Source organism: Verrucomicrobiota bacterium (genome assembly GCA_016200005.1).
Taxonomy (GTDB): Bacteria; Verrucomicrobiota; Verrucomicrobiia; order Limisphaerales; family PALSA-1396; genus PALSA-1396.
This window is the reverse complement of record JACQFP010000036.1, coordinates 1-57,671: the sequence shown is the minus strand read 5'-3', so window position 1 is coordinate 57,671 and position 57,671 is coordinate 1. Positions and strand designations below refer to the sequence as shown.

Sequence of the window (57,671 nt, the reverse complement as noted above, 5' to 3'; positions counted from 1 at the left end):
CAAAGACAAGAATTTTATCATCTTCTATTGCGCGGGTCACCAACGCATCGTCTATCAGAACGAGCTTTCGGACTATGATCTCCAGGCAGTCATCAGCGGGAAGAGCAAGGAGTTTAAGCGCATTGGTTTCACAGGCGAAATGCTGTTCACTGCGGCCATTTTCAACGTGGCGAACCCGCGGACCTACAAAGCTTATTTCCTCCAGGGACATCGCGAGCACAACCCGGAACTGACCGGCGAACCTCACGGTTACGCCAAGTTCGCCGCGCTGTTGAAGGAGGAAAACAACATCCAGCCCGAACGATTTTCGCTCCAGGGAACAAACGAAGTGCCCATGGATTGTCAGCTCCTCATCATCGCGGGCCCGCGAATACCCTTGAGCGACAGCGAACTTGAAAGGATCGAAAACTATCTCAAGCAAGGCGGGCGCTTGTTTGCCCTGTTGAACAACATGGCGTTGGGTAAAAGATCGGGCTTGGAAAAAATTCTCGCCAAGTGGGGCGTCGATGTGGCCGATAACATGGTCTTCGATCCGAAGAATTCACCGACTGGGAGCGATTTGCTGACCGCCCGGTTGAGCGACCAGCATCCCGTCGTCAAATCACTCGTGCCGGATGCCTTGCGGATCCGGCTGATCCTGCCGCGCGCCGTGGGCAGATTGGAGACCGGTGTTCCCAAGGTCGATGCGCCCAAGGTCGATTTGCTGGCCGCCACAAGTGAAGGTGGAACGGAAGCGACTGAGATCCGCGGTGGCGTTCCTTATCTCAATCCCTATCGCGGCCAGCAGGCAACTAATTTTCCACTGATCGTGGCTGTGGAACAAGGCGGCATCAAGAACGTCACCGATCATGGCACCACGCGCATGGTCGTGGTGGGCGATTCGCTTTGCCTCGACAACGAAATCATTGATTCAGTGCCCGGGAATTATTATTTCGCCAGCCAGGCGGTGAACTGGCTGCTCGAACGTCCGCAAATCTTGTTGAGTGGACTCGGCCCGCGCCCGCTCAAGGAATACAAACTCATCATGACCGATTCCCAACGGCAATCCGTGCAGTGGCTTTTGCTGGCGGGGATGCCGGGCGCCGTGTTGCTCCTCGGTGGTCTGGTCTGGTTGCGGCGACGCCGTTAGCAAGCATGAACACGAGAAACACCTGGACGATCCTCGCGCTGGCCGCGGGCCTTTTCGCCTTCATCTTTTTTTACGAACGGCACGCGTTCAAGAAGGAGACTCCGACGAACCTGGTCTTTCCCTATCTCAACACCGATGCCATCTCTAGCGTCCAGGTGTCGCCCGCCGGCGTGAAGGAAATCCGCGCCGACCGCACCAACGGCAACTGGCAACTGACCAAGCCGTTGGTTTATCCCGCCCAGACTGCTCTCATCGAAAACTTGCTGAAAGCGCTGGGACAACTCACTTCGCAGTCCCCCATCACCGCCCAGGAATTGCGGAATCGCTCCAGCACCGACGCTGAATTTGGTTTTGACAACCCCCAGGTCTCGCTGACGTTGCAAGAAAGGGATGCCCGCCGCCGAATCCTCATCGGTGCGCCGACGGCCCTGCGCGACCAGTTTTTTTTACGCGTCGTAGGCGATGAGCGGATTTACCTCGTGGACGCCAACCTGCTCAAGCTGTTCCCCCGCCAGGCCGAGGACTGGCGCGATCCCTCCCTGGTGAATCTCAAAGGCCTGGCCTTTGACCGGCTCACGGCGACGAGCGGCCCTCGGATTCTCGAACTCCAGCGCGAGGCGACCAACAAGACATGGCGCATGACCCAGCCCATGAGAGCACGCGCCGACAATCCGAAAATCGAAGACCTGCTCCGAAAACTGCAAAGTTTGCGCGCCAGCAAATTTGTGACGGATGACCCCACTGCCGATCTGGCATCCTTCGGCCTCCAGCCGCCGGAACTGGAACTGGCCGTCGCCCAGGGAACAAACAATCTCCTCGTGTTGCAATTCGGCAAGACTGACACCAACGAAACCTCCATGATTCATGCCCGGCGGCGTGATCAGAATTCCGTCGTGCTCGTGCCCAAAGCTCAACTTGAGCCGTGGCGGGCGCAGTACACGGATTTTCGCGACCGCTATCTCGTGTCTCTCACGGCCGGCAGCGTCCGTGTCGTCGAGGCGCGCGGCAATGGGAGTTTCACCGTGCAGCGCCAGACCAACGACACCTGGCGGCTGACTGCCCCGGAGGTTTTACCAGCCGATGCCGGGCTGGTGCGGGAATTGTTGGCCGACCTGAGCGGATTGCAAATTACCGAATTCACCAAGGATGTCGTCACTGAACTGGATTTTACGAATTACGGCCTGGCTTCGCCGGCGCGACAATACATCTTGAAAAGCGGCGAGGTCAGTGAAGTTGCCGGAGCGACAAATGCCGTGATTGCACAACTCGATTTCGGTGCCGTGCGGGATGACAAGATCTATGTCCGCCGCAGTGATGAAAGCTCGGTGTATGCGGTAAAGACCAGGGATTATGTGCGATTGCCCGCGGCAGGTTGGCAGCTCCGGGATCGCCATATCTGGAGCTTCGCTACGAATGAAGTGACCCGCGTCACCATCCGCGAAAACGGACAAGTCCGACAACTGCTCCGGAACAGCTCGAGTCAGTGGTCACTCGCACCCGGCTCGCAAGGCATCATTGACGATGTGACGATGTATGCCTTCGAAGAAACGCTTTATCGGCTGGGCGAATTGACGGCGGCGGCCTGGGTGGATCGCGGCGATCAGAACCGCACCCGTTATGGCTTCTCGGAAAAATCACTCCAAATAGCCATCGACGTGAAGAATGATGACAAACTCCAAACGTTGACTGTCGAGTTCGGTGCCCTCGCGCCATCGAAATTCCCGTATGCGGCGGTGACGCTCGATGGCCAGCGCTGGACGTTCGAATTCCCGTGGTTGCTCTACCAACAAATCTTACTCCACCTGACGATTCCTTCCGGCTCGACTCCCTGATATGGCACCGCGAGTCCAGCGCTCTCCGAGCCGTAGTCTCCGAGCCGGAGGCCGCTTCTGGAGAATTGCCCGGAGATTGTTCCGCTGGTTTCGCATCAGCGTCCTGCTCGTTTTACTCGGCGTGATCATCGCGGCCATCTACTTGAATCAAGTTGGCATCCCCAACATCATCAAACGTCCTCTGCTGGAGGAACTGCGAGCGCGCGGCGTGGAACTCCAGTTCGACCGCCTGCGCCTCCGCTGGTATCGCGGTATTGTCGCCGAAAATGTCCATTTCGGAGCCGCGAATCAACCTCAAGGCCCGCAGTTCTCGCTCGCGGAAGTCGAAGTGCGGATCAATATGGCCGCGCTCAAAAAACGGCGACTGCAAGTCGATTCCTTGCTGCTGCATCAGGGTCGTTTGATCTGGCCGCTCACGGACACCAATCAGCCGCCGCAAAAATTGTTCCTGGACAACATCCAGACCGAGCTTCGCTTCCTTCCCAATGACCAGTGGGAACTCGATAAATTCCAGGCCCATTTCGCCGGGGCCAAAATGCAACTCGCTGGCACCCTCACCAACGCCTCTGCCGTCCGTGACTGGACATTCCTCCGCACCGGTCGGCCGGCGAATCGGGAGGTGATGCAGAACCGGCTGCGCCAACTGGTGAACACGCTCGAAGCAATCACGTACGCCTCCCCGCCGGAACTTCAGTTGGCCGTGCGCGGCGACGCCCGCGACCTCGACAGTTTCAACGGCAACCTGATCTTGAGAGCGCCGGGCGCGGAAACTCCCTGGGGACAATTCAGAAACGGCTTGTTCTCCGTGAAACTTCTTCCCGCAACCGCCAGCAATGAACTACACCAGGCCGAACTCAGTCTGCGCGCCGCCGATGCGGAAACCCGCTGGGGCACGAACCAGAATCTGCAACTCGATGTGCATCTGGTCTCCGCCAGGGACAACACCAACCTTGTCCAAGCCGACCTCAAATTGCTGGCCGGACCGATCGGAACGGCGTGGGTGCAGGCGGATGCAGTGCAGTTCACCGCCCATTGGACCCACGCCATCACCAACGCCATTCCCTTGTCCGGCCAGGGAGAGTTGCAACTGGCGGGCGTCGAAACTCGCTGGGGCAAAACGAAGCGGACGCGCATCGTCGGTCGGCTTGCGCCGCCCGGCACGAATGCGCCGCCGCGCACCGACGAAAGTTGGGCGTTGTGGGCCGACCTCGCGCCCTTCGCACTGGATTGGGAAGCCCAAATCAGCGGCGTGGAATCGCCCGAACTGTCCGTGCAGGAAATTGTCTGTCAAGGCAACTGGCGCGCGCCCGAACTTACCGTCACCAACCTCCACACCGAACTGTATCAGGGTCAACTCGATGCCCGCGCCGAGGTGAACGTCGCCACGCGCGAATTGACAGCCAATGCCTCATCCGATTTTGACGTGCACAAGATTTCTCCGCTGCTGACCGAGAAAGGTCGGGAATGGCTCTCGCGATATTCCTGGGAAAAACCGCCGCAAGCCCACGGACAGGTGTTCGTAGTGTTACCGGCGTGGACAAATCACCAGCCCGATTGGCGAAAGGACGTGCAGCCGACCCTCCGCTTGCAGGGTGAGTTCAGCGCCGGCCACGGTGCTTATAGCAACGTGCCGGTCACCTCAGCTCGTTCCCATTTCACGTACTCCAACGAAGTTTGGAATCTGCCCGACCTCGTCGCCACCCGTCCCGATGGAAAACTGGAACTGGCCCACATCGCCGACGATCGTACGCACAATTATTATTTTCGCGTCCACAGCACGATTGACGTGAAAGCCCTGCGCCCGTTGCTTGAAGAAAAAGAGCAACGCGCCTTCGATCAAATTGAATTTACTACGACGCCGGTCGTTGACGGCGAAATCTGGGGCCGCTGGCACGCGGTAGAACTGATCGGTTTCAAAGGCCGGGTCGCGTGCAGCAATTTCACTTTTCGCGGCGAAACCGCCACGCGCTTACAGAGCGCATTGCAATTCACCAATAAATTCTTGACGCTGACGGAGGCGCGAGTTGAACGAGCTGCCGAATATCTCACCGCCACGAGCGTGGGTATCGATTTCACGGAGCGGAAAGTATTTCTGACCAACGGATTCAGTGTCATGGACCCGATGGTCGTCACCCGCGCCATTGGCCCGAAAACCGCGCACGCCGTCGAACCCTATCGTTTCTTGAAATCGCCGACGGTGCGCGTCAACGGCGTCATTCCCATCGACGACATCGAGACCGTGGATTTGCATTTCGATGTTGATGGCGGACCGTTTCAATGGTGGAAATTCAACGTGCCACAGATCGCGGGCAGCGTGGACTGGGTCGGTCAAACGCTGACGTTGACCAACATGCAAGCGGCATTTTACGGCGGCCACGCGGCCGGCGACGCGGCATTTCAGTTCGCGCGCGGTCAGGGAACGGAGTTCGGTTTTGATGTGACCGTCACCAACGCCAGCCTGCAACAACTCATGGCCGATCTCTCCCCCCGAACCAACCATCTTGAGGGCACCCTCAAAGGTCATCTGACGATCACGAATGCAAACTCGGACAACTGGGAAAGCTGGCAGGGCAGCGGCAAGGTCCGATTGCGCGACGGACTCATCTGGGACATTCCGGTCTTTGGCATCTTCTCGTCGATGTTGAACCTGCTCTGGCCCGGTCTTGGTAACAGCCGCGCCAGCGACGGCGTCGCCACGTTTACCATCACCAACAGCGTGATCCACTCGGACGATTTGGAAATTCGCTCAACCGGTTTTCGGATGCAGTATCAGGGGGACGTCGATTTCAAGGGGCGCGTGGATGCGCGCATGGAAGCCGAACTGTTGCGTGACTTTCCGGGCCTGGGTCGCGTTCTCAGTCTGGCGCTGCTGCCGGTGACCAAAATCTTCGAATTCAAAGTCACCGGCACCTTGAGCGATCCCAAAAGCGAACCGCTCTATCTGCCCAACTTTTTCCTGATGCCGTTGCATCCATTGCAATCCTTGAAGGAACTCTTCTCCCCCGAACCCGCCAAACCGTTTGCGCCACCGCCGGAAAAGAATCAGTGATGGACGGATAATTTGGAAATTAATCAGCATTGAGTTTATTCTGCCGCCCGTTATTCTGTCCTCATGCGCCGCTCAATCACATGGCCGCTCTTGTTGCTCTGCATCGTCCCGGCGTTCGCCGCGCGCGCGGTCGATGGACGTGTGATCAAGGTGCTGCCGCATTTTTTGGACGCCAAGGGTCAACACACGCTGTCTCCCAGTCTGTATGAGCGCGATGCGTACCAGGCGCAGTTGCGCCAGCATCCCGAAAAGCGTTCGGCCATCCGCTTTGATGTCCAGTGGAAGCTCGTCAGTCCGGGAAAGTCGCCGCACAAACTACGCGTGGAAATCCGGGGCGTCGCAGCAGGCAATCAGCCCAAGCAAAAAGTCCTGGAGAAGCTGGTGAAGGGCCGCGGCTGGTTCAGTCACTGGTCGGCACTGACTTTTGGCGGCGACGAGTATAAACAATTTGGAGAAGTGACCGCGTGGCACGTCAGCTTGTTGGAAGGCGACCTGGTGCTGGCCGAACAGCAGTCGTTCTTGTGGTGAGACGGAAGAAATTTAACTGTGCGCCCCAAATCGGTGACGGAGATTCGCATTCGCAAGATCCGAATGGAGTTTCGTACCAACGTCGTTTGGTAAACGGTATAATATGGCCAGCGGGAGGTGACTGCCAACGCGATCTGACACACTTTCCCCGCGCGGAACGAGCGAGGAGAGAACCGGAGTAAGAGAGGTGGTTTATACTGCTGCCAGAATTAGTTTCCGACTTGCCCCCTCACCTCTTTTGGCTCTCCCCATCGGATGGGGAGAGGGTGGTTGAAGACGGGGTGAGGGGTCGGTGTATTTCTATTCGGAAATTTATTTTGGCGACCACCCTAAATATCAGCGCCTCCGCTTCCCGGCCCTCCTCCAAAGGAGGAGAGGGAGTTCCCACCTGTTGAAACGTGTGAGGGTGAAGTTGCTCCCAACTTCGGGGTGTCCATTAAAAAAACGTGCATTTTATGGGAGGTGCGCTAGATTTTTTATACATGTTCCAGCAGGTTGATACGAAAGATCCAGCGGTGGTGGAACTCGAAGTGCAATCCAGGTATCTGGCGATGTTTCCACGCGGTGACCGGTATTTTGTGCCGCGCGCGTTTGGATGGGCAATTGATTCCTTCACGGGAAACTGTCTGGGGTATCAGGCCATCGACGCGAGCTACCACGATTTCGAACACACATTGCAGGGGACACTCTGCATGGTGCGTCTGCTGCATGGCCGCCACCAGGCCAGGGCCAGGCCCGTGTTGTCGCAACGGATATTTGAGTTGGGCCTCCTCGCCATTTTGCTGCACGACACCGGGTATCTCAAGCGACGGGACGATCGGGAGGGGACCGGGGCCAAGTACACGGTCATCCACGTGTCGCGGAGCGCCGACTTCGCGGCGGAATTGCTGGCGCAAAAAGGCTTCGGCAAGGACGAAATCAAGTCAGTCCAAAACATGATCCGCTGTACCGGGGTGAATGCCAATCTCGAGGCCATTCCGTTTCAAAGTGATTTGGAAAAAACTGCTGGGTTTGCTTTGGGCACCGCTGATTTGCTCGGGCAGATGGCGGCGGAAGATTATGTCCAGAAGCTGCCGGAGTTGTATTCTGAATTTGCGGAAGCCGCGCGCTTTTCCGGCGGGGATGCCGGCGCCGTGGGGACCTTTTCCAACGCCGCCGACCTGATCCAAAAGACGCCTGGGTTCTGGGACAAGTACGTGCGCGAAAAAATCGAATCCGATTTCGGCGGCCTTTACCAGTTTCTGAATGTTCCCTATCCCGACGGCCCGAATTTCTATCTCGATCGCATTGAATCCCACATGGCTCAGTTGCGCCAGCAATTGACTGAAGCGACGGCCTAGAGCGGTTGCCAGAATAAATTTCCGAATAGAAATACACCGACCCCTCACCCGGTCTTCGACCACCCTCTCCCCATTCGATGGGGAGAGGGAAGGGGTGAGGGGCAATTCGGAAATTAACTCTGGCAGACAGTATAATCATCAGGAGAAATGTTTTTCCGAGATGGCAGCCAACGGCGACCGGAAATTCACCGGCACCAACTCCGGCTGAACGCTGCGTTGTGACTTTTCTCCCATTTCTGTTCTCAATCATCCAGCGACGGCACGGTGACTTCCGCGAATTTCGGGCGGGCATGAGGCACCGCCGTTGGCATTGTGACTTGACGGCTGCTGTGCGAAGCGCTGCGGGTACAGCACCTGTGCGGAATTGCCCACGGTTACTGAAGCTCCGTATTGGACCGCCGCCAACGACTAACTTCCGCTTTGCTAATTCATCAACTGCTCCCGCAAAAACAAAATCGTGGCCAAGAATTGGAAATCGGCATTTTTCTTTTTGGCGAAGCCGTGCCCTTCGTCTTTGGCCATGAGATACCAGACCAAACCGCCGTTATCGCGAATGGCTTTGACCATTTGTTCGGATTCGGTGACGGGGACTCGCGGATCGTTCTTGCCTTGCACGACGAATAGCGGCTTCTTGATTTTCTTCACGTTGGTGAAGGGCGAAATCTTTTCCAGAAACTGGCGCATGGCCGCGTCCCGTTCATCGCCGTATTCAACGCGGCGCAAATCGCGCCGATAATCCTGTGTGTTTTCCAAAAAGGTGATGAAGTTCGAAATGCCCACGACATCAATGCCGACGCGAAGTTGATCGCTGTAATGAGTCATGCAGGCGAGCGACATATAGCCACCGTAGCTTCCCCCGATGACGCCGATGCGGTCGGCGTCGAAGTCGGGATCGCGTTTGATCCATTCGATGACCGCACCGATGTCGCGGACGGTGTCCTCGCGTTTGAAGCCGTTGTCGAGGGTGAGGTGCGTTTTCCCGTAGCCGCTCGATCCGCGCACGTTCGGATACACAATGGCAACGCCCATTTCGTTCAGGTAATAATTGTTACGAGCTTGGAACCCAGGACGGGATTGGGCTTCCGGTCCGCCGTGAATGTTGATGAGCACGGGGCGTTGGCCGCGGAACTTGGTGGCGTCAGGCCGATAGACAAAAGCCGAGATCGGCAGGCCGTCGAAACTTTTCAGCTTCACCAGTTGCGGTTCGGCAAACTTCGCCGGATCAAGGCCGCCCGTTTCGCTTTCCGTCCAGCGCTCGACTTTGCCGGTCTTCAAATCAAACGAATATACGTCCATAGGCGACCGCGCGGAATTGAGATTGAAGGCGAGGTCGCGATTGTTCCTGTGCCAGTCCAGATTGGAAACGGTGCCGAGCGGGAGTGTGGGCGCAGGCATTTCCTTGCCGGTCTGTGTGTTCAGCAGATGCAATACGCCGACACCATTTTCATTGGCGGTGAAAGCAATCGTTTTCCCGTCGTGCGACAGCGCGAAGTCATCGATGTCCCACGGGATGTGCGGCGTCAAGACCGTTTCCTTCTTCGTTGCGAGATCGATTCGCACAAGGCGGCGAAACTCCGAACCTTTGTCGGTCGTCACGAAAACCGATTTGCCATCCTCGCTAAACTGCGCCTGAGCATAAGCGACTTTTTCAGCGCCTGTGCCGGTCAACAGCTCTTTCGCACCGGTTTTAGCGTCGGCGAGATAAAAGTAACTTTCGTTGATCGAAATGTATTCACCCAGGATCAGGCGCGAATCATCGGGCGACCAGTCGGTGATTTCCCATCCGCCGCCGGAAACTTCCAGGAGCCGGCGGTCACTTTTTGGATCGGCGGGATTGATGACGTAAATGTCGTTGTCTCTGCCGTTACGACGTGTGGAGGAGTATGCGATCCATTGGCCGCCGTTCGACCAGCGCGCGCCCGTGTTGCGCGATTGGCCGTCGGTCAACAACGTGATTTTGCCATCGGTCAGATCGTAGCGATAGAGTTGGTAAAACTCGCCGCCGCCGGTGTCCTGGGAAAAAATAAAATACTCGCCGGTCTTGGGCTGGAACGATCCTCCGCCGACCGGTTCAGCCGAGAAGGTGAGTTGCTTGCGCGCACCGCCAGGCATTTTCACAAGGTGCAGTTGCATCGTGTCGGCAAAGCGAGTCGTAATGAGCAATTCCCGGCGGGTCGGATGCCAACTGTTGAACGCCGCGCTGCGAAATTCCAGATAGCGGCCCACTTCCTTTTTCAATTCGGCGGGGAGGGGCGGGATGCTTTCGGCCACCAGGTTGTCCGGGACTTGCGCACCGGCGACCGAAACAAATGAAAGCAGCAGGCAGATTATTTTCTTCATGGCAGGTAGTTCGCGCCGCCCAATCAATGATCTCAAAAGCCTTCGAAAAAGCGGAATAGTCCTCGCGATTTGTAAGGACTTTCGAAAATGTGCGGCAAACCTTGATGGAGGCGCGCTTCCAAATCAAACTGGCAGAGCAAGCCGATGCTTTGGGCGCCGCGCCCGCCGTTGCGAATGGCGTCGATACCGTACGCGTAACCGGCGACGATTTGCAGCGTGTTGTGCGGCGATTGATAAGCCACCCCGCCGCCCACTCCCGAATGCCAATGGCCGGGCTGCGCCATGCCGGGCAGATAATCAACGAGGGCCGTGGACTCGAACGCGTTCACGCTCCAGCGCCCCGCTTTGTCCAGCGGAATGGAATAAAGGCCGTTGAAATGCACAAACTTTCGCGCGGTGATTTCCTGGAAATAATAGCCCGGCAGATTGAGCGGAAATTCCGAGGCCAGCGGCAACACCGAACCAAGGCGGTAGGCGCTGAAGCGATCGGCGTCCACGCTCGTCCCCGCTGTCAGACCAAGGCTGAAATAATGTTTCCATTCCGGCATGGTGTAGGCGAGGAGCGCGCGGCCCCAGAATAAATGGGAATGGGCCTGAACTTTGCGATCGTCGAAATAACCGTAAGTGCCCGAATCCGTACGAAACTGACCTTCATACCAAACAGAAAGTTCCATCGCCAAAGGTGGTCGCATGAGCGGTTCCATGCCGCCCCAACGAAGCCCAACCCGCATCAGATACGTGACGCGGTCATCCGGCAGCTCGAAAAAGTTGGTGGGGTTAGTGTCCGTTTCGGAATCCCGCTGATATTTCGAATAATGCACGCCTCCTTTCAGTACGGCGTACAATGGAATTTGTTGTGACGGATTAAAGAGGTGATAGAGGCTGGTTGATAATTCCCCACCGTGGCCGGTGAAGGATTGCTTCTTCAAATAATTTCCACCAACGACTTCGGAAAAAGAGTCCGCAAAGCCACCGCCGGACAGCCCCAAGCCCAAGTCCGTGTGCGGCCCCAGCGCGTCCTTGAAACCAAATTCCGAATCCAGATAGACCGGCGCCACGGCCAGCCGCAAGGTTACGTTGCTCGAATGAAAATTTGGTTCATTCAAATAATAAAATGCATAGCCGGCGATCGGCCCCTGGCCTTCCAGCGGCTGATTATAGCCGAGCTGAATCAACTGCCGCTTTTCCGGGTCGAGCTGGGCCTGCGCGAGGGGAAGAAATCCAACCCACAGCAGAAGCAGAAGCGTCAGTCTGAATGAATTTGAATTCACGGGCACTGAACTAGCCTGAAACGTCGCGCCTTCGCAAGTTCATTCCCGCTATCGCAACAATGAACGCATCAGGCACCATCCTCGTAACGCAGGCGTCCCCGCCTGCGGGTTATGGCCCCGACAACGGCTTGTCGGGGCCAAGCCAGGACCACGGGGCGCGGACGCCCCGCGAACCCGCAGCCGAGGACGGCTGCGCTACGCGGAAAGTGAAATGGAAATGTTGAGTTGCCGTGGTTTCATGTCGTCCTTATTCTACGCGCATGCACAAAGTCAGAAAAATCCATCACACGCGCTATCGGCTGAACGATCTTGAAAAGTCCGTCAAGTTCTACAAGGAGGTGCTGGGTCTTGAAGAAACGAGACGGCACAAATCGCCGCGCGGATCGGAACTGGTTTTCTTGAAGGCGCCCGAGAGCGAGGAACTGATCGAACTTTGCTATTTTCCCGCCAGCGGCCCGGTGCAGGTCCAGCCCGACCTCACGCATCTTGCTTTCGAAGTGGACAGCCTGGCGGAATTCGGCGACCACCTCGCCAAACTCGGATTGAAATATTCCGACGGTCCGACCATGAGAGAAGATGGCGGCGGCTTCGCCTTCATCGATGCGCCGGAGGGTTACGAGATCGAACTGATTCAGCGGACGAAGTAAGGCCCCAGTGTGAAGGCGGTGACGGTGTGCTGACTTACCACTGGTGGCTGTCCGGTGTTGCGCGCCGGGGTGGAGCCCAGCCAGCGCGGGGTGGCCAGCCCCGACAGGGCTTCGCTTTCAAGCTGCCGGCGGGCGGTGCGCCCGCTGGTTTCAAAGCCAGAAGGGGGTAAGCAAAAAGCAGAAAACAGAAAGCAGAAAACAGAGGGCAGAGGCCAGAGGTCGGCAGTCGGAATTCAACGCAGAGACCCGAGGCCGCTAAGACCCGCAGAGATTGGATAACAGGAATTCACCCGTTGTTGCCCGCATTGCTTCTCAACCACTCCGCGTTCCTCGGCGTTCTCGGCGTCTCTGCGTTACGTCCGGTCCGGGTCGCCAGCCTGGCCCCGGTTTGGTTTGAGCCTCGTTACCTCGTCTCCTACGGGGTCTCATCGGAGTCGCCGCTTGTCGCATCAGTTCGCCTAGCCAGCCGGAATTCGAAGCAATGCCACCGCGCCACCTTTGGAAACTTTTTCTTGCAATCGGAAATCTTGGTTGCAGGTTAACTGGCACTGCGATGAGTTGATTGAAAGGCCTTTCTCATTCGACTCATCTCGAAAACTGAAAACCGTAAACCTTGATACTTGTCTATGGCCATCAATGCTCCTGATCTAACCAAACGTCCGCCGCGCAGTCCGCGTGTGCGCCTCGGCGGTTACGCGATTCTGCCGCGCTTGCTCGATAAAGGGCGCGCCACCCTCGCCCGGAAGAACGGCGAATACATTTACGACTGTCCGCTGGACCAGCGTTTCGTGAAGTTTGCGGGCATCAACGCCGCCGCGCTCAAGAAACAACTCGCCGCCGGAAAAGGCGACGGCGACATTCTGAAATGGATCAACCAGTCTTCGCGGACCAAGCCCTTGCCGTGGGAAATCAATGCGTGGTCGGCGTACCAGGAGCAGCGCGTTCCGAGCGAACTGGAAACGCGCGAGTTTTTCCAGAAGCTTCACAAGCAAGCCGGACCCAGACGCGATGATGTGGCGACGTGGTTTGACCTGCTGGACTTGGACGATCACGTTAGCTTTGGCGGGAAGGCGTAGAGGAAGATCCGAAAACCAAAGTTCGAAATCAGACCGGGAACAAGCGCCGATAAATCGGACGCACTCCAAACGCTTCGCGAACGTCAACAACTAGCCGAGTCTACGCCGCCTTGTAGGCCGCGATCGCGTCGATGCGATAACGCTTCTTGACACCTTCCATTTCGAACTCCACTTCTTCACCGGCTTTGCGGTTGAGCAGGGATTGGGCGACGGGCGAGAGGTAACTGATGACGCCCTGTTCGGGGTTGGAATCCCACGCGCCCAAAACCGTGAAAGTCTCCGGATGGTTGGCGATCAAATCCGTGACGGTGACTTTGGTGCCAATGCTTACAGCGTCCGTCTTCACGTCCGCAAAGTCCGTCCCTCGCGCGCGCACGAGTTGATTCTCCAACTCGCCCTTGCGGCGCATGAGCATCTTCTGCATCTCTTTGGCCGCTTTGTATTCGTGGTTCTCGCGCAGGTCGCCGTAGCTGCGGGCGATGGCAATCTCTTTGGAATTGGCGGGGATTTTTTTCTGCACCAGTTCGTTGTATTCCTCTTTGCGCCGCTCGAGACTGTCCCAGGACACAATGAGGTTGGCTTCCTGTTTGGTTTGATCGCCTGAGATAAGCGACTGCACGGCGGGGTAACTCTTGACAATGCGTGCCAGGAGCGAGCGCTTGTCCATGTCATCGAAGCACGGAGACAGTTGCAGCGCGCGGGTCAAATCTTTGATGACTTCCAGGTCGGCTGAACCAATCAACTCCACGAGCAATTGCTGGTCGTCGAGGATGAAATCGCGCAGGCGATTGGATTTTTTCTCGTTAAACTGATCGCGTTCGATGGCACTCAGCATGGCGCGAAACACTTCCGGCCCGAGAATGTCGGCGAAAGAGTCGGAGCGTTCCTTGGCCAGCCAGAGCAGAAGTTCGCTGCTGGCTTGATGCTGGCTGATGAGCCGCGCCAAGGCGGTTTTGAGGAGATCAATTTTGCCTTCGTGAATCAACAGTTGGGCGCACTCGCGGCAGACGCGGGCGGAAACGCCGTTGAGCGTGTTTTGCACGATCTCCGGCCAGCGTTCCGGATTGGCGGCCTTGAAGGAGTCTAATGTCCGGCGGTGTTTCGCCGCGGGCATCGCTTCGAGAATCTCGCCGAGCCTGACCTCTTGCGACCAGATCGCCGCGGCGGTCAGCTCGCCTTCGGGCATCGGCAACGCGGTGACTTCGCGAATATCATCGCGGATAAAGATGCCCTCGAGGGCGACGGCCGGTTGCGTGCGTTGGTGCGTGGCAATTTCGACATTGAGCGCGGCGATCACTTCCGTGGCTGCCGCCTGCATGTCAATCAAATCCCTGGCGTTCTTGAACAGTTCTGTGGCGGCGACGATGCGGGCTTTCAATCCTTTCACGACGCGGAATTCTTCGAGCAGCCGGTCCTGCAAGGAAACCTCCCGGGCTTGATAAATGATCGGGTCGGTTTTTTTGATCGGCACCTGGAAATGACCGTCCTTCTTCAGCTCGCGCTTGGCCGCCTCCCACCATTTCTTCCAATCATCACGGATCACGTCCGGCACGAGCACCTGTTGGATTTGATCCAAGGTGGCCTTGCCGCCATAACTTTCCAGAACCAGTTTGATCAGATCGAGATGATGCAGCGCGGCCATCTGGCGAAGACCCTCGAGATCGGCAGCCTTGCGGGCGAGGATGTGATTTTTTCCAATGGGTTTGAGGGATTCCGCCGCGAAGTTCAAATCCATGGTGTGGCCGGCCTTCGACTGGAAATCAATCGTGAACCGGGCGAACACCGTGTCCACCGTCGTGATTTTTCCGAAGCCCCAGCTACGATGCATGCAAAATCCGCTTGTGGTGAGCTGGACAAGCGGATCAATGTGGTGCCTTTCGAGCTTGCCGGCGGCGACCATTTTTTCGAACTCTTCTTTCATATTGATAGCTTAAAAACTCGCGTGCAGGAACGCGATGATGATTATTAAGCAGTGACCGTTCAAAAACCAAGAGAAATTGCCGTGCGTCTCCTGCACCAGCAGGCGCAGGGGGTGGATTACGTGGAAAACCTGTTGGAAACGGGATTGTCCGGCGCTGCGCTCTCCCCGGCCGACCGCGGACTTTGTCAGGAACTGGTTTATGGAATCGTGCGCTGGCAGAGCGCGCTCGATTGGCTCATCGCGCGCAAAACCGGGGCGCGCCAGCAAAAACCGCTCCTGCAAATCCTGTTGCGCCTCGGGCTTTACCAGATGTTCTGGCTCGATCGCATTCCCGATCACGCCGCCGTCCATGAGACCGTTGAGCTGGGCAAGCAACTTGGGTTTGGTGCGCAAGCCGGATTCATCAATGCGGTCTTGCGCGGCTATGTCCGGGAGCGGACGAAAACTCAAAAGCTGCTGGAGCAGTTAAAAACGGATCAACCGCACCTCGGCTTCTCCCATCCCGAATGGCTGGTGGAACGCTGGCGCAAACGCTGGGGCGACACCTCCACGGTGCAACTGCTGGATTGGAACAACACGCCGCCGCCGACTTATGCGCGCCGCAACTCGTTGAAGGCCGACGCCGCCGCGCTCAAGTCGCAGTGGGATCGCGAAGGAGTCGAATTCACCACGCGCCGTTGGAACTGGACGGGCGACGACCTGATGTTCGAATTGAAGTCTCATCCTCCGCTGACAAGCCTGCCGAGTTTTCAACAGGGACTATTTTATGTTCAAGACCCGAGCACCTTGCTGGCCGTGCGTGAACTGGACCCGCAACCAGGCGAAATAATTCTGGACTTTTGCGCCGCGCCCGGCGGCAAGACGACGTTCATCGCGCAACTCATGCTAAACCAAGGTCGCATCGCTGCCGCAGATGTTTCTGAGAGCCGGTTGAGCCTGATTAAGGAGAACAGCGTCCGGCTGGGAGCGACGTGCGTCGAAACAATTTTACTCTCAACCCTCAACCTTCAACCCTCAACTTTCTACGACCGCGTGCTCGTGGATGCGCCGTGCTCCAACACCGGCGTGATGCGTCGGCGTGTGGAATTGCGCTGGCGCATTCGGCCGGAGGAAATCGAACGGCTGCGCGCCACGCAACTGGATTTGCTGAACCAGGCCGCGCCGCAAGTGAAGCCGGGCGGGGTTTTGGTTTACAGCACATGCAGCCTTGAACCGGAGGAGAATCGGGAAGTGGCGAAGCGATTTCTAGGCGAACACGCCGAATTCAAACTGGAAGCGGAACGCGAATTGTTGCCGTTCGTGGATGGCGCTGATGGTGCTTATGTTGCGCGGATGCGAAGAGCGGTTTGACTACATCAGTTTGCCGCGCTCGCGGTGCCTGATGCCCGGGCCGCGCTTTCAACGGGCGGGCTTTTCCCAAATGAGCGCAGCGCCAGCAGCAGCGCGCAGAAAATCAGCGCCGACCCCGAAGAAGAACGCCACGCCCGGCAGGTGCACCGGCGCGCGCGGGCTGATGAAATAACCAAACAGCGCGGTCGTCACCGGCGGCGCGATGATCCCGGCAACACTGCCCAGACTGGCGAGCGAACCTTGCACCGCGCCTTGTTCATTCGGCGGCACGCTGCGCGAAATGAGACCCTGAATCGCCGGCATCGCAATGGAGCCAAAAGAGCCGACGACGAGCAGCACATAAACCATCCACCCTTGCGTCGCGAGACCATACAGCGACATGAAGAACGTGGCGTTGCACAACCCGATCACGATGGCACGCCGCTCGCCCAGCGCCGGTAAGATGCGCCGCGCGAGCAGGCCTTGCACGAGGGCTGACATCAATCCCACCAGCGCCAGCGACGCGCCAATCTGGCCGGTGCTCCAATGGTAGCGGTAGCCGGTGTAAAGCACCCAGGTGCTTGGAAAAACCTGGTGCGCGAAGTTGATCAGGAAAAATGTTTCCGTCAAACCGAGTACGACGGGAAAACGCTTCAGCGCAATCAGCGAGCCGATGGGATTGGCGCGCCCCCAACTGAACGCCCGGCGATGCGCGTGCGGCAACGATTCCGGCAAGACGAACATGCCGTAAAGCCAGTTGAGCATCGTCAGCCCCGCCGCGACGAGAAATGGCACGCGCAAACCGATATTGCCGAGCAGACCGCCAAGCGCCGGTCCAGCGATGAAGCCCAGTCCAAAAGCCGCCGCAACCATCCCGAAGTTCGCCGCGCGTTTTTCCGGCGGACTGATGTCCGCGATGTACGCATTCGCCGCGGTGATGTTCGCGCTCGTGATGCCAGCGATGATGCGCCCCACGAAAAACCAGGCGATGCTCGGTGCAAACGCGAGCAGCAAATAATCAAGTCCTGAGCCAAACAGCGAAATGAGGATCACCGGGCGCCGCCCGAAGCGGTCTGATAAGCTGCCGAGCACTGGGGCAAAAAGGAACTGCATCAGCCCGGACACCGACGCCAGCAATCCATAAATGTGCGACGCGGCGACCACGCTGCCCGACAACTGCTCGATCAGTTTGGGCAGAATCGGAATGATCAAGCCGAGTCCCAAAATGTCGAGGAACAGCGTGACGAAGATGAAGCCGAGGGCGGGTTTGCGCACGAGTCAGTAGTCCGTAGTCAGTCGTCAGTTGCACCTGTGCGTCCGATGCTCTTGATGTAGGAGTTCAACTGCGGAGCCAGATTATCAACGAGCGGCTTCAGCCTTTTTACCTGGTCGGTGGTCAGCAATTTGCGTTTGTAAGCGCGCCGGAGAAAATGCTGCGTCTCATTGAGTGAACCGCGCGCGGTTCGGGCAAAGCGGCGATTGTCCTGGTAAGAACCGCGGCCGGTGCCCTCGGCAATGTTGGCGCCAACGCTATCTGCCGAGCGAACGACTTGTTTGCCGACTGTGTCTTGCGCAAATCGATTCCAACCAAGCACGACATCCCAAATTGAATCCGCCAAATTTTCTAATAAGCGATAAATGCGAAGATTCTCGAACGCCGTTTTGCTCTTCATATCATTTGGACTGTTGGCTGTTCATGCTACTGACTACTGACCACTAACTGCTGACTCACGATCACATCCCCATGATCTGGTAACCACTGTCCACGTAAATCACTTGTCCCGTGATTGCCGCCGCGCCGTCACTGGCGAGGAAAACGCCAGTGGCACCAAGTTCTTCGGGGAGCACGTTGCGTTTGAGCGGTGCGTGAGCTTCGTAGTGTTTGAGCATTGTGGTGAAACCGGAGATGCCACGCGCAGCCAAAGTATTCATCGGGCCGGCGCTGATGCAGTTGGCGCGGATTTTCTTCGGGCCGAGATCATACGCGAGATAGCGCGTACTGGCTTCGAGCGACGCCTTGGCCACGCCCATCACGTTGTAGTGCGGCACGACTTTTTCCGCGCCGTAATAGGTCATGGCCACAATGCTGCCTCCCTCGGTCATCAACGGCGCCGCGCCACGCGCCAACGCGATCAGCGAATAGGCGCTGACATCGTGCGCAATGCGAAACGCCTCACGGCTCGTGTTGAGGAACTCGCCTTCCAGCGCCTCCTTCGGCGCGAACGCCACCGAATGCAACATGAGATGCAGCTTGCCGAATTTCTGTTCGACTTCCGAAAACACGCGGGCGATGTGGTCGTCTTTCGTCACGTCACATTCGAGAATGAGCGTGTCCGCGCCGAACGTGCCGGCGAGTTCCTCCACGTTTTCCTTCAAGCGTTCGCCCTGGTAGGTGAAGGTGAGTTTCGCCCCGGCCTTGTGCCACGCCTGCGCGATGGCCCAGGCGATGGAACGTTTGTTGGCGACGCCGAAGACAATCCCGAGTTTTCCTGCCAGCAATGACATAGTCGTTAATTCGTTGAATTGTTAAGCGGTCACAAAGTTGTTTCGGGGCAATAGCAGTAGGGAAAATCCGACCACGTGGCAAGGGTGAAACCCCGCAGCTACTTTTTCCGGTAACGTAACCAGATCAGCACCGCCAAACCCATCAGCAACAGACCGCTGACCGCCCAGATGCTGCTGGTGGAATGTTCCGGGAAGAATCGCAGGGCCATGGCACCACAAGCCGGTCCCACGAAAATTCCCGCACCAATGGCGGCTTCATGCACGCCGCCATGTTCGCCCTTGGTTTCACCGACATCCATCGAATAGAAAAGAGACGAATAATAAATCAGACCGATGGCCAGACCAAAAATGATTTGCGCCAGAAGAACCACCCAAAATTGCACGACCAACAAGAGCACGGCAAAACTCGCCATCAGCAGGAGATAGGCGCCCAGCAAAAAACCGAAACGATAATGCCAGCCGGCCCAGAGCCAGAGCAGAATGAAGGTGCCCAATCGCGCGAAAAACCAGATAGAACAAAAGAAACCCGCCTGCGCCGGAGAGAGTTCCAGTTTGCTTGCCAGGTCGGGAATCAACGGGATAACGGTGTTGATCGCGACATAGGCGAACGGATTGGCCAGCCACGCCATGCGCAGAAAAGTTTTTGCCTTGGCAATGGGTCGAGGATTGAGCGAGAGCGGCTCGGCGGCGGATGACGGCAGTGGCAAAACGTCTTGGGTCGCGGCGACACTCTTTTTTTCCAACCAGAGGGTCAGCCCAATCTGCAATAGATGGAACGCCAAGGGCACCAAAAACAAACTCCGCATTCCCAGTTTTTCCAACACGGCGCCGCCGACGAAATAGGCGAGCGCCCCGCCGCCCGCCCACACGACGTTGTAAATGCCGATCATGCGTGACAAGCCGGCGGGCGTTTCCCTTTCGCTGACCAGCGCTTCGAGCGTCGGCCACGTGAAGCACAAGCCGATGGACCACACCACCATGATGACAATTTGCGCGCTGGCGTTGTGGCATAAAACGCCGGCGACCATCATCAGGCCGATGAGCGCAAAGCCAATTTTCAGCGCGCAGAAGTAACCCTTTTTCTGCGCGAACCGGCCGCCATAGAAGGAGGCAAAGAGGCAGACAAAACCGTTGAGCGCGGAGACGACGAGGTTGCCGAGATTGCCGAAGCCATACTCCGATTGCAGCAGGAAAAACAGGTAGTAAAAATAAAACGTCGTGGCGAAGGCGTTCAAACCTTCGAGGAAAAAATAACCGGTTTTGAGCTGGCGCTGGGTCATGGGCAGCCTGCAAAGTGAACTACAATGCCTGAGCGTTCTGTTGATTTAGCAAAGTTTCTGAAGCGCGCTTTTTCCTCCTCTCGCCATGACGCTGGAGCGGGGAGAGGACCGAGGAGAGACCACCCCGAACTTTTTGCGCGCCTTACGCCATTGAACCAGCCAGCCGTCCTGGGAGCGCCGGCATCCCTGCCGGCGTGTTGCGCGTGTACCATCTCGCCGGCAGGGATGCCGGCGCTCCCAGGTTCATGGGCAGGGGCAATCCAATAACAAACGCCCCTCCGCTCTCCAACCCTCTCCTCCATCCGATGGAGGAGTGGGAGAAGGTTCGGTTGCGGCGTCAGTCCCACTGGGTGAAACATGGTTGCCTTCAACTTCAAATTTCTTCCAGGGCTTTGCGACAATACCATTTCACCGCGTTCGACATCGGCGGTTGGAGTTTGTCCAAATCGTCAGCGGCGCACCAGCGAATGTCGTGATGTTCGGCGGTGGCAAGTTGCAGCGAACCATTTTTCGGACGCGCCCAGTAGATCATCCCGATGTGTTCGTGCGTATCGGTGATGCGGTGAATGTCCAGAAACCGCGGCGCGATGAGCGCGCGGGTGCCCGGCCCGGTGGTCGGCGGCCGTTCGCCGATCAACTCCACCTCCAGACCGCTTTCCTCCCTGCTTTCTCGCAACGCCGCGCTTTCCGGGTCTTCATCCAGTTCAATGTGACCGCCCAGTGGCAGCCATTGGTCGAGCTTGCGGTGATGAATGAGTAGGATGTGCCGGTCATGGATGACAAAGATCGCCACGGTGAAATCAATCCTTTCGTGAATGTGCGCCATGGCAGGACTTTGACGAGAGACGCGGCGGGCGTCAACGTTCACTCGACGAAACTGTGGGTGAAACCCCGACGCGATGGGCTGGACGCTGACTCGACTGCATCGAAGCTCCAAAGGGAAAGGGCGTAGGTTTGCATCAAACTCAACTCGGAAAACCTTCGTCGATCCCTCAAGAAATCCGCCACCCACTACCTCAAGAAAAGTCAAATCGCCTCGCCAATGGCGAAAGTCGGGTTAATGTTCTCGCCTATGAACAAAATCGATTTGCAGGGAAAGCACGCCATCGTGACCGGCGGCGCGCGCGGCATCGGGTTGGCCATAGCTCAACGACTGCTTGCTTCAGGCGCGCGGTGCAGTCTGTGGGACATTGACCGCACGGCACTCGACGCCGCAGTCAAAAGTCTGGCCGGTCAAGGCGAAGTTCACACCGCCGTGGTGGATTTGACCGACCCGGCTTCGGTGTCCGGCGCTAAAGAGTCAACGCTCAAACATTTCGGTTCGATTGAAATCCTGGTCAACAACGCCGGCATCGCGGGGGTGAACAAGAAAACCTGGGAATTGTCGCTCGTCGAATGGCGACAGGTGATCGATGTGAATCTGTTCGGCATATTTTTGTGCTGCCACGAGGTCGTCCCGGCCATGGTCGCGAAAGGCTACGGCCGCATTGTGAACATCGCTTCCATCGCGGGCAAGGAAGGCAACCCCAACGCCTCGCATTACAGCGCGTCCAAGGCCGGCGTCATGGCTTTGACCAAATCGCTCGGCAAAGAACTGGCTCGCTCCGGCGTGATCGTGAACTGCGTCACCCCGGCGGTCATCAAGACGGACATCTTCGATCAGATGACACAGGAACACATCGACTACATGCTGTCCAAAATTCCGATGGGCCGGTTTGGATTGAAGGAAGAGGCCGCCGCCCTCGTGGCCTGGCTTTGCTCGGCGGAATGTTCGTTCAGCACGGGCGCTGTGTTCGATTTATCCGGCGGCCGGGCAACCTATTAAACGGCGGAACGGAAGTGGGTCTTTGGCGATTGCCAATTTTTGCGCTCCGGTGTTTATTCTTCTTGATGATTCACGTCCGATGAAACCGCCCGCATTGTTTTTCCGAACCACCAGGTCTTCCTTTCGCCTGGCCTGGTTTCAGCCGGCAATCTGGCTCGCGGTCGCCTTGACTTTGAATGCTTTCGCTGCTCCACCGTCTCCGGGAGAAGGAAGCAAGGCGCCGCCTACTACCAATCATTGGGCCTTCAAGCCTCCTGTTCGACCGGCGACGCCCAAAGTGCGAAACCAAAAATGGCCGCGCAACGCCATCGACAATTTCGTGCTCGTCCGGCTCGAACAAAAGAAAATCTTGCCTTCGCCTGAAGCCGACCGCGCCACCTTGATTCGCCGTTTGAGCTTTGATCTGATCGGTCTGCCGCCAACGCCGCAGGAGGTGGACGAGTTTGTGAACGACAAAAGCTCCGGCGCGTACGACAAACTCGTGGAGCGACTGCTTGCCTCTTCGCACTACGGCGAGCGTTGGGGTCGCCACTGGCTCGACGCCGCTGGTTACGCGGATTCAAACGGTTACTTCAACGCCGACAGCGATCGGCCGCTGGCTTACAAGTATCGCGACTACGTCGTTCGCTCGATCAACGATGACAAGCCGTTTGATCGGTTCATTCAGGAACAACTCGCCGGTGACGAATTGTGCGGCTACCAGCCCGACGGCGACATCACTCCGGAAATGGAGGAGTTGCTCATCGCGACGCATTTTCTCCGCAACGCGCCGGACGGGACAGGCGAGAGCGACGGCAATCCGCTGGAGTTGAAGGTGGATCGATATTCCGTGCTGGAAGGCAACGTTCAGATTCTTGGCTCTGCGTTTCTCGGTCTGACCGTCCAATGCGCCCGCTGTCACGACCACAAGTTTGAACCCATCAAACAGTCAGAATACTACGCGCTCCAGGCGATTCTTCGTCCCGCGTTCGATCCGGAGCACTGGCGCAAGCCGAACGAGCGCGCGCTCACCGTCGGCACGCGCGCCGCCCGCGGGGAAAGCAAACGTCAGCTTGAAAAATACGACCGGGAACTCAAGGCGCTGAATGAAAGCCTGGAGGGGTTGACTACGCCGTTTCGAAAACTCGGTCTGCGCGAGAATCTGGAGAAGATTCTTGAACCGACACGCGCCGCCATCCAAAAAGCACTCGACACAAAAGAAAAGGAGCGCACCGAAGAAATGAAGGCGCTGCTGAAAACCAATGAGGCCATCGTTCAAATTAAGGACGAGGATTTGATCAAGCGCTTTCCTGAGTTGTCGGCAGGGTTCAACAGCCTGAAGGACGCGATCAAAAAGCGCGAAGCGGAGCGCCCGTCGGCGTTGCCACAAATCGCGGTATTGACCGAGCCGGGCACGGAACTACCAAAGCATCACCTGTTGGTTCGCGGTGTTTACGCAAACGAAGGGGCCGAAGTGCCGCCCGGAGTTCCCGCCGTGTTTTGCAGCGCCAGGAATTCCTATCAGCTTGTTTCAAACACTGCGCAAAAAAATTCCGGGCGACGACTTGCGCTCGCCCGCTGGTTGACTTCACCGGAACATCCAATGGTGGGCCGCGTGCTGGTGAACCGGGTTTGGCAGCACCACTTCGGCGAGGGGCTGGTCGCCACCGTTGACAATCTGGGCGTGACTGGCGCGAAACCCAGCCATCTCGAATTGCTGGATTACCTGGCCACGGAGTTTGTTCAATCCGGCTGGAAGCTCAAGTCACTGCATCGACTGATTGTCAACTCGGCCACGTATCGGCAGAGCGGCGCTTTGCGCGATGCGGCTTACGCGGTTGATCCGGAAAATACATTACTTTGGCGTTACCCGTTACAACGGCTCGACGCGGAATCCGTCCGCGACGCCATCCTGTTCACCTGCGGCGAACTTAATTTGGAACTTGGCGGGGCTTACGTTCCAACCAAAGCCAACAGCGATAGTCAGGTGGTCGTGGATGAAGCCATAGCCGGCGCCAAACGCCGGTCGCTGTACCTGCAACACCGGCGCACCCAGCCATTGACGATGCTCGATGTGTTCGACACCGCGAGGATGAATCCCAACTGCACCCGGCGCAATCCTTCCACCGTTTCACTGCAATCGCTCGCGTTGTTGAACTCTGATTTCATCCGCGCTCGCAGCCGCGCCTTCGCTCAGCGGCTGGAAAAGGAGTGTGGTGCGGACAACCAACAACGCCTCGAACGAACATTCCTGCTGGCACTCGGACGAAAACCAAACCCCACCGAGCGTTCCGCCGCTGAAGAATTCTTGCAGTCGCAGACGACTCATTACGCCGACAAACCGGACAAGGCCGAACGCGTTTGGACGGACTTCTGCCAGATGGTGCTGGCAGGGAATGCTTTTTTGTATGTGGAATGAAAGTCACCTCGGAGGTGTTAGTTTTGGAGCATTGGCAAAAATGACCGCCGGCCGTAGCCACCGACGCAAGGAGGTGGACTATCAGGGTGCAAAACCTAAAGCATTCCAACCATCCACGTCGTCGGACCGCGGCTGTGTGCGAAGCACGAGCCGCAGCACTCCCGAAGCTCGAGCGAGTTGGGATTACTTCCCACGTCATACATTGCGAAGCTGCTGCGACTGGTCTTTCAGACACAGTCGCGCTCCGGTAACGTCGTGGCTACTTCGCGCTGCGCCCATTGCGTGGATAGTCTCCGCCCTTTTCGCAAACGACCACCTCCTCGCGCAGACAAACCTGGGGCGGTTCGAAATAACTATCACCGACCACAAGAACAGCGGGTCAATCCCGTGCCGCATTCACCTCAAGGACCGCAACGGAAGATCTGTGAGAGCGGAGAAGCTGCCTTTTTTCCGCGACCACTTTGTTTGCACCGGCAAAGTTCAACTCGACCTGTCTCCTGGCAATTACTCTTACGAAATCGAGCGCGGGCCGGAGTATCTAGTGCGCACCGGATCGGTCATCGTCACCGCTGCCGCCACGCAGAATCTCGCGCTGAGGCTGGAGCGTTTGGTGGACATGGCGGCGGAAGGTTGGTGGTCGGGCGATTTGCACGTGCATCGGCCAGTGAAGGACATCGAACTGCTCATGTGGGCAGAAGACTTGCACGTGGCGCCGGTCATGACCTGGTGGAACGCAAAGAACGAATGGAGCAAACGGAAACCACCCGCCGACCTGATGGTTCAGTTCGACGGAAATCGCTTTTACCACGTCATGGCCGGCGAAGATGAACGTGAAGGCGGCGCGCTGCTTTACTTCAACCTGAAAGAGCCGTTGCCCATCGCATCAGCCGCGCGCGAATATCCCTCGCCAATGAAGTTTTTGAAAGACGCGCGTCAAAATACCGGCGTGTGGGTGGACATCGAGAAGCCATTCTGGTGGGACGTGCCGGTTTGGCTCGCGAGCGGACAGGTGGATTCGATTGGACTGGCGAACAACCACATGTGCCGCGATCAGATGTACGAAAGCGAAGCGTGGGGCAAGCCGCGCGACAAAGAGCGTTTGCCGCCGCCGCGCGGCAATGGATTTTGGACGCAGGAAATCTATTACCACATCCTCAACTGTGGCTTACGTATTCCACCATCGGCGGGCAGCGCGTCCGGCGTGTTGCCGAATCCGGTCGGTTACGACCGCGTCTATGTTCAGGTCGGACCGGACCTCACGTACGAAAAATGGTGGGAAGGTTTGCGCGCCGGCCGTTCGTTTGTCTCGAACGGGCCGCTCTTGCGCTGCAAAGCCAATGACCAATGGCCCGGACACGTGTTCAAGGTGAAGTCACAGTTGGACATCGAGGTCGAGGCTGCGCTCAATACTCGCGATCCGATTTTGGCGATCGAAATCATCAAGAATGGCCGTGTCGATCGCGCAGTGCCCTTCGAGCAATGGAAGCGCACGGGCAAATTGGGCAAGATGAAGTTCACCGAAAGCGGCTGGTTTCTCGTGCGAGCCATTACGGACAACCCCAAGACGTTCCGTTTCGCTTCAACGGCGCCGTTCTACGTGGAGATTGGCGAGCGCAAGCGACTCATCAGCCGCGAGTCCGCCCAGTTCTTTCTGGATTGGGTGCGCGAGCGAATGAGCCGCATCAAACTCGACGACGCGAAGCAACGCGAGGAGGTGCTCGCGTACCACCGCATGGCCGAAAAGTTCTGGCAGGAGAAAGTCGAAAAGGCGAATGCCCGATGATTAGGAATTACAGGGTCCTCCCCACGAAGCCGCCGCCAACCCACCCCTGACCCCTCCCAGGAGGGGAACAAGCCACCGTGCGTTGCTCCCCCTCCTTGGAGGGGCGGGGGGTGGGTTCAGGGGTTTGGCGAAATCTTGAAGCGTTACGTTTCACAACACGAATTCTCTCCTTTCTCTGTGGCGCGGATTCCTGTTTAGTTCCCGGACTTTATGAGCAAAACCGCACTGCTGTTTGCCGGGCAAGGCGCGCAGGTCGTCGGCATGGGGAAAGACTTCGCTACTGCATTCCCGTCCGCCCGCGCGTGGTTCGACCGCGCCAACGCCACGCTCGGCTACGATTTCACAGCCATTTGCTTCAACGGACCGGACGCCGAATTGACCAGGACCGAAAACGCGCAGCCCGGCATCTTCCTCGTGAGCTGGGTCGCGTTCCAATTGCTGAAGGAGCGCGTTGGAGTTCAAGCTTCAGCTTGTTCCACCACTGACACGCTAAAGCGTGAACTCCAACTTGAATTCGAGGCGACGGCGGGATTGTCGCTCGGTGAATTCACGGCGTTGACGTCGGCGGGCGCGTTGAGTTTCGAGGACGGTCTGCGCGTCGTGCGCCAGCGCGGTCGCTTCATGCAGGAGGCGTGCGAGGTGACCAAAGGCGGCATGGCAGCCGTCATCGGCCTCGACGAAGCGCCCACGCGCGAAGTCTGCGCCGAAGCGGGCGTGGTGCTGGCGAATCTGAATTGCCCCGGCCAGCTCGTCATTTCCGGTGAAGCAGAACGAATCGCGAAGGCGTGTGAACTTGCCAAAGCGAAGGGGGCGAAGCGAGCGATTCCATTGCCGGTGGCGGGCGCATATCACTCGCCGCTGATGGCCAGCGCACAAGCGAAACTTCAGGTAGAACTCGGCAAATCAAAAATCCTGGTGCCAACCGTTCCTGTTATTTCCAATGTTACCGGACTACCACACACCACTCCCGACCAGATCAGCTCGCAGCTCGTCCTGCAAGTCACGTCGTCGGTTCGCTGGGAAGAGTCCATGCGCCACCTGCTGGCTCAGGGCTTCACCCGGTTCATCGAACTTGGGCCGGGGACAGCGCTGAGCGGTTTCATGAAGCGCATCGACAAGAACGCGCAGATGCTCAATGTGGCGGATGTGGCGAGTTTGGAAGCCACGGTGAGGGTATTGGTTGCGTGAGGCGTAATACGTGAAACGTGAGGCGTGAAGCGTGATGTTATTAGCATCGCAGGATGGTTTCACGTATCACGCATCACGTTTCACGATTTACGCATCACGTTTTTTTTATGTTCATCAGCGCCCAATCATGATTAAACAACCGTCGTCATGAACCAACTCGACAATCACATCGCCGTCGTCACCGGTGCGGGTCGCGGCATTGGGCGCGCCATTGCGCTGAAGTTTGCCGCGGAAGGCGCGGATGTCGTCTGCGTTTCGCGCACAGCGGAAAACTCCGACAAAGTGGCCGCCGAAATCCGGACCGTGGGTCGCAAAGCCTGGGCGCACGCCGTCGATGTGGCGGATGCGGCAGCGGTTTCTGCGGCCGCCGAAAAAATTCTGGCCGAGTGCGGCAGGGTGGACATTCTGGTGAACAACGCGGGCGTCACGCGCGACGGATTGCTGATGCGCATGAGCGAGGAGCATTGGGACACGGTGCTCGACACAAACTTGAAGGGCGCATTCCTGTTCACCAAGGCTTTCACACGCAGCTTTCTAAAGCAGCGCGCCGGGCGCATCATCAACATCGCGTCTGTCGTCGGCCTGACGGGTAACGCCGGTCAGGCGAATTACGCCGCGAGCAAGGCCGGCTTGATCGGTTTCACGAAGTCCGTGGCTTCGGAGCTTGCTTCTCGCGGGATTACCTGCAATGCGTTGGCACCGGGATTCATTGAAACGGACATGACCGCCGCGTTGAATGAAGCGATGCGGGCGGAGTTGTTGAAAAAAATTCCCTTGAACAGTTTCGGCCAGGCGGAGGACATTGCCAATGCCGCCTTGTTTCTCGCAAGTCCGGCGGCCCGTTATGTGACGGGGCAGGTCTTGACGGTCGATGGTGGGATGGTGATGTAAATTCGCGCTGGACGCCCGCTGCGCCAGCCGATAGACAGACTGGCACGTGTCCATCGAGCAGCAATTGAATATTGAAAAATAATTGCGATTCAGGGCTTGACGCCTTCTGGAACGTGGCATAGACACACATGAAAAACGGAGCAACCCATGGCTGATAAAACTATTGAACAACGAGTCAAAGAAATCATTGTCGAGCAGTTGGGCGTGAACGCCGACCAGGTCACACCGGATGCCAAGTTCATCGAAGACTTGGGCGCGGATTCCCTCGACACTGTCGAACTGGTCATGGCGCTGGAAGAGGCGTTTGGCAACGAAATCCCCGACGAACAGGCCGAGAAACTCCAAAGCGTCGGCGATGTCATCAAATACATCGAGGAGACCAAGCAAAAGTAGTTGCCGCGTGGATTGATTCGGGGCAGTTTTGGCTGGCATCAGCTCAAGCTGCTCCGATTTATTTTATGGCCAGCAACCCAACCAACCGCAGGGTGGTGATCACCGGCCTCGGTGTCGTCTCTTCATTGGGGCAGCAGATGGACACGTTTTGGAACAACCTCCTTGCCGGACAATGCGGCATCGACAAAATCACCGCCTTCGATGTTTCCAACTACGACTGCAAAATCGCCGCCGAGGTGAAGGATTTCAATCCCGCGCCTGCGTTCCCTTCGCCCAAGGAAATCCGCCGCACCGATCGCTTCTCACAATTCGGGGTGTTCGCCGGCCGGGAGGCGCTGCTCGATTCCGGCATGGAACTCGACAAGTTGAATCGCGACGAAATCGGCGTATTCATCGGCTCTGGCATCGGCGGACTTCACACCGTCGAAGAGCAGCACAAGATTTTGTTGAATAAAGGCCCTGGCCGACTCTCGCCGTTCATGATCCCGATGCTCATTCTGAACATGGCGTCGGGCATGTTCTCCATGTATCAAAAGCTGCGTGGACCAAACGTCGCCACCTGCTCCGCCTGCGCCACCTCCACGCACGCCATCGGCGAAGCGTGGCGGACGATCAAGATGGGCGACGCCAATGCAATCTTCGCCGGCGGCGCGGAAGCCACCATCGTGCCCCTCGGCATCGGCGGATTCTGCGCCATGAAAGCCATGAGCACCCGCAACGACGAACCCAAGCGCTCTTCGCGGCCTTTCGACAAGGAACGTGATGGATTTGTGATGGGCGAAGGCGCGGGCGTCGTTGTGCTGGAGGAACTCGAACATGCAAAGAAGCGCGGCGCGAAGGTTTATTGCGAAGTTGTCGGCTACGGCAGCACCGCGGACGCCAGCCATGTCACCGCTCCGGCCCCGGAAGGTGAGGGCGCGGCCCGCTGCATGAAGTTGGCGTTGCGCTCCGCCGGCCTGAATCCTACGGACATTTCCTACATCAACGCCCACGGCACTTCCACGCCGCAGGGCGACATCTGCGAAACGCAGGCGATCAAAACCGTTTTCGGCGAGCACGCGAAGAAACTCGCCGTCAGTTCCACCAAAGGCGCGACTGGCCACATGCTCGGCGCCGCCGGCGCGGTAGAAATGGCCGTCTGTTGCAAGGCGATCCAGACCGGCGTCGTGCCGCCGACGATCAACTACGAAAACCCCGATCCGGATTGCGATCTGGATTACGTTCCCAACAAGGCGCGCGAAATGACCGTCAACGCCATCATCAACAACTCGTTTGGATTTGGCGGGCACAATGCGAGCATCGTGGCGAAGAGGTTTGTGGGGTAGCGCCCGCGTCTTGTAGGTTGTTTTCGGCGCCGCGCCGAAAACTCATGCCATCACCTAATTGAGTTCGTATGAGCAGCGGACAGGATCAAGTCGGTTGGTGGAAAAACCTCGCTCTTGCCGGAGTGGTACTTTTGCTCATGCCGATTTGGATTCCTCTCCTGCTTTTCATTTTGGTTGTTTATATTCTGTTCTCTGTTTTTCTTCATCTTTGTATCTGGTCGATCTGGTGTACTCGTGGTTGCAACGTTCTGTTTGTTTACTCCGATAGCCCGATTTGGCAGGAGCACATCGAGAAACAAGTCTTACCTCGCCTGGGAAATCGTGCAAAGATTTTGAATTGGTCAGAGCGAAACCAGTGGCATTTTCCGCCAACACTTGCCCGGTTAGCGTTTCATCACTTCCGAGGGCATCGCGAGTTTAATCCGCTCGCTGTTGTAGTTCGTCCTTTCCAGAGGTCTCGAAAATTCCGCTTCTGGAAACCGTTCCAAGACCTCAAGCACGGTAAACCAGAAGCGCTGGAGAAAATGGAGAAGGAATTCTTCGACTCGCTCAGCGTCTCGCAGCAATCGGAAAACACTTGATGAACTTCTTGTCGATAATCGAATTAAAGCGCGAAGGTCATCCCCTCACAACTAACCAAATCCGCGAAACCATCTCCGCATACACCGCCGGAAAAATGTCCGACTACCAAATGGCCGCGATGCTCATGGCCATTTACTTTCGGGGCTTGAATACGGAGGAAACCACCGCGCTCACGCTCGCCATGCGCGATTCCGGGGACGTTCTGAAGTTTCCGCGAGACGAGCGTCCCCTCGTGGACAAACACTCCACCGGCGGCGTCGGCGACAAAGCTTCGCTTCCACTGGCACCGTTGCTTGCCTGCCTCGGCTTTCGCGTGCCGATGATTTCCGGTCGCGGCCTCGGCATCACCGGCGGCACACTCGACAAGCTGGAATCCATTCCCGGTTTCAAGACCTCGCTGCCCACCGAGCGCATCGTCGAGATCGTGCAAATCGTCGGCTGCGTCATCTGCGGCCAGACCGACCGCATGGTGCCCGCGGACAAAAAGCTCTACGCCCTGCGCGACATGACTGGCACCGTGCCGAGCATTCCGCTCATCGTCTCCTCCATTCTTTCCAAAAAACTAGCCGAAAGCCTCGACGCGCTTGTGCTCGACGTGAAGTTCGGCAGCGCCGCGTTCATGCAAACGAAGGCGCAAGCTCGCGAACTCGCGCAAGCCATGGTCGCCCTCGGCAACGAGTGCGGCGTGAACACACGCGCGCTGCTCACGAACATGAACGCGCCGTTGGGTCGCGCTGCGGGTAATTGGCTGGAGGTGAAGGAAGCGGTTGCAGTTCTTGAAACCCCTCACCCCATCCCTCTCCCCGTCCGACGGGGAGAGGGTGGCCGGAGGCCGGGTGAGGGGCGACGCGAAGACCTACGCAAACTCGTCCTCAGTTGTGCCGCGCATCTGCTCGTGCAGACCGACAAGGCCAAATCTCTCGACGCCGCACTCAAGCAGGTCGAGGACTGCCTGAACTCCGGTGCCCCACGCAAGAAGTGGGACGAAATGCTGGTGGCGCAAGGAGCAGACCTGGACGTGTTCAACCGGCGGCTTGCGCTCGACCACACCGCGACAGTCGTAAAGGAATTGAAGGCGACGAAGGCGGGATTCGTGTCCCGATGCGACGCACGGCTCATCGGCGAAATCGTTCGTGACCTCGGCGGCGGCCGGCTCTCGAAGGAATCCATCATCAATTACGACGTGGGTGTGGACCGTCTCGCCAAACCGGGTGATGAAGTGAGGGTGGGTTCGATGCTCGCACGCATTCATGCTGCTGACCGAGCGCAAGCCAAAACAGCTCTAGCCAGGTTGCGAACAGCTTTCGACATTTCTGATCAGCCACCGGACTTGCCGCCGTTGATTCGGGACACAGTTTTGGCGTGAGGTTGTCGCAGAAAAGGGCTTCAGCAAACGCCCCCAAACCACTTTGAACTTTGAATTTCGAAACCGGCTCGCTACTTTCTGAAGCGAATTTGAATTATGAAAACTCCCACTCCTCTGAAACCGAAACACGTTTACCTCGTGGCCAACGGCGATCTTCGCCTCTCTGCCAACCAGAAATGCTGGCCCGCGCAAGCCGTGATGGAGGCCGCCATCGCCAAGGCGTTGAGGGCCGAGGGCTGGACGGTCGTTCGCGCGCACCCTTTCGACAAAATGAAGCAGCATGGCTTTGTCGATTCGCAAAAGATAGGCATCGAAGTCTTTCGTCGGCTTGATCCGAACGCGCCGCTCATAGTCGCCGAGTGCGTCTGGCAATACAGCCAGCATGTGCTGCCGGGCTTGTTCACCCATCGCGGGCCGATTCTCACCGTCGCCAACTGGAGCGGCACATGGCCGGGACTGGTCGGCATGTTGAATTTGAATGCGTCTTTGACCAAGATGGGTGTTCGCTACAGCACGCTCTGGAGCGAGAAGTTCACGGACGTTTTTTTCAAGGACGGTTTGCGACAATGGTTGACCGATGGCGTCGTCACGCACGATCAAAGTCATGTTCAGGATCTCGCCCGCTTGAAACTTCCACTCGCGGACGAACAGATTGGTCGGCGGTTCGCGCACGAATTGAAAAAGCAGAAAGCCATCATGGGCGTGTTCGACGAAGGTTGCATGGGGATGCACAACGCCATCATTCCCGACGAACTGCTCAATCCCACCGGCCTTTTCAAGGAACGACTGAGTCAGTCGGCCTTGTATGCCGCCACGCGAGCGGTCTCGGATTTCGAGGCAAAAGGCATTTATGAATGGCTCAAGAAAAAGGGAATGAAGTTCGTGCTAGGTCGCGATGAAGAAGCGGAACTGACTGAGAATCAAATCCTACAGCAATGCAAAATGTATATCGCCGCGGTGCGCCTGGCCGATGAATTCGGTTGCGCGACCATCGGTATCCAGTATCAGCAAGGGTTGAAGGACCTCACGCCGGCCAGCGACCTCGTGGAAGGATTGTTGAACAACGTGGACCGCCCGCCGGTGAAATGCGCGAAAACCGGGCGGGTGCTGTTCGCTGGTGAAGCTTTGCCGCATTTCAACGAGGTGGACGAATGCGCCGGACTCGACGGTCTTGTGACGTATCGCCTTTGGCGCGAACTCGGTCTTGCGCCGGAGAACACACTCCACGATTTGCGCTGGGGACGACCCTACAAGGGCGACGGAGTGAATGACTACGTTTGGGTCTTTCTGATTTCCGGCGCCGCGCCGCCGGCGCATTTCATCGGCGGCTTCAAGGGCGCGAGCAGTGAGCGTCAGCCGCCAATGTATTTCCGATTGGGCGGCGGCACGTTGAAAGGGATTTCCAAGCCCGGCCACATCGTCTGGAGTCGCGCGTTCATCATGGAGGGGAAATTGCATTGCGATTTGGGCGTGGCCAAAGTCGTCGAACTGCCGCGCAAGGAAACCGAGCGCCGCTGGCGCGAAACCACGCCGCAATGGCCCATCATGCACGCCGTGCTCGATGGCGTGACTCGCGACCAGATGATGGCGCGCCACAAGTCCAACCACATCCAGGTCGTCTATGCGCCGAACGAAACGCAGGTCCATCGCGCGGCGCGCATCAAGGCGGCGGCGCTGGCCGAACTCGGGCTGGAGGTGCATTTGTGCGGGAACGTGCGGATTGATTGAGCGAATTTCCGCGAGAACTGGCACAGCGGATCTGCAGCGACATTGAGTATTGCGCGAATGACCAACCACCATCTTGCTTGTGACTTGGGCGCGGAGAGCGGGCGGTTGATGCTGGGAACGCTCGCGAAAGGAAAGCTCGCCCTCGAAGAACTTCATCGCTTTCCCAACACGCCGATCAAGGCGGGCGAGTCGCTGCATTGGAACATTCCGAGATTATTCGACGAGCTGAAGGTGGGACTGAAAAAGGCCGCCGCCCGCAAGCTGCCCATCGCCAGCATCAGTTGCGATGCTTGGGGAGTGGATTACTTGCTGTTCGCGGCGGACGGTTCGTTGATGTCGCCGACGTTTCATTACCGCGACCCGCGCAATCCGCGTGTGGTGGACAAAGTCCATTGGCTTGTCTCTTGGGAAACCATTTTTGAGGAGACGGGTATCCAGTTCATGGCCTTCAACACACTTTATCAGTTGGCAGCGGAAACGCCGGAGCGACTCGCGCGGGCTGACCGGCTTCTACTCATCGGCGATGGCATCAATTTCATGTTGTCTGGTGTTGCGAAAACGGATGAATCGATGGCCAGTACCACGCAGCTTTACAATCCGCGTACCAAGACTTGGTCGAAGAAACTAATTCAAGCCCTCGGTCTTCCGGAAAAAATCTTTACGCCGATCGTCCCATCGGGTACCCGCCTTGGACCGCTCAAACGCGAAGTTGTCGGAGAAACAGGACTCGCAACGATGGAAGTTATTGCATCGTGTTCGCACGACACCGGCGCAGCAGTAGCCGCGGTGCCGGCTGCCGATTCGAACTGGGCTTACATCAGTTCCGGCACGTGGTCGTTGATGGGCGTGGAACTTGCCAAGCCGATCATCAATGATCGTTGCCGCGAGTTGAATTTCACCAACGAGGTCGGTTACGGCAGAACCATCCGGTTGTTGAAGAACATCATTGGGCTTTGGCTCGTACAGGAGTGCCGGCGTGAATGGGCTGAGGCGGGCCATGAGTTCGATTACGCTGATCTGGCCGCGCTCGCCGCCAGTGCGCCACGGTTTGTTTCGCTCATCAATCCCGCCGATGCGCGGTTCATTGGCCCCGGTGACATGCCGGCCAAGATCGCCGCCTTCTGCCGGGAAACCGCCCAGCCTGTTCCAACAAGTCACGGCGCATTCATCCGTTGCGCATTGGAAAGTCTGGCGTTGCTCTATCGCCGCACCTTGAATCAATTGGAAGAACTGGTCTGCAGAAAGATCGAGAGACTGCACATCGTAGGGGGTGGTTCAAAGAATGAGTTGCTTAATCAATTCACCGCGAACGCTGTTCAAATCCCGGTTTTGGCCGGGCCAGTCGAGGCCACGGCGGCGGGCAATGTTCTAGTACAGGCCATCGCGCTCGGCGAATTGCCGTCGCTGACGGTGGCCAGGCAGGTGGTGCGGGATTCGTTTCCGATGACGATGGTTCAACCGCAGGACAAGATGGGATGGGAAACAGCTTATCAACGCTTCCTCGGTTTCTGGCGGAGGTAGGTTGCAGAAAGCATCTTCTTTGAATGTGACAGCGCAGCTTGCCTCGCAAAACAAGTTTTGCCAGACTCGCGCCCCATGAAGTCGTCACCTTCTCGTTCTGGCAAAACGAAGCAGTATGTCATCGGCGTGGATTTCGGCACGCTGTCCGGTCGCGCGTTGCTGGTGGATGTCCACACGGGCGAGGAAGTCACCTCCGCGGTTTATGAATACGCCGATGGAGTCATCGAAACGACTTTGCCGGGCGACAAGAAGCGATTGCCGCCAGACACCGCCCTGCAAAACCCGGCGGACTATCTGACGGCATTGTCCGCCACCATCCCCAAGGTGCTCCGCGCGGCGAAAGTGAAGCCAGAACAGATTATCGGATTGGGCACGGACTTCACCTGTTGCACGATGCTGCCGACCAAGGCTGACGGCACGCCGCTTTGTTTCGACAAAAAGTGGCGCAAGAATCCGCACGCCTGGGTAAAACTCTGGAAACATCACGCCGCACAGCCCGAGGCGAATTTCATCAACGAGATTGGGCATCAGGGAAATGAGCCGTTCCTCGCGACGTATGGCGGCAAGTATTCGAGCGAATGGTTTTTCTCCAAGCTGCTGGAGACGGTCAACCACGCGCCGGAAGTCTATGACGCCGCCGATCGTTTCATTGAAGCGGGTGATTGGATTGTCTGGCAACTGTGCGGGGCGGAACGTCGGTGTGTGTCCGCGGCGGGTTTCAAAGCCATGTGGGTTTATCCGGACGGCAAAGGTGGATGGACTTATCCCAGCCCGGATTTTTTCCAGCCGTTGCATCCGAAGCTGGAGAACGTGGTTGTGGAGAAGTTCAGCGCCAAACTCTATCCGCTCGGCAGTCGAGCGGGCGGCTTGACGGCCGCGATGGCGAAGCTCACGGGATTGCGCGAAGGCACGCCGGTGGCAGTGGGTAACATCGACGCGCACGTGGCGGTGCCGGCCTGCACGGTCACGACACCGGGCAAGCTGGTGATGATCATGGGCACGTCCACCTGTCATTTGCTCATCGGCGAAACGCGGCAGGAAGTGGAAGGTATGTGCGGCGTGGTAAAAGACGGCGTGGTGCCGGGATTTTGGGGTTACGAAGCAGGGCAGGCTGGCGTGGGGGATTTGTTTGCCTGGTATGTGGGGCAAGGTGTTCCAGCTTATGTCCAAGCCGAGGCAAAAAAAAGCGGCAAGAGCGTTTACCAGATTTTGGAGAGGAAAGCTGCTGCGCTCAAGCCGGGAGAAAGCGGTTTGCTCGCGCTGGACTGGTGGAATGGCAACCGGTCCGTGCTGGTGGACGCCGACCTGACCGGGCTGCTCATCGGTGCCACGCTGACCACCAAGCCACACGAGATTTATCGCGCGCTCGTTGAGGCGACAGCGTTTGGCACACGCAAAATCATTGAAGCGTTCACGAATAAGGGAGTTGCCATTGACGAACTTTACGCTTGCGGCGGTCTGGCGCAAAAAAATCCGCTACTGATGCAAATTTATTCCAACGTGACAGGCCGGCCGATCAAGGTCGCCGAGTCGGAACAAACTTGCGCGCTTGGCGCAGCAATGCAGGCGGCGGTTGCGGCCGGCGCGTATCCGAAGATTCACGCCGCAGCGTTGAAAATGGCGCGCGTGCGGAAGAAAAGTTATCAGCCGGACTTCCGGAACAAGCCGATCTACGACCAGCTTTATGCCGAATATACGCGGCTGCATGATTGGTTTGGACGCGATCCGCACGGCACGATGAAGGTGTTAAAGCAGCTCAAAGTCCGAGTGCTGAGTCGAACAGAGAAATGATTCTTGATGATTGTACGCGCCGCAACCCACGCTGACGTTTCCGGAATTCTGGAAATCTACAATGAGGCTGTGCTCAACACGACCGCGTCGTATGATTACGAGCCGCGCACCCTGGACCAACGAATCGTGTGGTTTGACGATCATGTTAAAAACAATTACCCGGTATTCGTCGCGGTGAACGAAGCGAACCGGATTGTCGGCTGGTCGTCGCTAGGCCGTTTTCACGATCGCATCGGTTATCGTTTTACCGCTGAGAATTCTGTTTATGTGGCAGCCGGCCAACGCGGAAAGGGGATCGGAACGCTGCTCATGCCACCCTTGATTGACGGAGCGCGCGAACGCGGATTACACGCCATAGTCGCCCTCATCGACGCTGAAAACGAATCGAGTATCCGACTCCACGACCGGTTCGCCTTTGAACGCGTGGGGCTGCTGAAACAGGTTGGGTTCAAATTCAACCGCTGGCTTGATGTGGTCTATATGGAGCGGCTGCTCTGAGGAAGCTGCAGCAGGCAGTATGCGAAGTCCCTTGGTCGAACTCAAACAACGCTGTTCTCCTTGGTCTTGGTGGCGACCTCGTCTGTTCGTTCGTAGGGAGCGGGCCCAAGGTCGTCAGGATTGCTATTCTTGGGAGGCGAATCGGCCAACGACACAGCGCGCAATCTCGCAATGATTGGCGGCAGTTGTTTCAAGAGATAATCGACGTCCTCGTCTGTGTTGTAGATCCCCAAGCTGAACCGAATGCTGCCGCGCGCACGCGCCGCGCTGAGTCCCATCGCGGTCAAAACATGAGAAGGATCCAGTGAGCCGGTGGTGCACGCCGAGCCACTGGAGGCGCAAACCCCGACCTGATCGAGCAACGTAAGAATGGCTTCCGCTTCAACTGAGTCGACCGCGATATTGGTTGTATTGGGCAACCGTGGCTCTTTGGCACCGTTCCGCACTGTACCGGGGATGGTGCGCAGAACAGTGCTTTCCAAACGATCGCGCAAGGCGCGGACCCGGGTGTTTTCGTCGTCCAAAGTGGAAAGCGCCAGTTCGGCGGCGCGACCGAAGGCAATCATGCTCGCCACGTTTTCGGTGCCTCCCCTTCGTCCCCTTTCCTGGCTTCCCCCGATGATGTACGGCAGAAATTTTGCGCGCCGCTTGACATAGAGCAGCCCAATGCCTTTTGGCGCGTGCAGTTTGTGGGCGGAGAGGGAGAGGAAATCTACCCCTAGAGCGTTGACATCAATCTTCAATTTGCCTGGCGTCTGGACCGCGTCTGTGTGGCATAACACTCCCTTGCTGCGGCAGATGGCAGCGACTTCTTCCAGCGGGAAAATGACGCCCGTTTCATTGTTGGCCCACATCACCGAAACGATGGCGGTGTCGGGGCGGATTGATTTCTCCAAAAGATGCAGGTCCAGTCCGCCGTCGGATTCGACCGGCAAAACAGTGACTTCGCAGCCTCGCTTTTGGAGGGACTCGCAAAATTTGATGTTGGAGGAGTGCTCGACAGCGGTGGTGAGCACGTGACACTTGCCCGGGTTGGTGATCAACGCACTTTGGATGGCGGAGTTGTTGCTCTCCGTCCCGCAACTTGTAAAGACCAGTTCTCGCGGATCGGCATTGAGGAGTGTGGCGACCTTGCTGCGCGCTGCTTCGAGATGTTTGGCCAATTGGTTGCCGAAGCCGTAAACGCTGGACGGATTGCCCCAGTATTCGCTTAGGAAGGGCAGCATTGCGGCTATCACTTCGGGAGCGATCTTCGTGGTGGCGTTGTTGTCGAAATAGTAAATCTTCTGCTCGGTCATTTCCAATGAATCATTTCACAGTTTTTCGTTTCTAGCCTCGGTTACAAGGCATCAAACTCAGGCGTTGATATTATCTTGAGTATTTGACGGAGGGCAAAGGATACTTGCGAGATTTGGCGGTTCACCGATGCAGGGGAAAAATCGAAAAAGCAATTGACAAATTTCAAACCGCTGTTAAAGTTGATTATCTTTAGCAACAAACTTATGATTGATCCTCCAGCGCAAACAAAACCGACGCACAACGAGCTTATCAAAGCGGCCAATCCCACGTTGGCGGGAAATATTGCTCAGACGCTTGCCGACCCGAACGCGGACCGGTTTTCCGAGGACGACGCGCAATTCCTGAAGTTTCATGGTATTTACCAGCAGGACGACCGGGATCAGCGCAAGGTTGGCAAGAAATACATGTTCATGGTTCGCGGTCGATTGCCCGGTGGCGTTGTACCCGCTTCTTTGTTTCTACTTTTTGATCGCCTGTCGGCAGACTACGCAAACAACACCTTGCGTGTCACTTCGCGTCAAGGGTTTCAATTTCACGGCGTGGTGAAGAACGGCTTGGGAAAACTTATCAAGGGAATTAACGAAGCCTTGGCAACCACCTTGGCCGCCTGCGGGGATGTGAACCGGAACGTAATGGCGCCGTCGACTCCAGCCACGAGTCGTTTGGTCGAACGCGTTCAGGAAGACGCCCGTCGGATTTCCAAAGCACTCCTGCCTTCGACTCGCGCCTATCATCAAATCTGGGTGGAAGGGGTCGAACTAAACTTGTCCAACGAGACATCAAAAGATTTTGTGGATCCGCTCTACGGCAAGACTTATCTACCTCGCAAATTCAAAACCGCGTTCGCCATTCCGCCCCTCAACGATATTGATATTTTTTCTAACTGCATTGGCTTTGTCGCCATTGGGGAGGGCGACAGATTGTTGGGCTACAATTTTCTGGCGGGCGGTGGCATGGGCATGAGTCACGGCAATAAACAAACTTTTCCACGCTTGGCCGATGTCATCGGCTTCATCAAGCCGGAACACGTCGAAGTCGTAGCCAAAGCCGCTGTTACCATTCATCGCGATTGGGGCGATCGCACCAATCGCAAACATGCCCGCCTCAAGTACGTCCTCAAAGATCATGGAGTCGAGTGGTTCCGCAATGAGATTGAGCAACGTGCCGGTTTCAAGCTTGAGCCAGCCCGACCGTTCGAATTCACGAAACAGGGTGACCTCTTCGGTTGGCATCAGAAAACCGACGGAAATTATTTCCTCGGCCTTTATGTCGAAACCGGGCGCATCAAAGACACAGCCAGGCAACAACTCAAAACTTCATTGCGCAGGATTGTTGAGCAATTCCAGTCTGAAATACGCCTGACGCCATCGCAGAATTTACTTCTTAACAATGTGCTTCCCGCTCAACGCGACGCCATCACGAGAATCCTGACCGACCACGGCATCCCAGTCGAAAACCAAGCCACGGTCATCCGGCGCGCCTCGATGGCGTGCCCGGCTTTGCCCACTTGCGGGCTTGCCCTCGCCGAAGCGGAGCGAGCCCTGCCGGACGTGCTGACCCGGATTGAGCAATTACTGGCCGAGTTGAATTTGGAGGATGAAGAGATCATTATTCGCATGACCGGTTGCCCGAACGGCTGTGCGCGCCCGTATACGGCGGAAATCGGATTCGTCGGCAAGTCACCAAACAAATATCAAATCTATTTGGGCGGCAATGAATCCTGCACCCGCCTCAACCGCCTCTTCAAGGACACCGTCAAGGGCGAGGACATCGTCAACGAACTGCGTCCCGTGCTGAGCCGTTACGCTCAGGAACGCACAGGCGGCGAACGCTTCGGTGATTGGTGCGATCGCGTGCTGTGGCAAGAAACCGCGGCCGCTCAGAATTAACCGGACCGCGGGCGTTTTCACGAGCACCCGATTCCACATCATATGCTAACTTCTGCTGAAGTCCGTTCGCTTGACCAGCGTTTCGACAGCTTGCCGACCGAGGAAATCCTCGCGTGGGCGTCGAAACGTTTTGGTTCGCGCGCGGCCATTGGCACAAGTTTTCAAGGCGCGGGCTTGGTGATGATGCACCTCGCCAAACAGAACAATTTGCGCTTTCCCGTTTTCACACTGGACACCGGCCTGCTCTTTGAAGAAACACTCGACCTCCAGAAGCGGCTCGAAGATTTCTTCGGTTACAAAATCGAATCACTCGTGCCGGAACTGACCGTCGAACAACAAGCCGAAGCCCAAGGCCCGGAGCTTTGGAAGCGCGACCCCGATCTCTGCTGCACGGTCCGAAAAGTTCTGCCGCTGCAAAACAAACTTGCCGAACTCGATTGCTGGATCACCGGCCTGCGACGGCAACAGTCCGACACGCGCGCGAAGATTGGGATCATCGAAGTGTATGTTTTCGACGAGGCTGCCGGACGCGACATCGTGAAACTCAATCCGATGGCCAACTGGTCACGCGAAGCCGTTTGGAATTACATTCGCGATCACAAGATCCCCTACAATCCGCTGCATGACCGCGGCTATCACTCCATTGGCTGTAGGCCCTGCACGGTCAAAACCTTCAACGGCGACAATGAGCGCGCCGGACGTTGGATTGGCTTTAACAAAGTCGAATGTGGTATTCATACATTCATGTCGAAGAAAATTGATTTTCAAATCTGACAGAATGCAAAATTCAAATTCACTTCATCGGCGAGTGGTGTCATCATCCTTTTGCATTCCTAATTTCTAATTTAGCCATGGACTATCTCTCCAAACTCGAAAACCAGAGCATCTACATCATGCGCGAGGCGTTCAACAAATTTGAACATCTCGCCATGCTTTGGAGCATCGGCAAGGACTCCACCGTGTTGCTCTGGCTTGCCCGCAAGGCCTTCTTCGGCCACGTCCCGTTTCCGCTCGTCCACGTCGATACGACCTACAAGATTCCGTCAATGATCGAATACCGCGACAAGCTCGTGAAAGATTGGAAGCTTCAGCTCGTCGTCGGCAAGAACGAGGAAGCCCTCAAGAGCGGCGTCACTTACCCGAACGGCAAAGCCACGCGCGTCGAATGTTGCGGTACTCTCAAGAAGGATGCCCTCAAGGCCGTGCTCGAAAAGCATAATTACACCGGCGTCATTGTCGGCGTTCGCAGGGATGAAGAACCGACCCGCGCCAAGGAACGTTACTTCAGTCCGCGCGACAAGAACATGGAATGGAACGTCGAAGACCAGCCGCCCGAATTGTGGGATCAGTTCAAGACCGATTTCCAAAAGGGTACGCACATCCGCATCCATCCGCTGCTGCACTGGACCGAGTTGAACATCTGGGAATACATCGAGCGCGAAGATATGCCCGTCATTCCGCTCTATTTCGCCAATGGCAAAGGCGAGCGATTTCGTTCGATTGGTTGCTATCCGTGCACCTTTCCGATCAAGTCGAACGCGCGGAACGTCCGGGAAATCATCGAGGAACTGCGGACCACGAAAACATCCGAACGCGCCGGCCGCGCGCAGGACAAGGAGAGCGAAGATGCCTTCGAAAAACTGCGCCGTGATGGCTACATGTAATTTTGGTTTCAACCCATGAGCATCTCTCAAACCGCTCCGACTGAACAACTCAAGATTGTCATCGTCGGCCACGTGGATCACGGCAAGTCCACGTTCGTCGGCCGGCTCTTCCACGACACCGGTTCGCTGCCGGAAGGCAAATTGGAGCAGCTTCAAAAAGTCGCCGAGCGGCGTGGCGTACCGTTCGAATGGGCGAACCTCATGGACGCGCTTCAATCGGAGCGCGACCAGAACATCACCATCGACACCGCCCAAATCTGGTTTCACACACCCAAGCGGCAATACGTCATCATCGACGCGCCAGGCCACAAGGAGTTTTTGAAGAACATGATCACCGGCGCCGCCAATGCCGAAGCCGCGCTGCTGCTCATCGACGCTCACGAAGGCGTGCAGGAAAACTCCCGTCGCCACGGCTATCTCCTGAACCTGCTCGGCATCCGGCAAATTGCAGTGCTCGTGAACAAAATGGATTTGGAGAATTACAGCGAATCCAGATTTAAGCAGATCGAGACTGAGTATCGCGCCTATCTTCAAAACATCGGCGTCGAACCAAAGGTCTTCATTCCCATTGCGGCCAAGCACGGTGACAACATCGCATCGTTGAGCAAGAACATGTCGTGGTGGAAAGGGCAGACCGTGTTGCAGGCATTGGACGAATTCAAGGTTACCGACCGGCCCGACAACCAACCACTCCGTTTTCCGATTCAAGACGTCTATCGTTTCGACGACCGCCGAATCCTCGCCGGTCGCGTGGAGGCAGGTTCGATCAAAGTTGGCGACCGACTGCTGTTCGCGCCGAGTAACAAGACCAGCACGGTCAAGACCATAGAACGCTGGAACGCTCCGACCACGACTTCTGCCCATGTCGGCGAATCCATCGGCATCACGCTCACCGAACAAATCTTTGTGGAACGAGGCGCCATCGCCGCCCTGGAAACCGCGCCACCTTATGAACTGACGCGGTTTGAGGCCCGTCTGTTCTGGCTGGGTCGCGCGCCGTTCGCCAAAGGCAAGGTTTACAAACTCAAACTCGCCACCCAGGAAATGGATTGCGAAATCGAGTCGATTGAGAAAGTCATTGATGCCTCAACCCTTGAAACCGTTTCGCGCGCCAACAACGAAATCTTCGTGGGCCGTCATGAAGTTGCGGAGTTGACGCTGCGCACCAAGCGTCCCGTTGCCTTCGACGCTCACTCCGAAATTGTGCCAACCGGTCGTTTCGTGATCGTTGATGGGTTTGAAGTCTGTGGCGGCGGCATCATCGCCGATGGCAATTATCCGCGTCGCACAGCGGACTCGCTGCACAAAAGCCACAACATCTACTGGAGTCACGGCAAAGTGACCGCGCAACAGCGCGCCATGCGCAACAAACATTCCGGCTGCGTCCTCTGGCTCACCGGCCTGTCGGGTTCCGGCAAGTCGAGCATCGCCACCGAGTTGGAGCGCGAATTGTTCAACCTGGGACAACATGCTTACGTGCTCGACGGCGACAACATGCGCCACGGTCTTTGCTCCGACATCGGTTTTTCGCCGGCTGACCGCAAGGAAAACATCCGGCGCGTGGGCGAAGTGGCCAAGCTGTTTGCCGACGCCGGGATGATTTGCATCACGGCATTCATTTCGCCGTATCGCTCCGACCGCGATCTTGTCCGAACAATTATGAAAGGGGGGCGGTTCATCGAAGTTTATGTGAACGCGCCCATCGAAGTCTGCGAACAGCGCGATCCCAAGGGCCTTTACGCGAAGGCCCGCGCCAACGAGATCAAGAATTTCACCGGAGTTTCCGCCCCTTACGAAGCGCCGTCGAACCCGGAAATTGAATTGCACACGGACAAATTGTCCGTTCCCGAATCGGTCGCCAAAGTTCTGGAATTTCTCCACGTGCAGGAAGACGACACGATGGTTTCGATCTGACGTAGTTGCAAAAGTTTCCCGCACCAGGATGTCTTGGCAAAAGAGCTTGCGGATTGGGCGACTAACCCGGCGAAAGCGACTCGCCGGAAAATGGCAACTTGCCCGACTCGACTTTTTATGGCTAATTATACGCATGAGCGCACAGGAAGTAATTGAACAAATCAAACACTTGCCGCCGGCAGAACGCGCGCAAGTGACGAAGTTTGTCGTGGAAAGCGACGATTCCTGGATTCCGGAAGAGTTCAAGCAGGGCATGGCCGACATCGCCGCCGGCCGGGTGGTGGATTTGGACGCCGCAATGACGGCAATGGCAAACGACCCGCAAATCCAGCGCGAATTGCGCTCCATCAACACCGAGTTCGCCGCCGCTGAATCCGACGGTCTTGGCAAACTCTGATGGCCATCGAGCGCGGTGACATTTGCTTGGTGGACCTCAATCCGGTGCAAGGCCGGGAACAAGCGGGACGCAGGCCGGTTTTGGTTCTCTCCGTCAACGCCATCAACAAACTGCCGCTGGTCGTCACCGTCGTCATCGGCACGAAAGGCGAAAATGTGGAGCGCGATTATCCCACCAACGTCCGCATTCCCGCCGCCGAAAGCGGCCTGCCGATGGAAACGGTTTTCCTCTGCTTCCAACTCCGCTCGCTTGACCCCGCGCGGTTCGCTGGCGTGCCCGCCGGAAAAGTTTCCGGGGTGACACTGCAAAGAGTTGAAAACACCGTCCGCCACTGCCTCGGTTTGTAAACCACCCGGCGGATTTTTCAACGCCACCGGTCGCGCTGAAATCCGACTCGTCGCGCTGGAATCAGACTTGTCCCGCCGAAATCAGATGCAGGCGGATGAAAGCGGATGAAGACGGAAGGCGCTGGGAAAACTGGAGGGCTTCTTTGCGTCTCCGCACGCGCCGGGGGAAAGCGGCGGTAAACACATCCGCACTCCAAACGCTTCGCGAGGTTCGCAGACGCCCGGCAGTCGCGAAGCGTTTGGACTGCGCGTGGCTTTAGCACCACTTTTGGGGGCGAGGATTTCAACGCAAAGTCGCAAAGACGCCAAGGCATAGCGCGGCAAGCCGCAACCAAAGTGGCGGAGCGCCGTGCGTTGGAGTAAAAGTTTGGGCAATGAACTCACAAACTTCTCCCACTGTCACCGGCGTCCCGCCGGCTTTTCTTAACCGATTTGGTCATTCCATCACAGGGGTTTTGTCCGGTTTCGACCGGCTGCGTCTGCGCGGCACGCTGCGTCATCTCTTCCAGCCCACGGTCATGGAAGCTTATCTCAACGCCTGTCGCATCCTCATCAAAGACTTCGGCACTTTTGCCCAAGGGCTGATCGCCCGCATCAAAGCCGCCGCCTATGCCAGTGCCGAACAAGCCGGACGCCCCTTCCACTATCTGGCCAGCAGCCAGACCAGCAAGGAAGCCCTCGCCCGTCAGATCGCCCGCGCGGACGGCGTGACCTCCGGCCTGATCGCCATCTTTAGTGCGCTGGAAAACTGCCTCTCCTACTCCGTGCGTGGCAACCGCCAGACCCAACACATCCACCTGGTTCTGGAACGCCGCAAATGTCTTCACCTCTACCATTACTTCCTGCACGAGCAACTGGGCCTGTGCCATGTGCGTGTGCAAACCTGGTTTCCCTTCACCGTGGATCTCTGTCTCAACGGTCGCGACCGGCTCGCCCGTCAGATGGACCAGGCCGGGCTGGCCTACCGCCAGCGCGACAACTGCTTTGTCTGGGTGCAGGAAGCCACGCGCGCGCAGGCCTTGCTGGACGAACAACTGCGCACCGACTGGCCGAGCGTGCTGGGCCGCCTGCTCGATCAAGCCCATCCACTGCACGCCGAAATCTGCCGGCCCATCGGTCAGACCTATTACTGGTCCGCCAGTGCCAGCGAGTATGCCACCGACCTGCTCTTCCGCGATGCTCCGAGTCTGGCCGCGCTTTATCCCCGGCTGGTCCATCACGGCCTGCGCACCTTCGCCAGTCCCGACGTGATGCGCTTCCTGGGCCGGAACATTCCGACAACGGGCGGGCGGGTGCCGCCGTTGTTCACCGGTGAAATCATCAGCGACCTCAAGCACCGGCCCGAAGGCATCCGGGTCAAACACTCCGTCAACGGCAACTCGGTGAAGATGTATGACAAGGAAGGCAGCGTCCTGCGCATCGAAACCACCATCAACAAGACCGAAGACTTCCGCGTCTATCGCGCCAAGCAAGGCGACCCCGGCGGGGAGAAATCCTGGCGTCCATTGCAACGGAGCGTGGGCGAGTTGTGGCGGCGGGCCCAAGTCTCGGCGGCGGCCAACCAGCGCTATCTCGAAGCCCTGGCCGGCGTGACGGACAAAACTCCGGCGGGCCAAGCCAGCGCCACCGTCTGCCGGGCCGTGGTGCGGGACGGACGCCGCCATCGCGCGCTCAATCCGTGGGGCGAAAAAGACGCGGCGCTGCTCGCGGCGGTGAGCCGGGGCGAATATGTCATCAACGGCCTGCGCAACCGCGATCTCCGCCGGCAACTCTGGGCCAAATCTGGAACGGACAAAGAAGAACGGCGGCGAGCCGGTGCCGTCACCCGCCAGTTGCGGCTGCTGCGGGCGCATGGACTGTTGCGCAAAGTCAGCGGCACGCATCGCTACGTCGTGACCGAGGGCGGCCGCAAAATCATCACGTCATTCATAACTTGCAAGCATCTGACGCCGTTCTGTTCAGCCACGGTCGCAGACATATTTGGTAATGATGGCTGTCTGAACCATCGTTATAAACTTTTGCTGCTTCTCTTTATCCATACAAGAGTTTGGTTGGTGCTAACTACCAACGACATTCTTTCAAATGTTTGCACTTTGTCCAGTTAAGTTCCTAGGTGCGGCGAGATTGTTTTTTTCTCTGCGAGTTTTCGTCTTTGCGTTGAATCATTTCCGCCAAGGTGATGAAAGCGGATGCGGTCAATGACCTGACGTTGCCGGTAGGGGGCGAGTCGCGCGGTGAAGTTGGGCGGCACGGTGGCCACGGTGGGTTTTCCCAAACTCGGCTTGCAAGGGTTCGCGCCCAAGCTGGCCAAGGGCGAGATCGCGTCGCTGTCCGGCGCGGGGGATGACGCGCGGTATTTCCAGATCAGCGTGCCGGTGCAGCCGGGCAATTTGGGCGGGGCGTTGGTGGACGAGCGGGGCAACGTGGTGGGGGTGGTGTCGGCCAAGTTGAGCGCGCGGGCGGGGCGTTGCCGGAGAATGTGAATTACGCGGTGAAGAGCAGTTATCTCCTGAGCTTCCTGGAATCCGTGCCGGATGTTTCTGCCAAGCTCAAAGAGCCGGAGACGAAGGAGCGGAAGTTTGAAGATCTCGTCAAGGCTGCTGAACAAGCTGCCGTGCTCGTTCTGGTTTACTGATTCTTTTGACCGCGGATTACACGGATTACGCGGATGGGAATTGCATTATCCGTGTCATCCGTGAAATCCGTGGTTTCATTCCAGGCGGCGGAGTTGGTGTTGGTTTACTGACTTCAAAGCGCGAATGCTCGTTGGAGTTCAAGCTTCAGCTTGTCCGCGCCCGGCACGCTAAAGCGTGAACTCCAACTGGGCGTGCGGACAGCGTTTAAAGCGGATGAGACGCAAACGTAATCGCCACCAGCGTCTCAGCCTAACTGACTGCCGCTTTTGGGGCGACCGCCAGTCCGGCTTTGCTGGCGTAGCCCAATAGTTTGCGTTCTTTGATCAGCCGCGCGACCTGCGGCGGCACCATTTCCTCCCAGGATGGATCGCCATGTTGAATTTTGGCGAGCGCATCCCGCGAAAAGATCGAGAGATGCTCTTCCTTGATGTCACGCACACCTTGGACGAAATGGTTTTCCAACAGGTAGGCATAAAGATGCTGCAGATGGGGCGCGACACGCAGGTTGCCCGCGGTGATGAGCGCGCCGGTCTTCGGCTCTTTCAGCGGGTAAACGTAAAACTTCAAATCGTTTTTGAACAACCGCCCGAATGATTCCAAAATCCCGCCTTCGAGATCAGCGTAATATTTTTCATCAAAAATATCCTGCAGCGTCGGCACGCCCATGACAAGGCCGACCATTTTCTTGGTGTAACGAAACAGAAACGCCGCAACTCGATGAAATTCCGAGTAGTTGGAAATCAGCACGGTCTTGCCCAACGCGCCGAGGATGTCCACACGATCCAGAAAATCCTGGTGATTGATCTCGCCGCCGCTCGTCAGATTCTTCAAGGTCATCTCCATGAGCACAACCACTTCTTCCCCCTGCACATTCGGCTCTTGCACGAACTGCGCCTCCGCCGACTCCAGCATGTCGATCGTGACTTTGGTCACCGGGCGAAAACTGCCGCGCTCCACCAGAACAGCCTTTTTGTAAAGCACCTCGGCGGCCTGCACCACTTCACCGTCCGCCGTAAACATGGCGGCGTTGGTGATGCCTTTTTCCACCAACCACAAACTCATCAGTCGGTTATCGACACCTTGAAACGCCGGCCCGGAGAATTTGATCATGTCCACCTCCACTCGCTCGGTGGACAAATCATCCATCAAGGAAAGAATCAGTTGCTCGGGACTGTTGTGATATTCGTAGGCGCCATAAATCAGGTTCACCCCCAGCATGCCCAGCGCTTCCTGTTGTTGGAGATTTTCTTTGTCCCACATGCGTACATGAATGATGATCTCCGATGGTTCGGCCTTGGGCTGCGTCTGAAACCGGATGCCCATCCAACCGTTGCAATCAATTCGCCGCGTGAAACTTTGCGCCGCGACCGTATTGGCGAAGACAAAAAACTTGGTTTTGTCCCCCCGCACTTTTCTTAACCGCTCCAACAACAAGCCAAATTCGTAATCGAGCATCGTGCGCAGTCGATCGCGACTCACGTACCGTTCGCAGCGACCGTAAATGGCGTCGCTCACCGTCATGTCGTAAGCCGAGATGGTCTTGGCGATGGTGCCGGACGCGCCGCCCACGCGAAAAAACCAGCGCGCCACCTCCTGACCCGCGCCAATCTCGGCGAACGTGCCGTATTTGCTGGCGTCCAGATTGATGCGCAGCGCCTTTTGATGAACTCCCAACGCTTCTTCTTCCTGATTCATATTGAAAATGTTCTTTCCAAGACTTTTCTGTTCAATTTGCCGGACTTAGTTGTATCACAATTGCAAAGGTTCGCGTTTCCTCGACAAAAATTTCGACGCTGCGATTTTTCTTCCTCTCCCCATGACGCAGGAGTGGGGAGAGGACCGAGGAGAGGGGCTGCGTTAACCCGAAGCGAGAAAAACTCCTCCTCTCCCCGGCCCTCTCCTCCATCCGATGGAGGAGAGGGAGTGGTTACGGCTGCGTCGCACTGGGACTCTCTCGTACCAACTCAAACTCAAATTTGTGCCTGAGCTTGCCAATGCGATAAAGATTCCGGCGCTTTGGCAAGATTTGTTTTTGAAAACCCTGACGAAACGGGCCACACTCTTGCTGGCGGTCACCATGAATCCGGCAACATTCGTCGTCAAAAACGCTCTGCGCAACAAACGCCGCGCCGCGCTCTCGATCTTGAGCGTGGCGGCGAGTCTCTTTCTATTTGTCACGCTGCTGGTGGCCATGCGGGAAATCACGGTGCCGCCGGAGGACATCGGGGCGGCGTCGCGCATCGTTGTGCGCAACAAGATTTCCCTGGCCAACCTGTTGCCCGCCCGCCAGCGCGCCGTGCTGGAACGGATACCGGGCGTGGAAGCCGTCACCCCGTTCAGTTGGTATGGCGGCAAGTTTCGGGACGAGGAAGCCACACTCTTCGCCCAGTTTGCCATCGATCCGATTCAGTTTTTCAAGGTGATGGGTGAAGCCAAAGTCCCACCCGATCAATTGGAGGCATTCCTCAAAGATCAAACCTCCTGCATCGTCGGCAAGCTCACGGCAGAGAAATACCACATCAAGGTCGGCGACCGCCTGCCCTTCACCGGCACGATCTGGCCCTGCGATCTGACGTTGAAAGTCGCCGGCATTTACGAGGGATCGATTGACGACCGCAACCTCTTCTTTCACCACAAATATCTCGATGAAGCCTCAGGCAGCGCCGGGCAGGTCGGCACCTGGTGGGTCAAAGCCAACAACCTCGACGACATGTCGCAGATTTGTGCCCGCATCGACAAAGCTTTTGCCAATACCTCCGCCGAGGTGCGCGCGGAAACCGAGCGCGCCTTCCAGATGAGCATGGTCTCGATGTGGGGCAACATCAAAATCCTGGTCCGCTCGATTTCCTCGGTCGTCGTTTTCACGCTCATTTTGGTTTCGGCCAGCACCATGAGCATGGCGATTCGCGAGCGGTTCCGGGAATTGGCCGTGTTGAAGGCGCTGGGGTTTCGCCGCCGCGAATTGTTCGCCGCGATCCTGGCGGAGAGTTTTGGGCTGGCGATGTTCGGCGCGCTCCTGGGAATCGGGGGCGCATGGTGGATTTACACCTATGTCAGCATCGCCAAAATGACCAACGGCATTTTCATCACCTTTGAAGTCACGCCGGCCATCATCGGGCGGGCCGCGCTCGTGGCGGCCGCGCTCGGCATCATCGCCAGCGTTGCCCCCGCCATTGCCGTGGCGCGCATGAGCGTGGTGGACGGTTTGAAAACCTTGGATTGAAATTCACGCTTAGCGTTTGTAGATTGGTTGTGTTATGTCCATCAAAGAGCAAGTTGCAGAAGAACTCAAAGGGTTGGGAGACGCCGAACTCCGCCAGGTAGCCGCGTATTTGCATTTTCTGAGGCGTCGCTCTCATCACGCGCCAGATGCCGCACTTGACGAGCGGAAGCTCGCGACGCTGTACGGTGAATGCGCCGAGGCGGATCGCTTGCTGGCTGAAGAAGGTGTCTCGGATTACGCCGCCGCACTCCTCAAAGAGGACAACCGATGAGCGCCCGCCGGGGCGAAGTCTGGTTTGCGGACTTGAATCCCACACGCGGCTCGGAGCAGGCCGGCTTGCGCCCCGTGTTGATCTTGCAAAATGATCTAATCAGCAGGTTCAGTTCAACGGTGCTCGCAATCCCGTTTACAACAAACCTCCGCCGCGCGGCACTGCCGACGTGCCTGCAAATACCAAAAGGCGAAGGCGGATTGGCGAGTGACTCTGTTTTGCTTTGCCACCAGTTGCGTGTTCTCGACAAAACCCGTCTCCGCCAAAAGCTTGGCGCCGTAAATCCGCAAACTTTGTCCGCGATTGAAAATTGCATGGTCTTCACGATGGGAATGACTTGAAAATGTGGGATCTTGATATGCGCGCTTGGGATGTTGGATTCGCGCTTTTGGCAACATGGCCCTTCCGCTGAAATATAATGTTCGCAACGTGTTCGTCCGCTGGCGCGCGACCCTGGCCACGATTCTTGGCGTGGCACTGGTCGTCGCCGTTTACGTCCTCGTGCAGGCGCTGGCGGTCGGCTTGGAAAAATCCAGCCGCAACACCGGCGATCCGCGCAACGTGATGATTGTTCGCAAAGGCTCGACCGCCGAATCCAGCAGCCAGGTGATGCGCACCCAACTGAAGCTCATTCAGTATTGGCCCGAAATCGCCCGCAACGAAAAAGGCCAGCCGCTGATCTCCGGCGATGTGCTGGTGTTGATCAATCTGCCGCGCGGTAAAGCGGAAGGCGAGGCCAATGTTCTCCTCCGCGGCATTTCGCCGATGGGCATGGAACTCCGGCCCCAGGTGTCGCTAGTGGAGGGGAGATGGTTCACGCCGGGCAAACGCGAGGTGGTCGTGAGCCGACGATTGGCGGCGCGTTTTGGCAATTTTAAAATCGGCGACACTTTCAAAAGCGCCGGTCAGGAACTCACCGTCGTCGGCTGGATGGACGGACAAAACAGCGCGTTTGATTCCGAGGTCTGGCTGGACGCCGATGAGACGCGCTCGATTTTCGACCGCGAGAATTATTCCAGCCTGCTGGTGCGCGTGGTGGACGCCGCCGCCGCTCAATCATTAACGAATCGGGTGGATGCGGACAAACGCCTGTCGCTCCGCGGCATGCCGGAGGTGGCGTATTACAGCGCGCAAACCATGACTGCGATGCCGATCAAAATCCTCGGTGGTTTTCTGGCGACGGCCATGTCCATCGGCGCTGTCTTTGCCGCCATGAACACGATGTATGCCAGCGTCGGCTCGCGCACGCGGGAAATCGGCACGTTGCGGGTGCTGGGATTTCGTCGCCGAACCATCCTGGTGAGCTTCTTGATTGAAGGCGCATTCCTCGCGTTGATCGGGGGCGTGTTGGGATGTCTGTTTTCGCTGCCGATGAATGGTTACGCCACCGGGACGATGAGTTTTGAATCGTTCAGCGAAATTGTCTTCCAGTTTCGGATCACGCCGTGGCTGGCGACGAAGGGTCTGATTTTTTCGGTGCTGGTCGGGGTGGTGGGAAGTTTCCTGCCGGCAATCCGGGCATCACGTCTGCCCGTCATTGCTGCGCTCAAGTCGGTTTGAGATCCAAGCGCGAAGCGACAGAGGGAGTGGGGTGAGAATTCCCCGAAAGACAATTTCGCGCGCTCAACCCACCCCTTGCCCCTCCCAGGAGGGGAACAATCCAACATTGCGCCGCTCCCCTCCTGGGAGGGGCAAGGGGTGGGTCGGTGGCAGGTTCATGGTGAGGGGGTCTTCATAAAGTTTTCCACCTACCAAGCGGGTGCAACGCACCGCCTGATTTACATTGGATTTTTGGCGGGTGCCGACTAGACTCTGCTCATGCCCGAAAAGAGCATGGATGAAATTCCATTGGCCTTGCGCCAGTATTTTGAAAAGGGGGCCACCGCGCTGCAACGTGCCAATTACGATTACGCCATCGCGATCTTCAACGAGATCTTGGCCAAGGAGCCGGCCTTCTTCGAGTGCCGCGAATTCTTGCGCGTGGCGCAATTCAAGAAAATGGGTGGCGGCACCGGCTTCTTCAAAAAGGTCTTCGGTGGTGCCAGTTCGTCGCCGATGATCGCCAAAGGCCAGCTCGCTCTCCGCAATAATCCGCTCGAAGCCATCACTATTGCCGAGCACATCCTCAACGGCGACCCGCAGAATACCGCCGCGCACAAGCTGCTGGCCGAGGCGGCGTTGGCGGCGGACCTGCCCCGCACCGCGGTGTTCTCGCTGGAAATCCTGGTAAAAAATTCGCCCAAGGACAAGGAACTGCGCGTCCAACTCGCCCGGGCGCTGGCACTGGCCGGCGAAGTGTCGCGGGCCGAAACCGTGTTTAGCGATCTCGTGCGCGATTTTCCCGGCGACACCGCGCTCGCTCAGGAAATGAAAAACGTCTCCGCGCGCAAAACGCTCGACGAAGGCGGTTACGAAGCGCTGGCCGACGGGCAGGGGTCGTATCGCGACATTTTGAAAAACAAGGAGGAGGCGGTTTCGCTTGAACAGGAAAAGCGTGAAGTCAAATCGGACGATGTGGCCGCTCGCTTGATCCGGGAATATGAGACCCGCCTGCCGAACGAACCTGACAACCTGAAGCTGCTGCGTTCGCTCGCGGAGTTGTACACGCAGAAAAAGGATTTTGACCGCGCGCTGGGTTACTACGAAAAGATCAAGACCTCCGGTGCGGGTGGCGATTCGTCGCTGGAACGCGCCATGGCCGAGACGACCCTGAAGAAATATGATCACGCGTTGGCGCAACTCGATCCTCAAGACCCCGATTACGCGGAGACCTCGGCGCAAATTCAATCGGAGCGACAAGCTTATCAGATTACGGAGTGCCAGCAGCGCGCAGAGAAATATCCGACCGACCTGCAGATTCGCTTCGAGCTTGGCCAGCTCTACTTTCAAGCCGGCAAAATCAACGAGGCCATCCAGGAACTGCAGCGGGCGAAAGACAATCCGCATCGAAAGCTTCAGGCCTTGAGTCTGTTGGGGCAGTGCTTCGCGCGCAAGGGCATGAACGACCTCGCCGCCCGCACGCTGCAAAATGCCATCAAGGAAAAAATTCCCTTCGACACCGAAAAGAAGGAGTTGATTTACGCGCTGGCCGGCGTGCTCGAAAAAATGGGTCAGGTCCAGGAAGCCATCGAGCAATACAAACTCATTTACGAACACGACATCGGCTACAAGGACGTGGCCGCCAAGGTCGAGAAGGATTACTCGGGACAGTAAAGAAAAGCACCGGATTCAACCGCGCCGCCAACGCCACTTTCGCCGCATCATCTCCGGGCCGGGTTTGCTGATCGGTCTCTTTCCACCGTCGCCGTTTCGATTCCTCCGCGATGATTTGTTCCGCCATCTACGTTCGCTCTTCTGCTCCGCCAGATTCTCGCGAAAGGCTTTCTCCCCCAGACGCCAGCGGCAGCGGACCGTTATGTAATCCGGCTCCGATTCCGCCGGCCGCCGGTCTTCCGGTTCCAGCCGAATCAAATCAGATCAAACCGGATGACAATCCTGCCGCGAGCTTGGTTTGAAAAAAATTGAGCGAAACTTTTCTTGGGCTGGTTTGTTCCATGGAGCGAGGAGGCGAGTTACTCCGTTCGGAGGCGCGGTGAGGTCACCGCGCCCTGCCTACTTACTGCTTTTCCACCGCGGCGGGTGGCGCGTTGGTTTGCTTTGCTCTGGCTTCCTGCGCGTTGATATTCTGCAGCAGGTTGCTCTTCAATTGTGTGTACATCGCATTGGTGACGGACAGGAGTTGCTGCCGGGCCTCCGCAAATCGCGCGGCATCGAGTTTGAAACGGGCGAGATGAAGGTAAACGCCTTCGCGTTCGATGTCGTCGTTGGCAATTTTCAGAGCGTCGTTCCAGGCTTTCAAGGCATCCTCGGTCCGCGTGGGTTTGAGGCCGTAATACGTTTGGGCGACATCGGAGGCGAACGGGAAATTATTCGGGTCGAGCTTCAGCGCCTGGCGATAAAGCGCGAGGGCTTTTTCGAAGACTTGCTGTTCGCTCAGATTGTAAAACTCCATCGCCGCGCGGCGAAAAAGATGAACGGTCATGCCGAGATTGTGATGATAAAGCGCCTCATCCGGTTTGAGTTCGATAGCCCTGGCATAATACTCGAAGGCTTTTTTGATCGGCCCGTGTTCGCTATAGTTATTGGCGAGGTTGTTCCAGGCAGCGGGATTCCCGGGTTCGAGTTCGCTCGCTTTCTCCCATTGATCGCGCGCAGCCTCCTCCTCCTGCAGGTCGTTGAGGAAACTGCCAAAGGCCAGGCGCGCGTGGGCGTGATCGGGATGGCGTTGCAGGAATTCCTCATACGCCTTGCGAACTGGCGTAAAGCGGTCCTTGATGCGTTGATTCAATGCTGCGCTGGAAATGCCGGCACCTTGCTCGGCAAACTCCTTGTTTTCACGAATCCATTTGTCCACCTCCGCCTGCGCGGCGTCATCCTCCGCCAGCAGTTTCTGATATTCCTTTTCGACCGGATCGTTGGGAACGGGAAGACTGAGTGCGACCACAGACTTGTTGGAACTTGCGTTGGTGGCCGCTGCCATCTGGCTTGCCACCAGCAACAGGCTCAACCATCCGATCACAAGTCGTTTCATACGCAGAAACTAGCTGAACACGGGAAGAGAGTCGAGCGGCAGAAATTGGAGTTCATGCTTCAGCATCCCAGGCTTAACCGCCCTTCATGCCAGTCGCTTTCCGCCTGAGCCCGACAAACTAAAGTTTGAACTCCAACGCCGCCACCGCTGAATCGCGCGCCGATCCGGTGGTCCTGGCCCGGCGGCAAGCGTACGCCTGATTACTTACTGGGCACCACTCCCAGTGGTGCGTTGGTTTCCTTCGCCTTGGTTTCTTTTTCGATGAGGTTTCGGGTCAGGCGATTCTTGATGACGGTGTATGTCTCGTTGGTGATGGCATTGAGATGCTGGCGCGCTTCGTCGAATCGGCCCACGCCCAGATTGATCCGGGCCAGGTGAACGTGAACACTCTCGCGCTCAAGCTCGTTGCTGGCGATTTTCAAGGTCTGTTCCCAGAGCGCAACCGCCTCGGCGGTGCGCGGCGGTTTGATGCCGTAGTAGGTTTGCGCCACATCGGTGGCGAGGGCAAAATTGGTCGGGTCCAGTTGCAACGCCTTTCGGTAAAGCTCGAGCGCTTTGTCGAAGACTTTTTGTTCATCGATATCGTAGAATTCTTTGGCGTCTCGGCGGAAAAGGAAGACCGTGGTGGCAAAGTTTTGAAAATAGACCGGCTCCGCCGGATCCAGTTCAATGGCTTTGGCGTAGTACTCAAAGGCTTTTTTGACCGGGCCAAAGTGGCCGTAATAGTTGGCAAGGTTGTTCCATGGGGCGGGATTCTTGGGGTCCAGTTCGCGGGCCTTTTCCATTTGATCATGCGAAGCGTCTTCCTCGTGGCTGTCGCTCAAGAAACTTGCGTAATCCAGCCGGGCCTGAGTGTAGGCGGGGTGGCGTTGCAGGAAATCCTCATACGCTTTTCGAATCGGCGCGAAGCGTGCCGCGACGCGTTGATTCATCGCGGCGCTGGAAAGCGCGGTGCCCTTTTCTTCGGCGGACTGATTTTCTCTGATCCATCTGGTCACCTCGGCCTGAGCGGCCGCCGCATCCTCCAGCAATTTCTGGCATTCTCTTTCCAACAGGTCATCGCGGTTTGGAATCGAGGCAGAAATGCCAATCTGGTTGGTGCTGGTGTTGCTGATCGTGGTGGGCTGGTTCGTCGAAACCAACACGCTGAGCACACCGATTAGCAAGCTATTCACAACTGGAAATTATCTCAGGAAAGACCGGGCGTCGAGGCGAGATCCTCGTAAGCGCAGAAAGGGGAGTTGGTTTAAGGACGAAAGGCGCACTTGGTGTCCATAATCCCGGCTCTAATTCTTTGACCCGCGGCGCAACTTTTTCTAGTTTCGCTTGTTGGTTAAGTCTGAGACTTTAGAGCAAGTTAAATGGCGTTTGCATCGATCAAAAACTTATTCGCGCAGATGGCGCTGGGCACTCCGGAGCAGTTCGACGAGTGGAGCAAGGCCTGGCACGTGGCGGTCGTCAATGGTTCTCAGGAATCATTGCTGGCATTTATTTGCCGGGAACGGGGACTCTCCGAGGAACTGTTTCTGCAACAACTGGCCAAGGCCCTCGGCTGGCCTTACCTCGACTTGCGGAAAACCGATGTGCCGGTGGAAGCGCGCCAGAAAATCTCCACCAAGGTCGCCTTCCAATATTCCGTGCTGCCGACGCGCTTCGAGAACGGCACGCTCCAAGTGGCGGTGGGCAATCCGTTCGACACGGCGATGCTGAACGCCGTGCAATTCGACGTGCAAGGCGCGGTTCAATTTGCGCTTGCTCCCAAAGTGGAAATTGAGAAAGCGCTCAAAAAATATTACGGCGTCGGCGCGGAAACCCTTGATGAATTGGGCAAAGACGAACCGCTTGAACTGATCGTCGGTGAAGACAAGGAAATCACGGAAGGCGATCAGGAGGCGAGCGTCATC

47 protein-coding genes and 1 pseudogene (1 of these 48 running past the window's edge) are annotated in these 57,671 nt (G+C 57.2%); 36 read left to right on the top strand and 12 right to left on the bottom strand.

Going from position 1 to position 57,671, the window contains the following annotated elements:
* The 5 genes from HY298_13470 to HY298_13450 form a co-directional block, all read left to right on the top strand.
* On the top strand, window positions 1-1,129 hold the 3' portion of the coding sequence (locus tag HY298_13470; protein ID MBI3851264.1) for a GldG family protein. It extends 392 nt beyond the left edge of the window; 1,129 of the gene's 1,521 nt are visible here — the last part of the coding sequence; its start codon lies off the left edge, out of view; the stop codon is at window positions 1,127-1,129.
* Between the two features lie 5 nt (window positions 1,130-1,134).
* On the top strand, window positions 1,135-2,961 hold the full coding sequence (locus HY298_13465) for a DUF4340 domain-containing protein (protein MBI3851263.1): 1,827 nt from the start codon (window positions 1,135-1,137) through the stop codon (window positions 2,959-2,961).
* A 76-nt stretch (window positions 2,962-3,037) separates the two neighbouring features.
* Window positions 3,038-6,010 (top strand): hypothetical protein, encoded by a 2,973-nt coding sequence (locus HY298_13460; GenBank protein MBI3851262.1) that lies wholly within the window; start codon window positions 3,038-3,040, stop codon window positions 6,008-6,010.
* Between the two features lie 63 nt (window positions 6,011-6,073).
* A complete protein-coding gene (locus HY298_13455) occupies window positions 6,074-6,538 on the top strand; it encodes a hypothetical protein (GenBank protein ID MBI3851261.1) in 465 nt (154 codons plus the stop codon).
* A 455-nt stretch (window positions 6,539-6,993) separates the two neighbouring features.
* Window positions 6,994-7,878 (top strand): hypothetical protein, encoded by an 885-nt coding sequence (locus HY298_13450; protein ID MBI3851260.1) that lies wholly within the window; start codon window positions 6,994-6,996, stop codon window positions 7,876-7,878.
* Between the two features lie 423 nt (window positions 7,879-8,301).
* Here the strand turns inward: HY298_13450 and HY298_13445 are convergent, their stop codons facing one another.
* Window positions 8,302-10,218, bottom strand: a complete 1,917-nt coding sequence (locus tag HY298_13445; protein ID MBI3851259.1) for a S9 family peptidase — start codon at window positions 10,216-10,218, stop codon at window positions 8,302-8,304.
* A 32-nt stretch (window positions 10,219-10,250) separates the two neighbouring features.
* Window positions 10,251-11,489, bottom strand: coding sequence for a hypothetical protein (locus HY298_13440; GenBank protein ID MBI3851258.1), 1,239 nt, complete (start codon window positions 11,487-11,489; stop codon window positions 10,251-10,253).
* Between the two features lie 260 nt (window positions 11,490-11,749).
* Between HY298_13440 and HY298_13435 the strand changes: the two genes are divergently transcribed.
* Window positions 11,750-12,136, top strand: a complete 387-nt coding sequence (locus HY298_13435) for a VOC family protein (GenBank protein MBI3851257.1) — start codon at window positions 11,750-11,752, stop codon at window positions 12,134-12,136.
* A gap of 626 nt (window positions 12,137-12,762) precedes the next feature.
* Window positions 12,763-13,212, top strand: a complete 450-nt coding sequence (locus HY298_13430; GenBank protein MBI3851256.1) for a DUF5069 domain-containing protein — start codon at window positions 12,763-12,765, stop codon at window positions 13,210-13,212.
* A 100-nt stretch (window positions 13,213-13,312) separates the two neighbouring features.
* Here the strand turns inward: HY298_13430 and HY298_13425 are convergent, their stop codons facing one another.
* Window positions 13,313-15,133, bottom strand: a complete 1,821-nt coding sequence (locus HY298_13425; protein MBI3851255.1) for a GreA/GreB family elongation factor — start codon at window positions 15,131-15,133, stop codon at window positions 13,313-13,315.
* An 81-nt stretch (window positions 15,134-15,214) separates the two neighbouring features.
* Between HY298_13425 and rsmB the strand changes: the two genes are divergently transcribed.
* Complete coding sequence (gene rsmB / locus HY298_13420; protein MBI3851254.1) at window positions 15,215-16,483, top strand: 16S rRNA (cytosine(967)-C(5))-methyltransferase RsmB; 1,269 nt, start codon at window positions 15,215-15,217, stop codon at window positions 16,481-16,483.
* A gap of 5 nt (window positions 16,484-16,488) precedes the next feature.
* On the opposite strand, the pseudogene HY298_13415 reads toward rsmB, so the two are convergent.
* The 5 genes and pseudogenes from HY298_13415 to HY298_13395 all read right to left on the bottom strand — a co-directional run bounded on the left by HY298_13415 (window position 16,489) and on the right by HY298_13395 (window position 21,073).
* Window positions 16,489-17,737: pseudogene (locus HY298_13415) on the bottom strand (TCR/Tet family MFS transporter).
* Between the two features lie 17 nt (window positions 17,738-17,754).
* Window positions 17,755-18,135 carry a four helix bundle protein gene (locus HY298_13410; GenBank protein ID MBI3851253.1) on the bottom strand — a complete coding sequence of 127 codons (381 nt, stop codon included), beginning with the start codon at window positions 18,133-18,135 and terminating at the stop codon, window positions 17,755-17,757.
* Between the two features lie 61 nt (window positions 18,136-18,196).
* The gene (locus HY298_13405; GenBank protein ID MBI3851252.1) at window positions 18,197-18,967 is read right to left on the bottom strand and encodes an enoyl-ACP reductase; all 771 of its coding nucleotides are present in this window, start codon (window positions 18,965-18,967) and stop codon (window positions 18,197-18,199) included.
* 98 nt (window positions 18,968-19,065) lie between these two features.
* Complete coding sequence (locus tag HY298_13400) at window positions 19,066-20,247, bottom strand: MFS transporter (GenBank protein ID MBI3851251.1); 1,182 nt, start codon at window positions 20,245-20,247, stop codon at window positions 19,066-19,068.
* Window positions 20,248-20,620: 373 nt separating this feature from the next.
* Entirely contained in the window at window positions 20,621-21,073 is a 453-nt protein-coding gene (locus tag HY298_13395; protein MBI3851250.1) for an NUDIX domain-containing protein, read from the bottom strand.
* A 246-nt stretch (window positions 21,074-21,319) separates the two neighbouring features.
* On the opposite strand from HY298_13395, the gene HY298_13390 reads away from it, so the two are divergent.
* From HY298_13390 to HY298_13330, 13 genes are all read left to right on the top strand, one after another.
* The gene (locus HY298_13390) at window positions 21,320-22,072 is read left to right on the top strand and encodes an SDR family oxidoreductase (GenBank protein ID MBI3851249.1); all 753 of its coding nucleotides are present in this window, start codon (window positions 21,320-21,322) and stop codon (window positions 22,070-22,072) included.
* A gap of 79 nt (window positions 22,073-22,151) precedes the next feature.
* Window positions 22,152-24,470 (top strand): DUF1553 domain-containing protein, encoded by a 2,319-nt coding sequence (locus HY298_13385; protein MBI3851248.1) that lies wholly within the window; start codon window positions 22,152-22,154, stop codon window positions 24,468-24,470.
* Window positions 24,471-24,894: 424 nt separating this feature from the next.
* On the top strand, window positions 24,895-26,253 hold the full coding sequence (locus HY298_13380) for a CehA/McbA family metallohydrolase (protein MBI3851247.1): 1,359 nt from the start codon (window positions 24,895-24,897) through the stop codon (window positions 26,251-26,253).
* A gap of 210 nt (window positions 26,254-26,463) precedes the next feature.
* Window positions 26,464-27,441, top strand: a complete 978-nt coding sequence (fabD, locus tag HY298_13375) for an ACP S-malonyltransferase (protein MBI3851246.1) — start codon at window positions 26,464-26,466, stop codon at window positions 27,439-27,441.
* Between the two features lie 147 nt (window positions 27,442-27,588).
* The gene (fabG, locus tag HY298_13370) at window positions 27,589-28,332 is read left to right on the top strand and encodes a 3-oxoacyl-[acyl-carrier-protein] reductase (protein ID MBI3851245.1); all 744 of its coding nucleotides are present in this window, start codon (window positions 27,589-27,591) and stop codon (window positions 28,330-28,332) included.
* Window positions 28,333-28,479: 147 nt separating this feature from the next.
* Window positions 28,480-28,725: an acyl carrier protein gene (gene acpP / locus HY298_13365; GenBank protein MBI3851244.1), complete on the top strand. Its 246-nt coding sequence runs from the start codon at window positions 28,480-28,482 to the stop codon at window positions 28,723-28,725.
* 65 nt (window positions 28,726-28,790) lie between these two features.
* A complete protein-coding gene (gene fabF, locus HY298_13360; protein ID MBI3851243.1) occupies window positions 28,791-30,050 on the top strand; it encodes a beta-ketoacyl-ACP synthase II in 1,260 nt (419 codons plus the stop codon).
* Between the two features lie 68 nt (window positions 30,051-30,118).
* A complete protein-coding gene (locus tag HY298_13355) occupies window positions 30,119-30,631 on the top strand; it encodes a hypothetical protein (protein ID MBI3851242.1) in 513 nt (170 codons plus the stop codon).
* Window positions 30,631-31,998: a thymidine phosphorylase gene (locus HY298_13350; GenBank protein ID MBI3851241.1), complete on the top strand. Its 1,368-nt coding sequence runs from the start codon at window positions 30,631-30,633 to the stop codon at window positions 31,996-31,998. The genes HY298_13355 and HY298_13350 overlap by 1 nt, the downstream gene beginning before the upstream one ends.
* Window positions 31,999-32,094: 96 nt before the next feature.
* Entirely contained in the window at window positions 32,095-33,726 is a 1,632-nt protein-coding gene (locus tag HY298_13345) for a fucose isomerase (protein MBI3851240.1), read from the top strand.
* A gap of 57 nt (window positions 33,727-33,783) precedes the next feature.
* Entirely contained in the window at window positions 33,784-35,247 is a 1,464-nt protein-coding gene (locus HY298_13340) for a rhamnulokinase (protein MBI3851239.1), read from the top strand.
* A 75-nt stretch (window positions 35,248-35,322) separates the two neighbouring features.
* Window positions 35,323-37,038 (top strand): ribulokinase, encoded by a 1,716-nt coding sequence (locus HY298_13335; GenBank protein MBI3851238.1) that lies wholly within the window; start codon window positions 35,323-35,325, stop codon window positions 37,036-37,038.
* Between the two features lie 6 nt (window positions 37,039-37,044).
* Window positions 37,045-37,536, top strand: a complete 492-nt coding sequence (locus HY298_13330) for an N-acetyltransferase (GenBank protein ID MBI3851237.1) — start codon at window positions 37,045-37,047, stop codon at window positions 37,534-37,536.
* A gap of 41 nt (window positions 37,537-37,577) precedes the next feature.
* Here the strand turns inward: HY298_13330 and nifS are convergent, their stop codons facing one another.
* Window positions 37,578-38,834 (bottom strand): cysteine desulfurase NifS, encoded by a 1,257-nt coding sequence (gene nifS / locus HY298_13325; protein ID MBI3851236.1) that lies wholly within the window; start codon window positions 38,832-38,834, stop codon window positions 37,578-37,580.
* A gap of 204 nt (window positions 38,835-39,038) precedes the next feature.
* Between nifS and HY298_13320 the strand changes: the two genes are divergently transcribed.
* The 9 genes from HY298_13320 (at window position 39,039) to HY298_13280 (ending at window position 47,681) form a co-directional block, all read left to right on the top strand.
* Window positions 39,039-40,724 carry an NADPH-dependent assimilatory sulfite reductase hemoprotein subunit gene (locus HY298_13320; GenBank protein ID MBI3851235.1) on the top strand — a complete coding sequence of 562 codons (1,686 nt, stop codon included), beginning with the start codon at window positions 39,039-39,041 and terminating at the stop codon, window positions 40,722-40,724.
* Between the two features lie 42 nt (window positions 40,725-40,766).
* Window positions 40,767-41,498, top strand: coding sequence for a phosphoadenylyl-sulfate reductase (locus HY298_13315; protein ID MBI3851234.1), 732 nt, complete (start codon window positions 40,767-40,769; stop codon window positions 41,496-41,498).
* Window positions 41,499-41,575: 77 nt separating this feature from the next.
* Window positions 41,576-42,388, top strand: a complete 813-nt coding sequence (locus HY298_13310; protein MBI3851233.1) for a sulfate adenylyltransferase subunit 2 — start codon at window positions 41,576-41,578, stop codon at window positions 42,386-42,388.
* 15 nt (window positions 42,389-42,403) lie between these two features.
* Window positions 42,404-44,302, top strand: a complete 1,899-nt coding sequence (cysC, locus tag HY298_13305; GenBank protein ID MBI3851232.1) for an adenylyl-sulfate kinase — start codon at window positions 42,404-42,406, stop codon at window positions 44,300-44,302.
* A gap of 133 nt (window positions 44,303-44,435) precedes the next feature.
* Complete coding sequence (locus HY298_13300) at window positions 44,436-44,699, top strand: hypothetical protein (protein MBI3851231.1); 264 nt, start codon at window positions 44,436-44,438, stop codon at window positions 44,697-44,699.
* Window positions 44,699-45,046, top strand: a complete 348-nt coding sequence (locus HY298_13295; protein MBI3851230.1) for a type II toxin-antitoxin system PemK/MazF family toxin — start codon at window positions 44,699-44,701, stop codon at window positions 45,044-45,046. Before HY298_13300 ends, HY298_13295 begins: the two co-directional genes overlap by 1 nt.
* A 374-nt stretch (window positions 45,047-45,420) precedes the next feature.
* The gene (locus HY298_13290) at window positions 45,421-47,151 is read left to right on the top strand and encodes a hypothetical protein (GenBank protein ID MBI3851229.1); all 1,731 of its coding nucleotides are present in this window, start codon (window positions 45,421-45,423) and stop codon (window positions 47,149-47,151) included.
* A gap of 129 nt (window positions 47,152-47,280) precedes the next feature.
* Window positions 47,281-47,529 (top strand): trypsin-like peptidase domain-containing protein, encoded by a 249-nt coding sequence (locus HY298_13285; GenBank protein ID MBI3851228.1) that lies wholly within the window; start codon window positions 47,281-47,283, stop codon window positions 47,527-47,529.
* Window positions 47,526-47,681, top strand: coding sequence for a hypothetical protein (locus tag HY298_13280; GenBank protein MBI3851227.1), 156 nt, complete (start codon window positions 47,526-47,528; stop codon window positions 47,679-47,681). The genes HY298_13285 and HY298_13280 overlap by 4 nt, the downstream gene beginning before the upstream one ends.
* Before the next feature lie 250 nt (window positions 47,682-47,931).
* On the opposite strand, the gene HY298_13275 is transcribed toward HY298_13280, so the two are convergent.
* Window positions 47,932-49,377, bottom strand: coding sequence for a TonB-dependent receptor (locus HY298_13275; GenBank protein ID MBI3851226.1), 1,446 nt, complete (start codon window positions 49,375-49,377; stop codon window positions 47,932-47,934).
* 382 nt (window positions 49,378-49,759) lie between these two features.
* On the opposite strand from HY298_13275, the gene HY298_13270 reads away from it, so the two are divergent.
* The 5 genes from HY298_13270 to HY298_13250 all read left to right on the top strand — a co-directional run bounded on the left by HY298_13270 (window position 49,760) and on the right by HY298_13250 (window position 54,389).
* Window positions 49,760-50,905: an FtsX-like permease family protein gene (locus HY298_13270; GenBank protein MBI3851225.1), complete on the top strand. Its 1,146-nt coding sequence runs from the start codon at window positions 49,760-49,762 to the stop codon at window positions 50,903-50,905.
* A gap of 34 nt (window positions 50,906-50,939) precedes the next feature.
* Window positions 50,940-51,176, top strand: a complete 237-nt coding sequence (locus HY298_13265) for a hypothetical protein (protein ID MBI3851224.1) — start codon at window positions 50,940-50,942, stop codon at window positions 51,174-51,176.
* Entirely contained in the window at window positions 51,173-51,517 is a 345-nt protein-coding gene (locus tag HY298_13260) for a type II toxin-antitoxin system PemK/MazF family toxin (GenBank protein ID MBI3851223.1), read from the top strand. Before HY298_13265 ends, HY298_13260 begins: the two co-directional genes overlap by 4 nt.
* A 55-nt stretch (window positions 51,518-51,572) precedes the next feature.
* Window positions 51,573-52,736 (top strand): ABC transporter permease, encoded by a 1,164-nt coding sequence (locus HY298_13255; GenBank protein MBI3851222.1) that lies wholly within the window; start codon window positions 51,573-51,575, stop codon window positions 52,734-52,736.
* A 258-nt stretch (window positions 52,737-52,994) separates the two neighbouring features.
* The gene (locus HY298_13250; protein ID MBI3851221.1) at window positions 52,995-54,389 is read left to right on the top strand and encodes a tetratricopeptide repeat protein; all 1,395 of its coding nucleotides are present in this window, start codon (window positions 52,995-52,997) and stop codon (window positions 54,387-54,389) included.
* A 403-nt stretch (window positions 54,390-54,792) separates the two neighbouring features.
* Here HY298_13250 and HY298_13245 read toward each other — a convergent pair whose 3' ends face one another.
* Together HY298_13245 and HY298_13240 are read right to left on the bottom strand one after the other, a co-directional pair.
* Window positions 54,793-55,767: a tetratricopeptide repeat protein gene (locus HY298_13245; protein MBI3851220.1), complete on the bottom strand. Its 975-nt coding sequence runs from the start codon at window positions 55,765-55,767 to the stop codon at window positions 54,793-54,795.
* A gap of 200 nt (window positions 55,768-55,967) precedes the next feature.
* Complete coding sequence (locus HY298_13240; GenBank protein MBI3851219.1) at window positions 55,968-56,942, bottom strand: hypothetical protein; 975 nt, start codon at window positions 56,940-56,942, stop codon at window positions 55,968-55,970.
* Between the two features lie 186 nt (window positions 56,943-57,128).
* Between HY298_13240 and HY298_13235 the strand changes: the two genes are divergently transcribed.
* On the top strand, window positions 57,129-57,671 hold a 543-nt coding region (locus tag HY298_13235; GenBank protein ID MBI3851218.1), incomplete at its 3' end, for a type II/IV secretion system protein.

Excerpts from the sequence above, each read along its gene's own strand:
- HY298_13385 (MBI3851248.1), top strand. The coding sequence starts at position 22,152 with ATGAAACCGCCCGCATTGTTTTTCCGAACCACCAGGTCTTCCTTTCGC.
- HY298_13410 (MBI3851253.1), bottom strand. The coding sequence starts at position 18,135 with ATGAAGAGCAAAACGGCGTTCGAGAATCTTCGCATTTATCGCTTATTA.
- HY298_13295 (MBI3851230.1), top strand. The coding sequence starts at position 44,699 with ATGGCCATCGAGCGCGGTGACATTTGCTTGGTGGACCTCAATCCGGTG.
- fabF (MBI3851243.1), top strand. The coding sequence starts at position 28,791 with ATGGCCAGCAACCCAACCAACCGCAGGGTGGTGATCACCGGCCTCGGT.
- HY298_13245 (MBI3851220.1), bottom strand. The coding sequence starts at position 55,767 with ATGAAACGACTTGTGATCGGATGGTTGAGCCTGTTGCTGGTGGCAAGC.
- HY298_13450 (MBI3851260.1), top strand. The coding sequence starts at position 6,994 with ATGGGAGGTGCGCTAGATTTTTTATACATGTTCCAGCAGGTTGATACG.
- HY298_13335 (MBI3851238.1), top strand. The coding sequence starts at position 35,323 with ATGAAGTCGTCACCTTCTCGTTCTGGCAAAACGAAGCAGTATGTCATC.
- HY298_13345 (MBI3851240.1), top strand. The coding sequence starts at position 32,095 with ATGAAAACTCCCACTCCTCTGAAACCGAAACACGTTTACCTCGTGGCC.
- HY298_13300 (MBI3851231.1), top strand. The coding sequence starts at position 44,436 with ATGAGCGCACAGGAAGTAATTGAACAAATCAAACACTTGCCGCCGGCA.
- fabD (MBI3851246.1), top strand. The coding sequence starts at position 26,464 with ATGAGCAAAACCGCACTGCTGTTTGCCGGGCAAGGCGCGCAGGTCGTC.
- nifS (MBI3851236.1), bottom strand. The coding sequence starts at position 38,834 with ATGACCGAGCAGAAGATTTACTATTTCGACAACAACGCCACCACGAAG.
- HY298_13315 (MBI3851234.1), top strand. The coding sequence starts at position 40,767 with ATGCTAACTTCTGCTGAAGTCCGTTCGCTTGACCAGCGTTTCGACAGC.
- HY298_13430 (MBI3851256.1), top strand. The coding sequence starts at position 12,763 with ATGGCCATCAATGCTCCTGATCTAACCAAACGTCCGCCGCGCAGTCCG.
- fabG (MBI3851245.1), top strand. The coding sequence starts at position 27,589 with ATGAACCAACTCGACAATCACATCGCCGTCGTCACCGGTGCGGGTCGC.
- HY298_13390 (MBI3851249.1), top strand. The coding sequence starts at position 21,320 with ATGAACAAAATCGATTTGCAGGGAAAGCACGCCATCGTGACCGGCGGC.
- HY298_13320 (MBI3851235.1), top strand. The coding sequence starts at position 39,039 with ATGATTGATCCTCCAGCGCAAACAAAACCGACGCACAACGAGCTTATC.
- HY298_13330 (MBI3851237.1), top strand. The coding sequence starts at position 37,045 with ATGATTGTACGCGCCGCAACCCACGCTGACGTTTCCGGAATTCTGGAA.
- HY298_13395 (MBI3851250.1), bottom strand. The coding sequence starts at position 21,073 with ATGGCGCACATTCACGAAAGGATTGATTTCACCGTGGCGATCTTTGTC.
- HY298_13310 (MBI3851233.1), top strand. The coding sequence starts at position 41,576 with ATGGACTATCTCTCCAAACTCGAAAACCAGAGCATCTACATCATGCGC.
- HY298_13355 (MBI3851242.1), top strand. The coding sequence starts at position 30,119 with ATGAGCAGCGGACAGGATCAAGTCGGTTGGTGGAAAAACCTCGCTCTT.
- HY298_13250 (MBI3851221.1), top strand. The coding sequence starts at position 52,995 with ATGCCCGAAAAGAGCATGGATGAAATTCCATTGGCCTTGCGCCAGTAT.
- HY298_13290 (MBI3851229.1), top strand. The coding sequence starts at position 45,421 with ATGAACTCACAAACTTCTCCCACTGTCACCGGCGTCCCGCCGGCTTTT.
- HY298_13340 (MBI3851239.1), top strand. The coding sequence starts at position 33,784 with ATGACCAACCACCATCTTGCTTGTGACTTGGGCGCGGAGAGCGGGCGG.
- HY298_13425 (MBI3851255.1), bottom strand. The coding sequence starts at position 15,133 with ATGAAAGAAGAGTTCGAAAAAATGGTCGCCGCCGGCAAGCTCGAAAGG.
- cysC (MBI3851232.1), top strand. The coding sequence starts at position 42,404 with ATGAGCATCTCTCAAACCGCTCCGACTGAACAACTCAAGATTGTCATC.
- HY298_13270 (MBI3851225.1), top strand. The coding sequence starts at position 49,760 with ATGAATCCGGCAACATTCGTCGTCAAAAACGCTCTGCGCAACAAACGC.
- HY298_13275 (MBI3851226.1), bottom strand. The coding sequence starts at position 49,377 with ATGAATCAGGAAGAAGAAGCGTTGGGAGTTCATCAAAAGGCGCTGCGC.
- HY298_13405 (MBI3851252.1), bottom strand. The coding sequence starts at position 18,967 with ATGTCATTGCTGGCAGGAAAACTCGGGATTGTCTTCGGCGTCGCCAAC.
- HY298_13400 (MBI3851251.1), bottom strand. The coding sequence starts at position 20,247 with ATGACCCAGCGCCAGCTCAAAACCGGTTATTTTTTCCTCGAAGGTTTG.
- HY298_13445 (MBI3851259.1), bottom strand. The coding sequence starts at position 10,218 with ATGAAGAAAATAATCTGCCTGCTGCTTTCATTTGTTTCGGTCGCCGGT.
- HY298_13255 (MBI3851222.1), top strand. The coding sequence starts at position 51,573 with ATGGCCCTTCCGCTGAAATATAATGTTCGCAACGTGTTCGTCCGCTGG.
- HY298_13350 (MBI3851241.1), top strand. The coding sequence starts at position 30,631 with ATGAACTTCTTGTCGATAATCGAATTAAAGCGCGAAGGTCATCCCCTC.
- acpP (MBI3851244.1), top strand. The coding sequence starts at position 28,480 with ATGGCTGATAAAACTATTGAACAACGAGTCAAAGAAATCATTGTCGAG.
- HY298_13465 (MBI3851263.1), top strand. The coding sequence starts at position 1,135 with ATGAACACGAGAAACACCTGGACGATCCTCGCGCTGGCCGCGGGCCTT.
- HY298_13455 (MBI3851261.1), top strand. The coding sequence starts at position 6,074 with ATGCGCCGCTCAATCACATGGCCGCTCTTGTTGCTCTGCATCGTCCCG.
- HY298_13260 (MBI3851223.1), top strand. The coding sequence starts at position 51,173 with ATGAGCGCCCGCCGGGGCGAAGTCTGGTTTGCGGACTTGAATCCCACA.
- HY298_13435 (MBI3851257.1), top strand. The coding sequence starts at position 11,750 with ATGCACAAAGTCAGAAAAATCCATCACACGCGCTATCGGCTGAACGAT.
- HY298_13265 (MBI3851224.1), top strand. The coding sequence starts at position 50,940 with ATGTCCATCAAAGAGCAAGTTGCAGAAGAACTCAAAGGGTTGGGAGAC.